Annotated in this window: 42 protein-coding genes, 1 tRNA gene and 2 pseudogenes (1 of these 45 running past the window's edge); 23 read left to right on the top strand and 22 right to left on the bottom strand. The window is 39.7% G+C overall.

Going from position 1 to position 41,060, the window contains the following annotated elements; all coding sequences use genetic code 11:
- A protein-coding gene (locus FTV04_RS01025; RefSeq protein ID WP_180088191.1) for a ferredoxin reductase crosses the window boundary here: on the top strand, positions 1-487 show its 3' end. It extends 581 nt beyond the left edge of the window; only the last 487 of its 1,068 coding nucleotides appear in the window; its start codon lies off the left edge, out of view; its stop codon occupies positions 485-487.
- Positions 488-499: 12 nt separating this feature from the next.
- On the top strand, positions 500-1,594 hold the full coding sequence (locus FTV04_RS01030; RefSeq protein ID WP_180040084.1) for an acyl-CoA desaturase: 1,095 nt from the start codon (positions 500-502) through the stop codon (positions 1,592-1,594).
- Between the two features lie 86 nt (positions 1,595-1,680).
- Here FTV04_RS01030 and FTV04_RS01035 read toward each other — a convergent pair whose 3' ends face one another.
- The 3 genes from FTV04_RS01035 to FTV04_RS01045 form a co-directional block, all read right to left on the bottom strand.
- Positions 1,681-1,884 carry a hypothetical protein gene (locus tag FTV04_RS01035; protein WP_078188800.1) on the bottom strand — a complete coding sequence of 68 codons (204 nt, stop codon included), beginning with the start codon at positions 1,882-1,884 and terminating at the stop codon, positions 1,681-1,683.
- 176 nt (positions 1,885-2,060) lie between these two features.
- The gene (locus tag FTV04_RS01040; RefSeq protein WP_180088193.1) at positions 2,061-2,690 is read right to left on the bottom strand and encodes an HAD-IB family hydrolase; all 630 of its coding nucleotides are present in this window, start codon (positions 2,688-2,690) and stop codon (positions 2,061-2,063) included.
- Positions 2,657-3,862 (bottom strand): DUF1615 domain-containing protein, encoded by a 1,206-nt coding sequence (locus FTV04_RS01045; protein WP_180088195.1) that lies wholly within the window; start codon positions 3,860-3,862, stop codon positions 2,657-2,659. The genes FTV04_RS01040 and FTV04_RS01045 overlap by 34 nt, the downstream gene beginning before the upstream one ends.
- Positions 3,863-4,138: 276 nt before the next feature.
- Between FTV04_RS01045 and FTV04_RS01050 the strand changes: the two genes are divergently transcribed.
- Entirely contained in the window at positions 4,139-4,321 is a 183-nt protein-coding gene (locus tag FTV04_RS01050) for a hypothetical protein (protein WP_078193584.1), read from the top strand.
- Positions 4,322-4,435: 114 nt separating this feature from the next.
- On the top strand, positions 4,436-4,651 hold the full coding sequence (locus tag FTV04_RS01055; protein ID WP_249679955.1) for an acyl-CoA thioesterase: 216 nt from the start codon (positions 4,436-4,438) through the stop codon (positions 4,649-4,651).
- 92 nt (positions 4,652-4,743) lie between these two features.
- Here FTV04_RS01055 and FTV04_RS01060 read toward each other — a convergent pair whose 3' ends face one another.
- Positions 4,744-4,914 carry a hypothetical protein gene (locus tag FTV04_RS01060; protein ID WP_180088197.1) on the bottom strand — a complete coding sequence of 57 codons (171 nt, stop codon included), beginning with the start codon at positions 4,912-4,914 and terminating at the stop codon, positions 4,744-4,746.
- A gap of 316 nt (positions 4,915-5,230) precedes the next feature.
- A complete protein-coding gene (locus FTV04_RS01065) occupies positions 5,231-5,605 on the bottom strand; it encodes a hypothetical protein (RefSeq protein ID WP_257220926.1) in 375 nt (124 codons plus the stop codon).
- A gap of 474 nt (positions 5,606-6,079) precedes the next feature.
- Between FTV04_RS01065 and dusB the strand changes: the two genes are divergently transcribed.
- Positions 6,080-7,084, top strand: a complete 1,005-nt coding sequence (dusB, locus tag FTV04_RS01070) for a tRNA dihydrouridine synthase DusB (RefSeq protein WP_267967535.1) — start codon at positions 6,080-6,082, stop codon at positions 7,082-7,084.
- A 217-nt stretch (positions 7,085-7,301) separates the two neighbouring features.
- Here dusB and FTV04_RS01075 read toward each other — a convergent pair whose 3' ends face one another.
- Complete coding sequence (locus FTV04_RS01075; RefSeq protein ID WP_180088201.1) at positions 7,302-8,345, bottom strand: nitronate monooxygenase family protein; 1,044 nt, start codon at positions 8,343-8,345, stop codon at positions 7,302-7,304.
- A gap of 215 nt (positions 8,346-8,560) precedes the next feature.
- Between FTV04_RS01075 and FTV04_RS01080 the strand changes: the two genes are divergently transcribed.
- The 3 genes from FTV04_RS01080 (at position 8,561) to FTV04_RS01090 (ending at position 11,196) form a co-directional block, all read left to right on the top strand.
- Positions 8,561-9,820, top strand: a complete 1,260-nt coding sequence (locus FTV04_RS01080) for a putative DNA modification/repair radical SAM protein (RefSeq protein ID WP_180088203.1) — start codon at positions 8,561-8,563, stop codon at positions 9,818-9,820.
- 9 nt (positions 9,821-9,829) lie between these two features.
- Positions 9,830-10,609 (top strand): TIGR03915 family putative DNA repair protein, encoded by a 780-nt coding sequence (locus FTV04_RS01085; protein ID WP_180088205.1) that lies wholly within the window; start codon positions 9,830-9,832, stop codon positions 10,607-10,609.
- Between the two features lie 65 nt (positions 10,610-10,674).
- Positions 10,675-11,196, top strand: a complete 522-nt coding sequence (locus FTV04_RS01090; protein WP_180088207.1) for a hypothetical protein — start codon at positions 10,675-10,677, stop codon at positions 11,194-11,196.
- A 37-nt stretch (positions 11,197-11,233) separates the two neighbouring features.
- On the opposite strand, the gene FTV04_RS01095 is transcribed toward FTV04_RS01090, so the two are convergent.
- The 5 genes from FTV04_RS01095 to metK all read right to left on the bottom strand — a co-directional run bounded on the left by FTV04_RS01095 (position 11,234) and on the right by metK (position 15,701).
- Positions 11,234-12,445 (bottom strand): YeeE/YedE family protein, encoded by a 1,212-nt coding sequence (locus FTV04_RS01095; RefSeq protein ID WP_180088208.1) that lies wholly within the window; start codon positions 12,443-12,445, stop codon positions 11,234-11,236.
- 135 nt (positions 12,446-12,580) lie between these two features.
- Positions 12,581-13,282: a VIT family protein gene (locus tag FTV04_RS01100; protein ID WP_180088210.1), complete on the bottom strand. Its 702-nt coding sequence runs from the start codon at positions 13,280-13,282 to the stop codon at positions 12,581-12,583.
- Positions 13,283-13,428: 146 nt separating this feature from the next.
- The gene (locus tag FTV04_RS01105) at positions 13,429-13,773 is read right to left on the bottom strand and encodes a hypothetical protein (protein WP_078188782.1); all 345 of its coding nucleotides are present in this window, start codon (positions 13,771-13,773) and stop codon (positions 13,429-13,431) included.
- 151 nt (positions 13,774-13,924) lie between these two features.
- Positions 13,925-14,365, bottom strand: coding sequence for an SMI1/KNR4 family protein (locus FTV04_RS01110; RefSeq protein ID WP_180040067.1), 441 nt, complete (start codon positions 14,363-14,365; stop codon positions 13,925-13,927).
- A gap of 169 nt (positions 14,366-14,534) precedes the next feature.
- Positions 14,535-15,701 (bottom strand): methionine adenosyltransferase, encoded by a 1,167-nt coding sequence (gene metK / locus FTV04_RS01115; protein WP_078188779.1) that lies wholly within the window; start codon positions 15,699-15,701, stop codon positions 14,535-14,537.
- 444 nt (positions 15,702-16,145) lie between these two features.
- Between metK and FTV04_RS16975 the strand changes: the two are divergent.
- The 5 genes and pseudogenes from FTV04_RS16975 to FTV04_RS01135 form a co-directional block, all read left to right on the top strand.
- Positions 16,146-16,242, top strand: a pseudogene (locus FTV04_RS16975) (prepilin-type N-terminal cleavage/methylation domain-containing protein); the annotation flags it as partial.
- A gap of 14 nt (positions 16,243-16,256) precedes the next feature.
- Entirely contained in the window at positions 16,257-16,571 is a 315-nt protein-coding gene (locus FTV04_RS01120; protein ID WP_373683988.1) for a pilin, read from the top strand.
- A 463-nt stretch (positions 16,572-17,034) separates the two neighbouring features.
- Entirely contained in the window at positions 17,035-19,023 is a 1,989-nt protein-coding gene (gene tkt / locus FTV04_RS01125) for a transketolase (RefSeq protein ID WP_180088212.1), read from the top strand.
- Positions 19,024-19,206: 183 nt separating this feature from the next.
- Complete coding sequence (locus tag FTV04_RS01130) at positions 19,207-19,422, top strand: hypothetical protein (RefSeq protein WP_078188774.1); 216 nt, start codon at positions 19,207-19,209, stop codon at positions 19,420-19,422.
- 188 nt (positions 19,423-19,610) lie between these two features.
- Positions 19,611-20,054, top strand: a complete 444-nt coding sequence (locus FTV04_RS01135) for an N-acetyltransferase (RefSeq protein WP_227591806.1) — start codon at positions 19,611-19,613, stop codon at positions 20,052-20,054.
- Positions 20,055-20,119: 65 nt separating this feature from the next.
- On the opposite strand, the gene FTV04_RS16700 is transcribed toward FTV04_RS01135, so the two are convergent.
- Positions 20,120-20,635: a nuclear transport factor 2 family protein gene (locus FTV04_RS16700; RefSeq protein WP_257220927.1), complete on the bottom strand. Its 516-nt coding sequence runs from the start codon at positions 20,633-20,635 to the stop codon at positions 20,120-20,122.
- A 295-nt stretch (positions 20,636-20,930) separates the two neighbouring features.
- Here FTV04_RS16700 and FTV04_RS01145 point away from each other — a divergent pair, with 295 nt between their 5' ends.
- Positions 20,931-21,527 (top strand): YceI family protein, encoded by a 597-nt coding sequence (locus FTV04_RS01145; protein WP_078188771.1) that lies wholly within the window; start codon positions 20,931-20,933, stop codon positions 21,525-21,527.
- An 81-nt stretch (positions 21,528-21,608) separates the two neighbouring features.
- On the opposite strand, the gene FTV04_RS01150 is transcribed toward FTV04_RS01145, so the two are convergent.
- Together FTV04_RS01150 and FTV04_RS01155 are read right to left on the bottom strand one after the other, a co-directional pair.
- Complete coding sequence (locus FTV04_RS01150) at positions 21,609-22,238, bottom strand: LysE family transporter (protein WP_180088214.1); 630 nt, start codon at positions 22,236-22,238, stop codon at positions 21,609-21,611.
- Positions 22,239-22,303: 65 nt separating this feature from the next.
- Positions 22,304-23,011: a glutamine amidotransferase gene (locus FTV04_RS01155; protein ID WP_180088216.1), complete on the bottom strand. Its 708-nt coding sequence runs from the start codon at positions 23,009-23,011 to the stop codon at positions 22,304-22,306.
- 419 nt (positions 23,012-23,430) lie between these two features.
- Between FTV04_RS01155 and FTV04_RS01160 the strand changes: the two genes are divergently transcribed.
- The gene (locus FTV04_RS01160; RefSeq protein ID WP_078193570.1) at positions 23,431-23,706 is read left to right on the top strand and encodes a hypothetical protein; all 276 of its coding nucleotides are present in this window, start codon (positions 23,431-23,433) and stop codon (positions 23,704-23,706) included.
- 94 nt (positions 23,707-23,800) lie between these two features.
- Here FTV04_RS01160 and FTV04_RS01165 read toward each other — a convergent pair whose 3' ends face one another.
- The 3 genes from FTV04_RS01165 to cysS form a co-directional block, all read right to left on the bottom strand.
- A complete protein-coding gene (locus FTV04_RS01165; protein WP_180088218.1) occupies positions 23,801-25,900 on the bottom strand; it encodes a TonB-dependent siderophore receptor in 2,100 nt (699 codons plus the stop codon).
- A gap of 628 nt (positions 25,901-26,528) precedes the next feature.
- A tRNA-Gly gene (locus tag FTV04_RS01170) sits at positions 26,529-26,604 on the bottom strand.
- A gap of 62 nt (positions 26,605-26,666) precedes the next feature.
- Positions 26,667-28,088 (bottom strand): cysteine--tRNA ligase, encoded by a 1,422-nt coding sequence (gene cysS, locus FTV04_RS01175; protein WP_180088220.1) that lies wholly within the window; start codon positions 28,086-28,088, stop codon positions 26,667-26,669.
- Between the two features lie 355 nt (positions 28,089-28,443).
- Between cysS and FTV04_RS01180 the strand changes: the two genes are divergently transcribed.
- From FTV04_RS01180 to FTV04_RS01215, 8 genes are all read left to right on the top strand, one after another.
- Positions 28,444-29,421 (top strand): SIS domain-containing protein, encoded by a 978-nt coding sequence (locus tag FTV04_RS01180; protein ID WP_078193567.1) that lies wholly within the window; start codon positions 28,444-28,446, stop codon positions 29,419-29,421.
- Positions 29,422-29,425: 4 nt separating this feature from the next.
- Positions 29,426-29,965, top strand: coding sequence for an HAD family hydrolase (locus tag FTV04_RS01185; protein WP_078188762.1), 540 nt, complete (start codon positions 29,426-29,428; stop codon positions 29,963-29,965).
- A gap of 35 nt (positions 29,966-30,000) precedes the next feature.
- A complete protein-coding gene (lptC, locus tag FTV04_RS01190; protein ID WP_180027055.1) occupies positions 30,001-30,543 on the top strand; it encodes an LPS export ABC transporter periplasmic protein LptC in 543 nt (180 codons plus the stop codon).
- Positions 30,533-31,099 (top strand): lipopolysaccharide transport periplasmic protein LptA, encoded by a 567-nt coding sequence (lptA, locus tag FTV04_RS01195; RefSeq protein WP_168377635.1) that lies wholly within the window; start codon positions 30,533-30,535, stop codon positions 31,097-31,099. The genes lptC and lptA overlap by 11 nt, the downstream gene beginning before the upstream one ends.
- Positions 31,099-31,842, top strand: a complete 744-nt coding sequence (gene lptB / locus FTV04_RS01200; RefSeq protein ID WP_078188759.1) for an LPS export ABC transporter ATP-binding protein — start codon at positions 31,099-31,101, stop codon at positions 31,840-31,842. The genes lptA and lptB overlap by 1 nt, the downstream gene beginning before the upstream one ends.
- 269 nt (positions 31,843-32,111) lie before the next feature.
- Positions 32,112-32,711, top strand: coding sequence for a YigZ family protein (locus FTV04_RS01205; protein WP_180048898.1), 600 nt, complete (start codon positions 32,112-32,114; stop codon positions 32,709-32,711).
- A complete protein-coding gene (locus tag FTV04_RS01210; protein WP_180088222.1) occupies positions 32,704-33,321 on the top strand; it encodes an acyltransferase in 618 nt (205 codons plus the stop codon). Before FTV04_RS01205 ends, FTV04_RS01210 begins: the two co-directional genes overlap by 8 nt.
- Positions 33,322-33,451: 130 nt before the next feature.
- Positions 33,452-34,294 carry a universal stress protein gene (locus FTV04_RS01215; protein WP_078188753.1) on the top strand — a complete coding sequence of 281 codons (843 nt, stop codon included), beginning with the start codon at positions 33,452-33,454 and terminating at the stop codon, positions 34,292-34,294.
- Positions 34,295-34,503: 209 nt separating this feature from the next.
- Here FTV04_RS01215 and FTV04_RS01220 read toward each other — a convergent pair whose 3' ends face one another.
- The 5 genes and pseudogenes from FTV04_RS01220 to FTV04_RS16705 form a co-directional block, all read right to left on the bottom strand.
- Positions 34,504-35,169, bottom strand: coding sequence for an O-methyltransferase (locus tag FTV04_RS01220; RefSeq protein ID WP_180054458.1), 666 nt, complete (start codon positions 35,167-35,169; stop codon positions 34,504-34,506).
- Positions 35,170-35,300: 131 nt separating this feature from the next.
- Positions 35,301-36,023: a D-Ala-D-Ala carboxypeptidase family metallohydrolase gene (locus FTV04_RS01225; RefSeq protein WP_078188751.1), complete on the bottom strand. Its 723-nt coding sequence runs from the start codon at positions 36,021-36,023 to the stop codon at positions 35,301-35,303.
- Positions 36,024-36,161: 138 nt separating this feature from the next.
- Entirely contained in the window at positions 36,162-36,485 is a 324-nt protein-coding gene (gene fdxA, locus FTV04_RS01230; protein WP_004651686.1) for a ferredoxin FdxA, read from the bottom strand.
- A 386-nt stretch (positions 36,486-36,871) separates the two neighbouring features.
- A complete protein-coding gene (gene mutS / locus FTV04_RS01235) occupies positions 36,872-39,502 on the bottom strand; it encodes a DNA mismatch repair protein MutS (RefSeq protein WP_180088224.1) in 2,631 nt (876 codons plus the stop codon).
- A 286-nt stretch (positions 39,503-39,788) separates the two neighbouring features.
- Positions 39,789-39,971 (bottom strand): annotated as a pseudogene (locus FTV04_RS16705) (diguanylate cyclase domain-containing protein); the annotation flags it as partial.
- Positions 39,972-41,060 lie beyond the last annotated feature (1,089 nt).

The raw sequence follows: 41,060 nt of genomic DNA on the forward strand, positions 1-41,060 counted from the left end.
GGCAAATCAATATCCAAACTTTAAATTTCAAATTTTCTTTACCCAAGAAGAAGTTGCTGATCCACGATTAAATGCCGCTCACGCTGCTCAAATTGACGACATTGAGCACAGTACTGTGTTTGCATGTGGTCCATCGGGTTTCGTCACTCAGGCCGAAGCGTTATTTGATCATGCACAGTGCTTTATGAGTGAAGCATTTAGCATGAGTCCAATCGCAACGGATGATATTGGCTTTGTGAATGTCACGCTTACGCAATCCAATAAAACCGTCAGTATTCCAAAAGGCCAATCAATTCTAGCAAGTCTTGAGCAGCAAAATATCAAACCTAATCACGGTTGCCGTATGGGCATTTGTAATAAATGTGCCTGCAACAAAGTAGAAGGTTCGACTAAAAATATGGTCAATGGTAGCCAAAATACAGAGCCGGGTAATTTACTCAAAATTTGTGTGAACTCAGCACAGTCAGATCTTGTTATTGATTTATAAGGTAGAAAAAATATGAACATGCCTGTAAAAATTGAATATTTTAAAAATCCAAAAAACCGTGAGTTAACCCAATCGCAATTAGACGAACTTGCGCGTGAGCTTGATGCCATTAAGCAAGAAGTTTTAGATGACTTAGGTGAAAAAGACGCGAAATACATTCGCCGAGTGTATTCGACAGTTCGTTATTCATCTATGGCAGGTCGTGCTTTATTGTTTGCAGGTTGGTTCCCACCAGCGTGGATTTTAGGCACAGGTCTTTTAGGTTTTGCCAAAATCATGGAAAACATGGAATTAGGTCATAATGTCATGCATGGTCAATATGACTGGATGAATGACCCTAAATTCAATGGTCAGACCTACGAATGGGATATCGTAGGGACAGCAGATAACTGGCGCCAAACACATAATTTTAAACATCATACCTATACCAACATTAAAGGTATGGATGATGACATTGGTTATGGTCTCGTTCGTTTGTTCCCAGAACAGCGTTGGAAGCCGGGCTATCTATTACAACCGATTTATAGCATTCCATTTTGCTTATTGTTCCAATGGGGTGTTGCCATTCAAAACCTTGAATTGGGTAAATACTTCAAAGGTCGTAAAACAAAACAGCAAACCAAAGAAGAATGGAAACCAATGCAAGCCAAAATCGGCAAGCAATTATTTAAAGACTATGTGTTCTTCCCGCTTATTGCAGGGCCTGCAGCATTACCGGTGCTTACAGGGAACCTAGTGGCGAATGGTCTTCGTAATATTTGGACGTTTAGTATTATTTTTTGTGGTCACTTTACCAAAGATGTTGAAGTTTTCCCGAAAAAAGTACTTGAAAATGAAAGCCGTGGACATTGGTACATGCGTCAAATTCGTGGTTCTTCAAACCTTACCGGTTCAGAAGCATTTCATATTTTGACAGGGCATTTAAGCCATCAGATCGAACACCATTTATACCCAGATGTTCCTGCGCGTCGTTATCGTAAAATGGCGCCAAAAGTACAGGCGGTATGTGAAAAATATGGTTTGAACTATAATAACGCAAGCTTGGTGAAACAGTACGGCAGTGTTATCAAACGTATTGTGAAATATGCGTTTCCATTTAAAAAGTAATAAAAGCTAGGCTTGAGTTGCTGAATCAAAAAAAGCCATGCATTTACATGGCTTTTTTCATATTAACTTTGGGGGAAATATCTATTTTACTTTTTGATATGTAATTTGAGGATCTTAATCAAATTCATATAATTTCCTTTTTTAGCCATACGAATGACCAATTCAATTTCTTCTTTCGTCCACATCTGGCGAGTGGCTGAGAAGGCAAATTGAGCAAGGAGAACAAATGGATTTTCGCCAAATTTAATATGGAGGCCTTTGACATATTTCGGTGGATTGAATTGATTCATATTCTTTTCCCGCTTTTAATATTTGACCGCATTATTTCTAATTAATGAGAAAAATAGCACACTATAAAGTCAAAATAAAAGCAGAATTTTCAAAATTTAATCATATATTAGAGCGACTTAAATTTAAGTTTGTGATTGTTAACTTTGATTAATAAACCAAACTAAATCACTCGACTTTAGTCGAGTTCCGGTAGGCGCTTATCCTGTCCATTCATGAAATGGTGGGTGGCCAATTCGAACATAGCGAGGTCTTCATCGCTATTTCCATAGGCATAAACATACTCGTAGTCTTGAAGGTTAAATTGCTCCAAAACGCGAATTTTCTTTTGCTCACCACTACAGTCTAAGGTTTCATATAAACCAGTCAGTTTTTGGTTATTGGTTGCAGTTTCAGTACAGATCAGTTTGACCCCGAGCTTTTTGGCCACAGGTTTAAGATATAAATCGACGGATGCAGAAACCAATACGACTTCATGACCGCGTTTTTGGTGTTGCTGTAATTGTTCATACAGTGAAGGATTGAGTTCTGCCATCAAATGTTCAGCATATTGCGCTGCTTGATTTAAAATGTGCTCATGATTGGCTTGGCTAAACATTGCGGCATATAGGCGAGGACGCATTGCATGTGCAGGATATAGCTTGAGATAATAGCCTTGAATCCAAGGGAGAATTTTAATCCCTTGGCGCACGATATGCCTTTTAGGCAGGGAATAGAAGATGAACCCTGTAAAACTGTCTTTATTACACAGGGTTCCGTCAAAATCAAATAAGGCTAAAGTTTTAGGTTTTTGATGCGGCGCATGCATGTTTGATAACGTCCATCGACTCGTGTGGCAAACCAATTGGTATTGTAATCACGGCTTAATTTTGGCCCCGAAATTACGACTTCAGGCATCATGGCGTAAAACGGTTCTTTACCAGTCTTTTCTTGGTACAACTTTTTGACCGCTTTATACGTCAAAGTATCTTCAAAGTCCTGATCTTTTTCTTTTTTAAGATCTGAACGAATTTGACGTGGCGTCGCGATCACATTGTTTTCTGCAAAAACTGCAATCAGCGCGGTTTCAGACTGACTTTTTACTGAACGTGGAGAACCATCTTTATTATAAAGTAAGAGGTCACCATCTAAGCCGAGCTCAGCAGGGGTTAAGTCATTCAACATGCTTTGGAATGCCGCATTACGACTCGAATAACGACCCGAGTTATAATCTGCAAAACGATAAATCGGTTTGTCATATTCAGCTGGATACATCATTAAACGGTGAATGCCGTAATACAAACCGCCATATTGGCTATACATGTCGGTACGTAGTGCCGCAATATTTCCACCTTGGCGTTTGTGGTCTTTAGCATAGCCTATATGAACTTGCATCGAACCCAAAGTGGTAATGGGGTTGAGCTTTTCACCAATATCTTGTCCAACCAGTTTCGCCGCGCCTGTTAATGCACTCACGTGATAATGTTTAGACATGTAGTCAAAAATTTCACGATATAGCTCGTCTAGTTCACGTTCAGTTTGAACGCGGCGCATTTGGCTCAAATAGTTATCTTCAGGACTCGGCTGATTTTTTAACACATCTTGGAAATAGCCAGCGACTGTACCACCGATGCCATCACCCAATTTATCTTTAAACTTTTCTTCAAGACGATCTTGAACTTCTTTAACGGCTTTTTCACCGAGCCCCGGCACATGCGGATCAGCAACAAAATTGGACTCTTGATCGACCACAGCAACAATCGTACAGACATTTTCTTTCGTGGTCGGAATACCGAGCTGATCACTAATGTCGTAGATATCATTGGCCCATGACAGACGATCATTCACGCGAGGTGGAATGGCTTTTTTAATCTGTTCCGCTTCCATAGTGGGTTCATCTTTGCTCCACCATGAACCATTACCACAAGCAGCCAAGCCAATGGATAAAGCCAGTACAGAAAGGGATTTAAAGCATAATGTGGTCGAAAAAGTTTTGTTCATATTTTCCAATAAACTCAGCCATATGGGGGCGACAAAGCAGGAGCAGTATACTATGCAAAATACATAAGTAATGAATAAATATGTATATGCCTCATAGGGGACTGTCAATCTATTTATGGAGATCTACGCGTGTAAAAACAAGCAGTTCTGTCAGGATGATTGGAAAAAGAATGCTTTTTGAGCTAAATAGATGAATATTCCAATATCATTTTCAACAGATTATAAAAAATGAAGGTATATACTAGCTGAAATCCATAATTTTTTAAGGGGATTGTTATGCCTGCTAAATTTTTCAGTCGTTTCTTAGGTTTGATTGCGTTAGTTATGGTATTGGGGGCAATCGTTATAAACTTTGTTGTGGCTAAACCAATGGTGGAATATTGGATCTTACTCTTACTACCTTGTTTTGCAGTTCCAATTTTAACCTCAGTGATGATCACGAAGGATGAAAATCTTTAACATCATCGCTCAGTAAATCTATATTTTAATTCAATAGATGATCACTACTCAGTCTTTGCAAAAAGCTCACATCGGGTGGGCTTTTTTGTGAATTAACCAAAAGTCTTTTATACTATGCAAATGAGAAGGTCAAAACGTCAGCAAAAATTAACAGCTTCAAAAGTTATTTGGTCAACTGAACAAGATGCCGAGTTGATCGAACATGCAGATTTAGCTATGTCTGAATTAATCCAGCGCTTGGGATTTTGTGAAGAAGATATTTTGCAAAGAAAAGAAATATTAGGTTTAAACCGGCGGGCACGACAAATTCAACGTTTATATTTTAAATAATAGATGTCAAAGTGATTTTATACTGTGACAAACATAAAATGTCTGTGAATTTAAAAACCACACAAACTGTGGGTTTTTAAATGTTTACTTAATTATTTTGCAACGGCTTCAGAAGCAGAGGCTACTTCAGTCGCGTCCTGAGCAACTTCAGTTGTTTGAACTTCAGATGCAGCAGCTTCAACTTTTTGTTCTTCAGCAGCAAATGTAGTTGCAGCCGCCGTAGAGATAAGTGCAGCAAAAAGTGCTTTATTTAAAGTTTTCATGATTCAATCTTCAGTCTATTTTTGGAAAAAACAACTTAATGTATTAATCATGATAAAAGTGTAATTAAAATGGGTTGTTATGTGGCTAGATTGTGAACTTTTACTAAAAATTTATCACAATAAATCAATAGCTTGAAATCCATCACAAAATAATATGTGTCATTCAAATATCGTTTAATATTTTAAAGACTTTAAAAAAAAGAAAAACCCGAATAAATCGGGAAGTGTATTTTACGTTGTTATTACAGCGAAACTTACACACTTTTCGCTTAATTACAATTTATCGCACAATTATGACGCCATGATGAAAGGGAGGTTATTCAACAGGGCATTCAATTTTGAGTTTTTCTTTGTAATAGTCCTGTGCGATCTTCAAATCATTCAACATTTTATCTTGAGTATAGTCTTGGGCTGCGAGTTTGAGCATGGCCGGCATGTAGTTAGTTTTATATTCATGAGGGTAGTCATGACATAAGACTTGTGTTTTTTCCTTGATCGATGTGCTTGGGGCATCTAAAACATCAAGGTATTGACTGATTTGCGCATCTGACTGCTCAAATTGTTGAGTCGCTTGTTCCGTTTTTAAATCAGCGTTTTGACTTTCAGCTGCAGCTACCTCGTCATTCGGTTGTTGGCAGGCAGTCAATATGGTAGCGAAAAATATAAAAGAGAGAATTTTCAATTTTTTCATAAAGTTCAACTCACTGATGTGAATTTATAGATTTAAGTTTTCAATGATTTTAGCAGTATCCCTCTATAGTAACACCTGTACAGGCAGATCTGCTGAAAGTCTGATGTTGAATCGATAGTGTGTTAGCTAGAAGGTATATGCATAACTTTCAACGACTCTTAAGCAAAAGCGTAGAAATTTTTGTTTGGAATTACTAAACTATCGCATTGCAAATTTGCCGTCCAATTCCGAAGCTTCAAATTCCTCAATTCAATCGTTGAGCAATGTTGATATTCATTGTCATCATTCAATTGCATAATCATTGCCATGAAACGTTTTTACGCTCAACTGATTTTGCGAACATAGATTTGAATTTAGCATTGTAAAAGTGGCTTGGAAGATTTCGAATGTGGTTCAGGCATCATTTGCTAAATATAGCTAGAGGTTAAAACATTGAGTCAACATCCTGTCATTCAAGAATTATTCGATCGTCCCATCGAGAGAAAACTGTGGGTGGCACCTATGGCAGGGGTTACAGATCGCCCATTTCGTACACTTTGCAAATATTTTGGCGCAGGTCATGCTGTCAGTGAAATGATGACGGCAGATAAGACGTTACGCATGAGTAAAAAGAGTCTTTATCGTGCCAATTTTGATGGTGAAATAGCGCCTATTTCTGCTCAAATTGCAGGGTCAGATCCAGCTGAGCTGGCTGAAGCTGCGCGCTATCAGGTAGCAAATGGTGCGCAAATTGTCGACATTAATATGGGATGTCCGGCGAAGAAAGTCTGTAATAAATTGGCAGGTTCCGCGCTGCTCAAAGATGAAGACTTGGTGGCTCGCATTTTAGATGCTGTGGTTGATGCAGTTGATGTGCCCGTGACCTTAAAAACCCGTTTGGGCTATCTCAATGGTCATGAAAACATTATGCGCGTTGCGAAACGCGCCGAAGAAGCTGGCATTGCTGCATTGGCACTTCATGGTCGTACACGTGAAGATATGTATCTGAATACGGCGCGTTATAGCTTAATTAAAGATGTGAAATCGTTGATCAATATTCCTGTGATTGCCAATGGTGATATTGATACACCTGAAAAAGCTAAATATGTATTGGATTATACCGGTGCCGATGCAGTCATGATTGGTCGTGCAGCTCAAGGTCGCCCATGGATATTCCGTGAAATAGGACATTACCTGACGACAGGTGAGCATATGGCGGCGCCAAGTATTATGGAGGTTCGTGACGTATTGCTTGGACATTTGTCTGAATTATATGGTTTTTATGGTGAATATTCAGGTTGTCGAATTTCACGCAAACATATTGCTTGGTACACCAAGGGTTTACGCTCTAGTAATGAGTTCCGCCAAAATATGTATAAAGTTGAATCTACAGTAGATCAATATAAAGTCGTCGAGAACTATTTTAATCACTTACTTGATCATGGTCAGATCATGAGTGATGTTCAAGTTGATCAGGTTAATTTGCTTGAAACCAAGTAACTGAAAGCCAAACGAAATAGATATGTCCAATTCGATACAAAGTAGGTCGACTTAAATTAGCTGGATTTATTTGAAATAGATTTAACTAACTTGATTCACATGATCTGAAACAATTCTTGAATTGTGCATCGATGATGGCCTAAATTACATATAAAAAGCCCTCGTTTTAGAGGGCTTTTTTAGGCATTCATGTTTAAATGATGCGTTGAGCGAGGTCTTAGTTAAAGCGCATTTCTAAAATCAATTGATTGATCAAGTCAGGTGCTTCCAATTCACGTATTTGAGAGACATTGGTTCCCGCCCAAAAAGCACCATATTCATGTACACCATGCTTGCTAGCAGCGGCATGTAATTGTTTGCCTAAATCATAGCTATATGGGTAAGCCGGAACGATCGGGCGAGTCGGTGTGTCAATATCTGTGTGCCAGTTATTGATAATGCCACGAGCAGGGCGGCCTGAAATACTTGATGTAATCTGCGTGATGGGTGCATCAAATAATGCTTTGCGATAAGCTTCATTTGCATTTGATGTTTTGCATTGCACAAAAGCAGTGCCCAATTGAACAGCATCTGCACCTAACTCCATAATTTGATAGGCCTGATGTCCATTCATAATACCACCAGCCGCAACGACTGGACATTGAATATGGCGTTTCAAGAGCTGAACCAAGTCACGTGTCTTAACGCTACTATCAAAGTTTTCATTGAAAATGCCACGGTGACCACCAGCTTCAATACCTTGAGCAATCACGATATCAATACCCGCAGCTTCAATCAGTTTAGCTTCTGCTAAATTGGTTGCAGAAACTAGAGTCAAAATACCCGCTTGTTTTAAGGCCTGAATTTGATGTGGGTGCGGAATGCCAAAATGAAAACTCACCGCTTTAGGGCGCGTTTCCAATACGAGGTTTAGAAACTGGTCATTGTCTTTAAAGCTTGGATAAATACAGTTGAGTGCTTCTGGAGCTTCTGCATTATATTGGGCAAAGCGTAACTTAAATTGCATGATCCATTTAGCAGCAACTTGTTCATCGAGTTCTACAGTGTCATGACAAAAGAAATTCACCTGAAAAGGTTGGTCAGTAAGTTCTTGAGTTTGTAATATTTGCTGACGTGCATTCTCAACACTGCTTGCACCTAAACCCAGTGAACCAAGTCCACCTTGATTTGACACCTCTGCAGCAAGCTCAGGTGTAGAAACACCTGCCATCGGGGCAAGAAATATAGGGTGTTTGATGCCAAGTTTTTCTAATAAAGTCATGTGCATACTCCAATCACTCTAATTACTTTGCCCAAGCGAGTGAAATTAAGCAAATAATATTCGTTATTTCATATCGAAATGGCCTGGAGCCTGCACCAATGCTGTGCTTAAAATTAAGCGACACCTCATGTCGTATTGATGATGTATGACCCGACTTTTGAGGTTGATCCTATTAAAATTAATGCTCTGATCATTTTAAGTTTTAAAACTCTCCCATGTCTGAACGTATCCGTGAAAAACTGCAAATTTTAGCCGATGCTGCCAAATATGATGTCTCATGTTCTTCGAGTGGTAGCAAGCGCCAAAATAAAGACAAAGGTTTAGGTAATACTGGAAACGGTATTTGCCATAGCTATACCGAAGATGGCCGCTGCGTATCATTGTTAAAAATTCTATTTTCCAATGTCTGTATTTTTGACTGTGCATATTGTGTGTCCCGTCGAAGTAACGACGTAAAGCGCGCAGCATTTACGGTACAGGAAGTGGTCGATTTGACCATGAATTTTTATCGTCGGAACTATATTGAGGGGCTGTTTTTAAGTTCGGGGATTTTTAAATCGGCGGATTACACCATGGAACGCATGTTGCAAGTGGTGAAAAAGCTGCGTCTAGAAGAAAATTTTAATGGTTATATTCATCTGAAGACCATTCCGGGGGCATCTCAGGAAATCATCACCGAAGCAGGTTTATATGTCGACCGTATGAGCATTAATTTGGAAATGCCGACAGAAGATGGTTTAAAAAAATTTGCACCTGAAAAAAGTCATGTCGAAGTCCAAAAAGACTTAGGTATTGTGCGAGATCGTTTGATTCAATTCAAAGATGAACGAAAAATAATACGTACAGTCCCCAAATTTGTACCCGCAGGACAAACGACGCAAATGGTGGTGGGCGCACATCAAGAGTCTGACCGTGATGTCATACTGATGGCAGACCGTCATTACAAAGAGTTTAAGCTCAAGCGTGTGTATTACTCGGGTTATATTCCAATTAACGAAGCGGAGCGTGCGCTGCCAGCTGTGGGGTCTGCGCCACCTTTATTACGAGAAAATCGGTTGTATCAAAGTGACTGGTTGATGCGCTTTTATGGTTTTGAAGCGACGGAATTGGTCGATGAAGAGCATCCAAATTTAGAGCTGGATATTGACCCAAAATTAGCGTGGGCACTGCGTCATCCAGAGCAATTTCCCGTGGATATCAATCGTGCAGAATATCAGATGATCTTGCGAGTGCCGGGTATTGGTGTGCGTTCTGCTCAAAAAATTGTTCAAGCACGACGATTTGGGAAAATCCATATCGACCAATTAAAACGTATGGGTATTTCCTACAATAGAGCACAACATTTTATACGTTGTGAAGATTCTCCCAAATTTATTCGAGATCAACAGCCACATCAAATACGTCAGCAGATCTTGCAAAGTGGTCAGTCGAAATATACGCAGCAAGTTTCTCCACAATTGAACTTAGGATTTTAGGATACAGTCGTGAGTATTTATGTCTTTGATGGCACGATGACAGGATTGCTAAGCTGTATTTTTCGGGCCTTTCAATTTAAGCAATTCGATGTACAGATTTGTACGGATGGGCAAGTACAGGCGGGTCTTTTCGCCGATGTCATTGATGTAGCAAGTCATGATGAACATGCACAGCGGGTATGGCAGGGTTTAAAACTCAAAGCATCTGATCGTGCGTTGAAACAGTTTTATTATGCATTTTTATCCGAGCAGCAGCAGGCTTTTCAGCATTGCTTTAATTTTGCAGTGTATGTGTTTCAGCAGCAGCGAGATGTATCAAAGAATTATGGTCATGCAGACGTATTGGGTCTGAGTCAATGGGCGAAGCAAGTGGGACGTGAAAAACATCGTATGGAAGCTTTTGTGCGTTTTAAAAAATGTCAGGATGGCTTGTTTATCAGTTTAGTCTCACCTGACTTTAATGTATTGCCTTTGATCGAACGGCATTTTAAATCACGCTATCAAGATCAACGTTGGCTGATTTACGATGAAAAACGCAATTATGGCATTTATTATGATTTAAAACAGGTGCATCAAGTGGATATGGATGCCACAACCATAGATAGACAAATACAATCAGGCCATAGTCAATCCTTTAATATCGAACTGGATGATGATGAGGTTTTATATGATCAGCTTTGGAAAGATTATTTTAGAAGTGTCAATATTGAAGCCCGACGTAATATGAAATTACATGTGCAGTATGTGCCACGTCGTTATTGGCGTTATATGAATGAGAAAGCGATTTAATTTCAAATCATTTGAAGAATTTCGGGCATAATGATTGCGCTTTTGATTGTTTAAGTGAGACTTTGATGAAATTATTTCTTGTTACGACCGTTCTGACGACAATGGCATTAACGGCGTGTTCTGCAAATGAACAAGAAAAGAAAACATTCGATCCGCAAAGTTATCAAGTTGCTGATACTGCTGGATTGCAACAACGCTTTGAACAATTAAATCAAACTCTAGCAACAGATTTTAGCCAACTAAAAAAAGTAGAAAGTATGGCTTTTTCAGATCAATCCGCTTTAGATGTTCAGAACTTAAAAACTTTAAATCAGCATTTTGTTGCCAACACCGCTTTAAAAAGCTCAAAAATTGCCTATTGCGAAGTAATGAATCATTATTTTGCTGAAATGTATCATCTCGGACATGTGAACTTGGCATTGGTGAAAGACGTTAAACTACCAAATGCCGCAAACGAAGATTTGAGTCAGGTATTTGCGAATGCAGACCAATTTTATGATTTTATTATCAACCGCTATACCACATACAAACAGGCACAAGAAACCATGCAATATGGTTGTAATTTAAAAGCCGCACTAGCAGGTTAAAAAAAGCCCCTCAATGAGGGGCTTTTATTTACAGAAATTAGCAGCCTGTTAACTTTTCCGGTTGTGGACGTTCGTCAGGGAAGAAGATTGGACGTAGTTTGACGCCGATACCGTTCCCAATGAAGGCAAATACTAACCATAACCAGCCATGCAAACTACCTGAAGCAATACCGCTGAAATACGCTCCAATGTTACAGCCGTATGCTAAACGTGCGCCATAACCTAACATCAAACCACCGATCACAGCCGCTAACAGTGAACGTTTTGGGATATTAAAGTTCGGTGCAAATTTGCCTGCTAGGCTCGCTGCAAGTAATGCACCGAGCATGATGCCGAAATTCATCATCGACGTGATATCAAACCATAATGATTCGGTCAGTGCTTTGGCATTTGCAGGTTGCTGCCAATATGCCCAAGATGCAACATCAATCCCCATAACACTTGCTGATTTTGCGGCCCAAACGGCTAAGGCAGAGGTCACGCCCCAAGGACGGCCTGCAAGTGCGAGTGTGGCAAAGTTCAGTAAAGTCAGGATAATTCCGCCCCAAACCAATGGCCATGGTCCACGTAGAAAACGTTTCCAACCGTGTTGCATTGCTTGCGGTTCAACTTCAAGCTGACCATGGCGTTTCTTTTCAAAGTAAACTGTTGCTGCGGCAATGATTGTAAAAAGCACAAAGTTTAATGCCAGTGCAGGAACTACACCAAAGCTTTTGACTAAAGAAATCGGCTCAAAGTGGGGAAGGTCAAACCACCATTGAATATGTGAAGTTGCAATCAATGAACCTGTACAGAAGAAGATCAGCGTTACAATCATACGTGCGCTACCTGCGCCCACAGTGTACAGGGTCCCTGATGCACAGCCGCCGCCAAGTTGCATACCAATACCAAAAATAAAGGCACCGATCATCACGGACATTGAAACAGGATTAACGTTACCTTTGACTGGGTTGCCAAATAATTCACCCGCACCTAAAGCAGGGAAGAAGAGCAGTACAGCCAAAGCCAACATGATCATTTGTGCACGCAAGCCACGACCACGACGCTCTTTAATAAAGACACGCCAACTTGAGGTAAAACCAAAAGATGCGTGATAAAGGGTCATACCCAAAGCACCGCCAATTAAAAATAGCAATGCTTGGTTAACGCCTACAACCAGATAAGCACCAAGGGTGCCTAAAATTAATAAAACAAAAGCCACCCAAATCGATACATTGGATCGATTGGCTGGCGTAGCAATAACAGACATGGAGAAAAAAGCTTAAAAAATGTATCTCTATTTTACGGTTTTTATATATTGTAAAAATGAATATTGTTGAAAAATCACACAATCATTGCTGTGTATAATTGATTTAATATATTTAAAAAACTGATGAAGTGGGCATTAAACTGGATTTACATTAAATAAAGAACCAATCCAACTAGAAAAAAGCATGGCTGCAATGCCCCAAAGCGCAACACGTAGACTGCCTTTCAACATAGAAGTGCCAGCTGCATAACTGGCCAAGGCACCGAGGAGTGCTAGGGAAATTACGCCAACGGCCATAACAGTTTTTTCAATATGCATGTCAGCACTGATCAAGATCGCAACCATCGGAAATAGCGCACCAATTGAAAATGCTAAAGCCGATGAGAGTGCTGCTTGAACGGGTTTTGCTGCGGTATTGTCATGGATTCCAATTTCATCTCGTGCATGGGCCTCTAGTGCATCATGGGCAGTTAATTGGACTGCAACTTCATGTGCTAGGTTCGGCTCTAACCCACGATTTACATAAATTTGAGTCAGCTCTTTAAGCTCCATATCTGGGTTACGTTGTAATTCTTTATGCTCCATGTGAAGATCTGCTTTTTCGACGTCTTCTTGAGATTTCACAGAGATATATTCGCCCGCCGCCATAGAGGTTGCACCAGAGATGAGTCCTGCAATGCATGTAATGAGTAAGGTATGGCTAGAAGCACCACTTGCAGCCATGCCCATAATTAAACTAGTGACGGAGATAATGCCATCATTTGCACCGAGTACAGATGCACGTAGCCAACCTGTACGTTCCATATAATGTTTTTCGGTATGATGTGAATAAGACATTCTTTTCTCTAAATTTGTTATTTATATGACCTCATAAGATTGACCTGACATCAGTTAAATTTCAAGTTAAAAATAGATTGAAACAGTAAGTTGAATAAAATACAGATATAAAAAAAGCACCCGAAGGTGCTTTTTTTTAAGAATGCTTATTGTTGAGCTTTTTCTTTCACGTTTGCTGCACCTTGCTCAACAGCACCTGCAGTTGCAGCAGTCGCGTCTTTAGCTGCTTCTTTTGCATTGTGTGCAGCAGCTTCAGCATTTTCTGCAGCATTGTCAGCTGCTGTCGCAGTTGCAGTTGCAGCATTATCTACAGCAGTAGCTGTCGCAGTTGCCGCTTCTGAAGTTGCATCAGCAATGTCATGGCCTGCTTGGTCAGCAGCGTTTTCTAGGTGTTCACCAGTTGTTGCACCTGTTTCTGGCGCTTTGTCTTTATTACAGCCAACAAGTGCAACAGTTGCAGCCAAACCTAAAGCAACAAGTAATTTATTCATTTTGATCTTTCCTTTTTTTGTTATGCCCGTAGCATGGGCTGAATTTATATTAGCTGAAAAAATATTCAAAAATCGATCAAAAATTGTTGATTTAGTGTAATTTTATCCAGCATATTTTGTAGTTTAAAAGGCTTTATATATGCTTATAGCGTTAAGGGTTTTGACTAAATAATTCTTCAATTGAAGTCACAAGTAGATAGATAAATTCACTGTCTTCATGGCGCCATAAATATATTTCTTCCCCCAATTGTGTATCGTCTACCGTACGCATCAATAAATAATCGCCATCGCCGTTATGTGCAATTGCAATACTGTTTTCAGGGAAGTCTTCAATTTTACTTATGGATTGATGTTCTGCGGCTAGATGATTCGTTGTACGTTTTATTCTTTTCACATCGCTGGTGTCTTGGAAGGGGAAGAGCCACCATGCTTCGATATCATCACCATCTTCAAATTCATCCGCACTAGAAAAGCTAATGCCGAATTCGCCACCATTTTCAATTTGCATTTTGGCTTTATATTTTTCTGGAAACTTAAATCCTAATTGTTCTTCAGTTGCAGTAATAAATTTTAAGTCTAATGGAAAGGGCATGATGTTGTTCTTAAATTATTTTGGTGTTTTATGAATAAGCTAGGCGTAAATTTTAGTCAATATTTTTTACACTAGTTATTTTTATCCTAGATGTTTTAGTTATGGACATATGGGGCATAAAAAAGCCTGCAATCAATGCAGGCTTTTTTGAGAAATTAATCTATTAAGATTAAAGACCAGCAGATGCTTTAAGCGCTTCCACTTTGTCAGTTTTTTCCCATGTAAATGCGGTATCAGAACCTTCACGACCAAAGTGACCATACGCAGCAGTTTGTTGGTACATCGGTTGGATTAAGTTCAACATACGAGTAATACCGTATGGACGTAAGTCAAAGTGTTCACGTACAAGTGCAATAATCAAATCTTCAGATACTTTTGCAGTATTGAATGTGTTGATCGAGATAGATGTTGGTTCTGCAACACCAATCGCATATGACACTTGAATTTCACATTTGTCAGCTAGGCCGGCAGCCACAATGTTTTTAGCAACATAACGGCCTGCATAAGCAGCAGAACGGTCCACTTTTGATGGATCTTTACCAGAGAACGCACCACCACCGTGACGAGCCATACCACCGTAAGTATCTACAATGATTTTACGGCCTGTTAAACCACAGTCGCCTACAGGGCCGCCAATGACGAACATACCTGTTGGGTTGATGTGGAATTTAGTGTCTGCATGGAACATTTCAGCAGGAATCACTTTTTTCACGATTTCTTCAATTACCGCTTCTTTCAATTGAGCTTGAGTAATTTTGGGATCGTGCTGAGTCGAAAGTACAACTGCGTCTAAGCGAACTGGCATGCCGTTTTCATAAGCAAATGTTACTTGGCTTTTTGCATCGGGACGTAACCAAGCAAGTTTGCCTTGTTTACGTAGTTCAGCTTGTTTTTCCATTAAGCGATGCGCATATGAAATCGGTGCTGGCATAAGCACATCAGTTTCACGGCTTGCATAACCAAACATTAAGCCTTGGTCGCCCGCACCTTGATCTTCTGGTTTTTGACGGTCAACACCCTGAGCAATTTCAGGTGATTGTTTACCGATCATGTTGATCACGGCACAAGTTGAACCATCAAAGCCAAGATCTGAATGATGGTATCCGATACCATTTACGGTATTACGAACAATCGCTTCAAAGTCAACATTTGCAGTTGTTGTGATTTCACCGGCAAGTACAACCGCACCCGTTTTTACAAGCGTTTCACAAGCAACCCGTGCATATGGGTCTTCTTTTAAGATTGCATCCAAAATAGCATCACTGATTTGGTCAGCCATTTTATCCGGATGGCCTTCGCTTACAGATTCCGAGGTAAATACAGCGTACTCGCGCATAAGTCCTATCACAGTTAAATTTAAAGACGCAATATGTTACATCGAGAAAGCGTTTAGGACTAGCTTAACATGACCAAATTGGATGAAATTAATTCATTTCAATGACTTTTTAATTGATATAGGCATCTAAAAAATTGATATGAGCTATGGATTTCTCATTTTAATTTTGTATGATGAGATAAAACAGAGATATTGGGCTTTGGTACAAGCAACAATGTGATTAGGCGTTAAAATGCCTAAATTGGCTTTTTAAGTGAATCAATTATAAGAAAAAATCAAATCAGTATCCTGTGATTTATCAATGATGAATGTCATGAACTGTCAGAATATGACTGTTTATGACAATTAATCGTTTAATTTGAAAAATAAAACACAATAAATGCGGGCTTTTGAGACTTGGTATGCAAATTGCCTATTTGTCATTACGTTGAATGGGGAAACGTAATGAAACAGTCTGGTTTTACACTCATTGAAATTATGATCGTGGTGGCAATCATCGGTATTTTGGCTGCAATTGCTACTGTATCTTACAATGGCTATGTCGCTCGGGCGCAAGTGGCTGAAGTATTAACAATGATTTCACCCTATAAATTAAAACTGATTGAAAATTATTCAGAGGAACAAAACTGTGTAGATTTGAATACAGCGCTGAATGAAAGTATCAGTACCAAGTATATTGCGAGTAGTGAAATTACTGATGTGGCAGGAACGTGTTCAGTGGTTTTTACGTTTAAATCAACAGATGTCAATTTTGCTCTTCGCTCAAAGCAGATCTATTTTAGTATTCCAGATGGTTTAAATGGTGCTTGGAATTGTCAATCGGATGATATTTCGCAGCGAAATTTACCTGCTACATGTCGTGGGATCTAAAGTATTGAATGTGAAACCGTGAGTATATTGGATAAGTGCTGATTTTACAGGGATGATTACGACGTTTGAGTTACCCAAACCATAGTGGGTTTAATTATTGAAAGTATTTCATATTTCAAATGGTCATTTATTTAGACAAGCTTTGACTACTACTTTTATTTGCAATTGCCTTTCGATGTAGCGGACTTTTATCAGTTATGAAGCGGTTGCTTTCTCTGCCAAACTCTAAATATGCATTGCGCTGTCATTGACTCGCCATATAAAAGCGTCACTGTATACAAAATAAACAACATGCATAGGCTTGAAATTGAGCAATAAGCACCCAAAATACAGGTGGTGCAGGAATAATTAGCGAAAATTTGCCCCTGAGGCTTTACCCATTCCGCTTTTTTTAAGACAATATACGCATCTTTGAATTCTTATTCATCTTACTCTTTTAAACCATTTGTTTGGACTCTGACCTATGACAACCCCGCTTAACGAACGTCGTATTGCAAACGCAATTCGTGTATTGGCAATGGATGCTGTGCAAAAAGCAAATTCAGGACATCCAGGTGCTCCAATGGGGATGGCAGATATTGCTGATGTGGTATGGCGTGAATTCCTCAACCACAACCCTGCAAACCCACAATGGGCAAACCGTGACCGTTTCGTATTGTCAAACGGCCATGGCTCTATGTTGCAATATGCGTTATTGCACTTAACAGGTTATGACCTGTCTATTGAAGATTTAAAATCTTTCCGTCAATTGCATTCTAAAACTCCAGGTCACCCAGAATTGGGCTATGCACCGGGTATTGAAACAACCACAGGTCCATTGGGTCAAGGTATTGCAAACGCTGTAGGTTTTGCACTAGCTGAAAAAACTTTAGCGGCTCAATTCAACAAAGAAGACATCACAGTTGTAGATCACAACACTTACTGTTTCTTAGGTGATGGCTGTTTAATGGAAGGTGTTTCTCACGAAGCATGTTCATTGGCTGGTACTTTGGGTCTGGGTAAATTAGTTGTTTACTACGATGACAACGGCATCTCGATTGACGGTGAAGTAGAAGGTTGGTTCTCTGACGACACAGAACAGCGTTTCTTGGCATACGGTTGGCAAGTGCTTAAAGTTGACGGTCATGATGCAGATGCAATCCGTGCGGCAACTGTTGAAGCAAAAGCTGAAACTGCGAAACCAACCTTAATTATCTGTAAAACCATTATTGGTTTAGGTTCGCCAAACAAACAAGGTAAAGAAGATTGCCACGGTGCGCCGCTTGGTAATGATGAAATCGCTTTAACTCGTGAAGCTTTGGGCTGGACAGAAGGTCCATTTGAAATTCCTGCTGATGTTTATGCAGCTTGGGATGCAAAAGCCAAAGGTACTGCTTCTGAATCTGTTTGGAACGACACATTTGCTGCTTATGCTGCTAAATATCCAGCAGAAGCAGCTGAACTAAAACGTCGTCTTTCTGGTGAATTACCTGCTGACTTCGCAGCAAAAGCGGATGCTTATATTGCAGAAGTAAATGCAAAAGCTGAAACAATCGCTACTCGTAAAGCGAGCCAAAATGCGATTCAAGCATTTGCACCGCAGCTTCCAGAAATTCTAGGTGGTTCTGCTGACCTTGCAGGCTCTAACCTGACTTTATGGAAAGGCGCAGAAGGCGTTGAATCTAACCCAGCGGGTAACTACGTTCATTACGGCGTACGTGAATTCGGTATGACTGCGATTGCTAACGGTGTTGCACTTCATGGCGGTTTCGTTCCTTATGTAGCAACATTCCTGATGTTTATGGAATATGCGCGTAATGCAGTACGTATGTCTGCATTGATGAAACAGCGTGTGATTCATGTGTATACCCATGACTCAATTGGTCTAGGTGAAGATGGTCCTACACACCAACCTGTAGAGCAAATTGCATCTTTACGTGGTACACCAAACCTAAATACTTGGCGTCCATGTGACACTGTAGAAGCGTCTATTTCTTGGAAATCTGCGCTGCTTCGTTCAGAAGGCCCTACAGCGTTAATCTTCTCTCGTCAAAACTTGCCATTCCAAACTCGTACAGCAGATCAAATTGCTGACGTAGCGAAAGGCGGTTATGTTCTTGCAAAAGAAAAAGGCGAATTGAAAGCAATCATCATTGCGACTGGTTCAGAAGTTTCATTGGCAATGGATGCTTATGCACAGCTTGAAGGTGTACGTGTTGTTTCTATGCCATGTGCTGAAGAATTCGTAAAACAAGACGCCGCTTACCGTGAAGCGGTTCTTCCTGCTGCGATCCGTGCGCGTGTTGCTGTTGAAGCTGCGCATGTGGACTACTGGTGGAAATTTGTAGGTCTTGATGGTCGTGTGATCGGTATGACGACTTACGGTGAATCTGCTCCAGCAAAAGACTTGTATCAACACTTTGGTATTACTGCTGATGCTGTTGTTGCTGCTGTGAAAGAAATTACCGCTTAATCTGTAAAGATTAAGCGTAATAAAGACGCCCCAGAGAAGGGGCGTTTTTTATTGCAGAGATTAAATTTATTTTTTAATTGTGAAATAACGATTTGTAACGAATGAATTAAAGCATTGGTTTAAAATTAATTCATTCATGCAGTATTCAGCCACGGGTGCAATGTTGCCCCAAGTGAGGAAACGATGAGCCTTTATGATCAGATAAATGATGAAATTGTACTGATGGATGCTGGTGAACAGAAATGGATAGGCACGGACTTAGAGCTTGAAGCCATGGTTGCAGTAGAATTGATGTTGCAAGATTTGCAAGAAGACAAAGTGATTAAGATTCGCCGTAAGAACCATGAAAAACATACAGGCTTGAAGCAGGTTGACCGCATTTTGGTTGAGAAGCTATAAGCTGAATAGTTAAAAAGTCCGAATCTTCGGGCTTTTTATTTGCCTATCGTATTTATAAAACAGATAAGAAAACGTCCTTTCAAGACTCATTATTCTTAAAAAAGAGCGCATAAAATACAGTGTTTTCAACACAAAAAGCTTTATTTCAGTTATAAAAATCCAGTGATCATTTAAAAAAGACATTGAACGTGCAAATACAAATTAAAAATTTAACTGAAATTTCAAAAAGCCAATGGCAGCCGCTCTGGGAGCTGTATTTAGAATTTTATAAAAGTCAGGTGGCGGATGCAGTGACCGAGCGAACATGGCAAAGGTTACATGCTGCTGAGTGCGAACATATGTATGGCTTTGCAGCCGTAATTGAACATCAAGTGGTTGGGATCGTGCATGTCATTGAACATGAGAGCTGCTGGACATTGCAGCCTTATGCCTATTTGCAAGATTTATATACGCTTGAAGAATATCGCGGGCAGGGTATTGGCAAGGCGCTGATCGCGAAAGTGAAAGAATATTGTGATCAGCGGCAGTGTGACCGTGTGTATTGGCTTACGCATCAGGACAATGAAACAGCACAAAAGCTGTATGATCAAATCGCGAGAAAAACTGGGTTTATCCAATATCGCTGTCATTAAGTCAATGTAAAAGGCCATTCCAAATCAACAGCAGCTCTTGCGTGAAGAGCTGCTGCATCTAAGTATTAAGCTGAAACTTTAAAGTTTTTAGCTGAGTCTGCATCTTGCTGAATGATCCATTCTCCGCCTACGCGGAAAGATGATGCTGAGGCATAGGTATCTTCCATGAATTGGAAATAGCTGATTAAACCGTTTTGAACTTTGGCTTTAATTGAAAAAGGCGAGGTAAATGTATTTTTAGCATACACTGAGGTGTAGGTGAATTGACCAAATACAGCTACGGTTTCATCTTCAGCGATCATATCCGTGATTTGAAAGTCATCGATATTCCAGTAAGTGCCGACATTGGCAAAGGTATATATATAAATGTCTCTACCTGTGTCAGACCCAGCCCATGGCTCAATTTGTTTCAGTTCTGGGTTGCTAAAGTTAAGGGAAACATATGCTGCGTCTTCGGCTACCAGTAGCTGAGTTGCATTTTCGACGAGTTCTTTTGAAGTATTCATGAGAAATGCCAAAACGACATCTTTGGGAGTTTTAGTGTTTAAGGCTTTTTCAATAGCCAGCGATTGTTCTGTCATTTTTCGGTACTCAGATTTTTATGATGTCTAAAAATCTTAAGTGGATTTGTTTTGAAAGCCTACGACTCAGATAGGTTGATGTTTCCTAAATTTAGGATAAATCATCGAGGAGTAGCTTGAAAAGAATAATTATTTGAAATGAAAAGAAAAAATTAAAAGAAGTGGTGCACAGTTGATGCTACTAGATATTTTACAAAACTATCGTTCTAAACATGCAACAAAACGTTTTATCTTTAAAGCTGTAATACGGCTAAAAATCTATAAACTTAATGGTATTCGAAAGTGAGATAAAAACATGAACTTTAAAGCATTAACAATCGGTTTGGCAGTAGCATCAGTTACAACAATTTCTATGGCAAAACCTGTTGCCTATCAAATTGATCCTACTCATACAGCAACAGTATTTACTTGGAATCATTTTGGTTTCTCAACGCCTTCTGCAAACTTTAGTGACATTCAAGGGACAATTAATGTCGATAATGCAAAACCTGCAAATTCGTCTGTGAACGTGACGATTCCATTATCAAGCTTAAATACCAATGTCAAAGCATTAGATGATCATTTAAAAACAGCTGATTTCTTTGATGCTGAAAAATATCCAAATATCACGTTTAAAAGTACAAAAGTTCAAGCGATCAGCAAAACTAAATACAAAATCACGGGTGATTTAACAGTTAAAAATGTGACTAAACCAGTGGTATTGGACGCTGTATTGAACAAGCAAGCCGTTCACCCAATGACTAAGGCGGAAACAATAGGTTTCAATGCAACGACTTCTTTTGATCGTTCAGCATTTGGTGTCGGTGCATATGTACCGAATGTAGGCGACAAAATTACGGTAAATATTACGACTGAAGCCGCTGTGTCTACGGCAAAGGCAGCAGCGAAATAAGATTTAGCTCCCTCAGCTAAGTTAGGAAAGCACCCATTTGGGTGCTTTTTTATGTCTTGAAGATATTTAACTGGTGTGTGATCAATCGCGATTGAGCAGCAATAGGCAGCCAAAACTGATGAAGATTCCACCGGTAATTGCGTCAATTTTTTTACTAAATTTTTGATAGTAATGGGTCATTTTAGGTGCTGAGAATAAGACCGCAACCAATGCAAACCAAATCAAACTTTCAATAAAGACTAAAGCCAACAAAGAGCTTTGATCAAAAATGCTGACCTTTGCACTGATCCCAATAGAAAATACACTACTGAAATAAACCAATGCTTTAGGATTGGCCATATTGGTCAAGAAACCGTGGAATAACAGCGTCAAAGGCGATTTTTTCTGTACAGCTTGCTCGGTTGATTTTGTTATTGTGCCGAGGTCTTTACTCCATGCAGACTTTAATAACTGAGAGCCTAAATATAAAAGATATAGGCCTCCCAAAATCATGAGGCATTGTTGTAACCAAGCCATTTTTTGAAATAGAAAATGTAAGCCACTTATTGCACAAATTGACCAAACTAAAATACTAAGTGAAATACCTAATGCGGCAAATAATGCATGTGATCTGGATTGTCGAATAGCACTTTGAGTGACAAAAAAGAAGTCTGGGCCTGGGCTGATGAGAGCAAAAAAGTGGATGAGCGCAATGCTGAGTAAGGGAGTCATTCTAATGGCTTATACGTTTAAAGTGTAACCGTTATAAGCCATTTAGTTTTAAATTAATAGCTGTTTTAAAGCTCAAGCTGTTGTAAGAATTGTTGCAAAATAAGGGGAGCAACACGTTCTAAATGAGGTGCATGTTGTTGGCTTTCCATGCGCAAATTTGGGATGTTAATTTGTGCTTTATGCAGTTCACATGTATGCCCAATTAGCCATTTTTCCATGGCCTGTGTTTCTGCTTCAATATGAAACTGTAGGGCTAAAATATTGGGCCCATAGCTAAACGCTTGATTTGGGTAAATTGCCGAGCTGGCGAGTAGCTGTGCATTTGTAGGTAAATCAAAGGTATCACCATGCCAATGCAGTACAGGCACTTGATCTAATGGCGCTAAAATATTGTGAGTAATGGCATCTAGCTCTAGGTAGCTCCAACCGATTTCTTTGCTATGACCTGGATAAACTTTCGCTCCCAATGCGTGTGCAATTAGTTGAGCACCTAAGCAAATGCCTAAAGTCGGTAAATTACTCTTTAAACGTACTTTAAGTAAGTCTATTTCTTTTTGTAGGAAAGGGTAGTCATTAGTTTCATAAACTCCGATCGGGCCGCCCAAAATGATGGTAAGCCCTGTATGTTGCATAGCTTTACTGAGGTCATCGACACCAGCTTCGAAGTATCTCACCCGATAACCCAGTTGATAAAATACATCTTCCAATGAACCCAAATCTTCAAATGCAAGGTGTTGAATGACGTAAATGGTTTCGTTTAATGCAGTACTCATAGGGATTTTTCAGGATTAAAATTTCAAAATAGAATGTAGCTTGAATTGTCGGAGATTAAAAAGGAAAACTGTAAATTTTTCACAATTGCGAAAAGAGATAAATATAGAAGTTGGCTGAAGCATATTGTTTTTTTCTTTGAATGATTAGGTTCGATCGTTGAACTTAGCATTTAAAACCTTTGTATTGTGAATTAGGGGATTCCCGAAAGGCTTTATTGGTAAAATTTATGAGAAAAAGTGCATGAAATTTTGATAAAGCTTTGGTTTAGTATAAAAAAAAGATGAAAAACCAATGGAAAACCGTTTGGAGATGCGTATGATGAAATCTTCGACAAACAACAGTTCATTTTTCTTTTAATATCATCACATAATTAGATAACTGATTTTAAAAGTAAAAAAATATAAGCCAGGGAACTTGTATGCAGTCAAAACATAATCGAGATGCGAGTCTCTTGCATGCGATACATAAAATTTTATTGAAGGAATGGGACCCGTTAGGGATTCGCCGTATTCCTGCTTTACGTGATGAATATGATGATTATTTGCCCAATATTTTTAAATTAATTCAAGAGGATTCAAGTGAATCAGAAATTTTTGAATATTTATGGTGGGTTGAGCAAAAAGTCTTAGAGAAAAAAGGGCAGAAGGAACATACCCTAAAAATTGCGAAAATGTTGAAGGCAATTGAGCGCTAGTCTGCGGTCGTGTGTCGTGTATGCATAAAAAAACCGATACTGACAACGTATCGGTTTTTTATTTTGAATTTCTTAGCAGTCCCTTAGAAACGGTTTAGAATTTCTTTTCTAAGGTAAACATAAAGCTTGGAATGGCTTCATTGATACGAGATTGGTATAGCGCGCCAGAACTTTGTTCTTTTAACACTTCTTTATAATCTGAGCTGAGAATATTACGTGCATTCACCGATGCAGACCAATTTTGGTCGAAGCGTTTAGTAAAACTCACATCCATGTTAACACGTTCATTGCTGGTGCGATTGTACGGTTCGTTGCTCAGTGCACGTGTATATTCAGGGGTGTAATTGAGGTTTACACTTGTTGCAATACGCCACGGTTGATAGTTATAAGATAAACCAGCACTTGCGGTATAAGGTGCAACATCGCTTGCCAAACGATCAGAGCCGTCAGTTTCTTCAATTTTTGCACGTACAGTTGAAAGCTGAGCATTCAACATAAATGAATGACCATTCTCCGTTTGCTTCAGTGCATAACGTCCAGCAATTTCCACACCATAAGTAGTTGCACTGTCTTGGTTATATGGACGTTCGACAAAACGGCAATCGGTATTTCCTGTTTCGCAACGACCGCCTGTAGCATTTTCTGACAGGATCGATTTTTCGATATAGTCATTAATTTCTCGATAATAAGCAGTGATATTTACGCCGCCAGCAGGGGTGTTATAGCCTAAGGTTGTTTCGTAAGCATTAATAGTTTCAGGTCGTAAGTCAGGATTACCACCACGGTCAGGGTTGTTTAGTGTCCCTGCATCGCTATCTGTAGAAATTGAAACAGTCGGCATCAATTGATTACTACGTGGGTTTTTAAAAGCCTGACTCAAATTGGTTTGGAGTGACCATTGGTCATTAAAGTCAAAACGGTGCGCTAATACTGGACTCAAATGCTGATCTTGATAATCCACTAAACCTGAACGATCAATCCACTCTTGGCGTACACCTAGAGTTAAGGTTTGGCGCGGCGTATATTTCCAACTTCCTTCCACATAGGCAGCATACAATTGTTCATCTAAGGTCTCTGCAATATTGCTTTCAAGTTCATTGCTACGTAAATCTGTACCAAATTTTATTTGGCGTTTTGAGTCAAACTTGCGGACACCGTCGTAGCCTAAGCCATATTCATTAATTTTTTCATCAATATATGATTGGGAATCTCTATACTCTGTTAATTCTGTTTCATTTTGCTGCTCGATTGATAAGCGAATTTTGTCGGAATTACCTTGGTCTTTACGCTCATATCGTGTGTTGAGTCGAATGCTGTCATTTTTATCTTTTTGGACTTGGGAGCCACTTGTGCCTTCGCTTTCATTGTTGCGATAAAACATTTCAGCGACCAGTTTTTGTTGATCATCAAGTTGATATTCAACACGTGGGGTTAACATTTGCGACGTACGATTGGTGATGCGTTTTTGAGTTTTCGTTCCTGTTGCATCTTGTGTACGGGTGAGCGTATCTGAGTCATTCCACATTTGGCTCCCAGATAAACTATAGATCCAAGGGTCTGAACGACCATCAATTTGAAAGTTTAAATTGGTGCGTTCTTCTTCACGTGTATTTGACTTCGTCAGACCATAACCAGCACGTACAGATCCACTCAAACGCGTGCCATTCAGTGGTTCTTTTAAAATAATATTGATGACTGCGGAAGAAGCAACCGAGCCTTGAGCGACACTCGGTTGTTTGGTGATTTCAAGGCGTTCGATCATTTCCGGTGTAATGCTATCAACAACTGACATGCCACCACGAGGACCACCTTGTACAGGTTCACCATTGATTAAGAACACGGGTGCACCACCACCACGGAAACGCATGCCGCCAGCACCTGCACCACCACGTGGACCACCGCCAGCACCGGGGAGTTGAAATCCTGCAGCACGACGCAGCGCATCATTGATTGACTGATCGCCAAATTTCAACATTTCATCACGGCTTATAATAGTTTTTGCGACAGCACTGATATCTGGGTCTTTGGGCTTAGTGCTTGCTGTTGGAACTTCAAATGTTAAAGCTTCCATTTGCTGAACTGCTGCAGATTCTTGCGGATTTTGAACAGTATCTGCGGCCCAAATTGATGTTGAGATCGTAAGTAATGCGTAACTTAAGCTGGTCAGTTTGAGTGTGGTGTGCGCGCCGTGCATTATTTGGTTGTCCAAATGTAATTTTGGCAAAGAATAACGGAAAATTATGGAGAAAAATTGAGGAAAATAGCCGAGATGAACATTTCGTTAGATTATTTTTAACAGGTAGACGAAAGGTCATATTGCAATAGGGAAGTTTAAATGGTTGGAAGATAATTCAGGCCTATTAACGTCGCTACAATATAATAAATAACTGAGGTGACGCAGTTACTTTAGAAGTGAGCTTTGCATCAAATAAAAAAAGATATGCGGTAATATCATGCGCAATTGTTTGAGACAGGACGTCTTCTAATCAAAAATGTTTTTGCGATACGTTGAATCATTTGACGGTAGTGAACGCGTTTTGTTGGTGAGGTGCATTGCACCGCAAGATGCTTTCCTTGTGAAGCTTCGAATCTCATTTTGCCGAATGAGAAACAACGTTTCGTAAGCGGACCTCCAGCCGAAGGCTAATCCCTGTATTCAATCCCTCAATGTAAGACTTCGTCGAATAGACTTAAATATTATTTTAAAAATGCGAAATGGCTTTTATGTGCATAACATGAGTAAATACATCTAAAAATAAGCCGTTGAAGAAAAATTTAGACATAAAAAAACCCTCATCTTTCGATGAGGGTTTTTCGTATTCTGGAGCGGGAAAGGAGACTCGAACTCCCGACCCCAACCTTGGCAAGGTTATGCTCTACCAACTGAGCTATTCCCGCAATGAGGTGAATTATAGAGAATTTCACACAACTGTCAACTCTCTATGCTTCTTTTTGCTTAATTAATCAGCACGGCGCCAAATAGTGCCTTGACGAGTATCTTCAAGAACAACCCCTTGATCTAACAAAGATTGACGAATTTCATCTGCTTTGGCAAATTCTTTGGCCTTTTTCGCATCTTTACGTTGTTGAATTAAATCTTCAATTTGCTCTTCAGAGAGACCTAGTGCTTCTTGACCAATATCTGATTTTAAAAATTCATCAACATTGTGCTGAACCAAACCTAAAATATTGGTCAAGTGACGCAATGTCGAATAATACACAGCCGCTTGTTCAGCATTTTCATCTTTTACGGCACGGTTCAATTCTTTGTTGACTTCAAACAATACCGCAATTGCTTCTGCGGTGTTGAAATCATCACGCATAGCGGCATTAAAGCGCTCAACTAAAGCATCATCCAAAGTTTCTACGGTTTTTTCACCATAGACTTGCTGATAAGCTTTAAATGAATGATAGAAACGGGAAAGGGTATTTTTCGCTTCTTTTAAAGCAGTGTCAGAGAAGTTTATTGGGCTACGGTAATGTGATGACACAATAAAGAAGCGAATCACTTCAGGGTGGAATTTATCCATCACATCACGAATAGTGAAGAAGTTACCTAAAGACTTCGACATTTTTTCGCCATCGACATTAATAAAGCCGACATGCATCCAGTAATTAACATACTGTTCGCCAGTAGATGCCTCAGATTGCGCAATTTCATTTTCATGATGCGGGAAAGTTAAGTCTGAACCGCCACCATGAATATCAAAATGGTTGCCTAAGCAGCAGGTCGACATCGCTGAACATTCAATATGCCAGCCCGGACGGCCATTACCCCAAGGTGAAGCCCAAGAAGGTTCATTTTCTTTGGCATGTTTCCAAAGCACGAAGTCAAAAGGATGTTTCTTTTCTACTTCTACATCAACGCGTTCAGAAGCACCAGCCTGCATATCGTCAAGTTTACGACCCGAAAGACGACCATATTTGGCAAACTTTTCAACTTCAAAATAAACATCGCCATTTGCAGATGGGTAGGCTGTACCTTTGTTAACCAAGCTACCAATCATATTCTGCATTTGATCGATATAGTCTGTTGCACGTGGTGCTTCATCAGGTGCTGCACAACCTAAATTGGCAGCATCTTCGTTCATGGCCTTGATAAAGCGATCGGTTAAAGCAGTAATGCTTTCGCCATTTTCATAGGCACGGGCAATGATCTTATCGTCAATATCGGTAATATTGCGAACGTATTTAACGTTCCAGCCCTGACTGCGCAGGAAACGGATAATGTAGTCGAATGCAACCATAACTCGAGCATGACCAATATGACAGTAGTCATACACGGTCATTCCACAGACATACATGTCGATATGTCCTTCTTTACGAGGTACGAATTCTACTTTTTTACGTTGCTCTGAGTTATATAGAACAAAAGGTTGCATAGCTCTTCAAATTGTTTCTACCAAAAGATGGCTCATCTTAACCTAAGCATTTTTTTTCATAAAGTTAAAACCCAAAAAAGCAGATATTTTTTAATGATTGATGTCTTTGCGTTGCTAAAAATAGCGTAGAAGGCTCATTGGGTTCGGGCTGAATCTAATTCGAATACTGAATTTGATTTATCTGTCCGTAAGATAAAAATGAAGAAATGCATCTTTTCTGCATAATTCATGAATTCTTATACATTTGGAAACGTGCTATTTGCATAGATATGATAAAATTGTGAAAATTTTTTATTTTGAAAGTGAGAGCGCACCTCTCACGGCTTAAGGTATAACAACTTTGAATCCACCAAATATGCCGAATCAAGTCGATTTTCAGAAAGTCGCATTAGAAACTTTGCGTATTGAAGAGCATGCTTTACAAGTATTAGCGACGCAAATAGATGATCGTTTTAGCCAAGCCTGCGAAATCATTTTACAGTGCAAAGGGCGTTTAGTGATTACTGGTATGGGCAAATCGGGGCATATCGGTCGTAAAATGGCCGCTACGTTTGCCTCGACAGGTACGCCATCTTTCTTCATGCATCCGGGTGAAGCTGGGCATGGTGATTTGGGCATGTTGGTTAAAGGAGATGTGCTCATTGCAATTTCAAACTCAGGTAAGAGTGATGAAATTATGATGCTCATGCCATTAATCAAACATTTGGGCATTCCTCTAATTACCATGAGTGGCGACAATAAAGGCCCAATGCCACAAAATGCCGATGTCGCATTGACCTTGGGTAATATTCAAGAAGCATGCCCTTTGGGGCTAGCTCCGACCTCAAGTACCACTGCAACATTAGCCTTAGGTGATGCCCTTGCGGTTGCTTTATTGGATGCACGTGGCTTTACCTCGGATGATTTTGCACGCTCTCATCCTGCTGGAGCGTTGGGTAAGCGTTTGTTATTGCATGTAAAACATCTAATGCATACAGGTGAAGACTTACCCAAAGTGTCGCCAGAGACACCAATGAATAAAGTTCTGTATGAAATTTCAAATAAACGTTTGGGACTCACCACGATTGTCGATGAAAACGATACCTTATTGGGTATCTTTACCGACGGTGACTTACGTCGTTTGATTGATAAACAGCAAGGCTTTGATGTGAATATGAAAGTCTCAGAAGTGATGATTAAAAATCCTTTGACCATTTCACAAGAAGAACGCGCGGTACATGCTTTAGAACGTATGAACGAAAAGAAAATTACACAATTTGTAGTTGTTGATGATGTCAATAAAGTGATTGGGATTATCAGCATGCATGATTTGATTCAGGCTGGGGTAAATTAAGAAAATGGCATCGTATGTATTGCTAGAACAAGCGCGTCACATAGAAGCACTAGTACTGGATGTAGATGGAATTTTAAGTGATGGATTTGTAACGTTGACCAATAGCGGCGATGAAATCAAATCTTTTGATATTCGTGATGGCTTGGGCATGAAGTTGGTGCAAAAAGCGGGTATCAAAGTCATCATTATTACCGGCCGTAAAAGTAATATTGTTGAAAAACGCATGTCTGACTTAGGTGTGGACTTGGTTTTTCAAGGTCGTGAAGACAAAGGCGTTGCTTTGACAGAAGCCTGCGCACAGTTCGGTATTGATCCTTCAGATTGCCTATATATGGGTGATGACTGGCCCGATCTTTCAGCCTTTGCTATTGCAGGGATGAAAGTGACCGTGCCGAATGGACATTTAGAAGTACGTCGCCGTGCAGATCTTGTCACTCAGGCGATGGGTGGACGTGGTGCTGTTCGTGAAATTTGCGATATGCTTTTAGTGTCTAAAGGTGTATACCAGGAACTACTTGAAAAATATGCAAGTGCACCTTATTAATAAATTGATGCAGTCATTGGATTGAATCTCCGCTTATGGATACTAAAGTTTTATACGTGACAGCTGTGGTCATTGCTGCTGTAAGCGGTGGTTTTTACTATTTCGGTGGAAAGGGTAATAAGCTTCAGGCGGACTCTTCGAAAAGTATGACTTACTCAGCTGAAAACATTAACCTGACGCAGACTGATGAGCAGGGAAAATTGCATATTCGTGCGCAAGTCGATCGACTTGAGCAGGATTTGCAAAAGCAAACTTCTCATTTGGTCAATCTGAAAGCATCGACCTATCAAGATGGTGCTGTCGATGCCACGTTCTTTGCCAAACAAGCCAATGGTATGGATGATAACCAAAAAGTCGTACTGAGTGACAATGTGGTTGCAACGAAATTGATGCGTGAAGGGCAAATGGAGTTTCGTACTGAGGAACTAACTGCTTTTCCAAAAAAGCGTGAAATAGAAACGGACAAGACTGTAACGGTGATTTCACCACAAGCCGAATTTGTCAGCCAAGGTTTAAAAGCAAATTTAAACGACGGTCAATACGAATTTTTTAATATTCGAGGAAAGTATGAACCATAATTTTAATCGAAAAACTGCAAAAACTTTCCTAAAACGTACAGCGCTACTCGGTTCACTGGCGTTATGTTCAGTTGCAGCTTTTGCTTTGCCTTCAGATCGTAATCAACCGATTTCATTGGTTGCCGATCGTGCAACGTTTAATGAAAAAACCGGGATTACGACGTATACCGGTAATGTCATCATTGAACAGGGTTCAATGAAGCTGCAGGCAAACTCAATCGTTGCGAACTTAAACAGCAAAAAAGAGATCAGTACGATTACAGCAACGGGCGGACCAGCACATTTCCAACAAAAAACTGATCCTGCCAAAGGCTTTGCAAAAGGCCAAGCTCAGAAGATCGTCTACAATGCTGAAACGGGTATTATCACCATGACGGGTGGTGCTTTGTTACAACAAGATGGTGCAAGTATTCGTGGTAATAGCCTGAAATACAGTATGAATAAAGGTGACATCGTTGCCGAAGGTACACCAAATAAATCTGGATCTTCTTCAGGTCGTGTTCAAATCGTGATTCCACCGTCAAGCACTAAGTCCTTCCCAGGAGCACGTGATTAATGGAGCAAACCTCGCAAGTTCAAACTTTATGTATTAAACATTTAGCCAAAAACTACAGTAAGCGTTGGGTGGTAAAGGATGTATCCTTTAGCATGCAAAGTGGTCAAATTGTGGGTTTACTTGGTCCAAATGGTGCAGGTAAAACCACAAGTTTCTATATGGTTGTTGGCCTGGTGCGTATGGATAAAGGTGAGATTCATTTAGATGATCTTGATTTGTCTGACTTAGCAATGCATGAGCGCGCACGTAAAGGTATTGGTTATCTACCTCAAGAAGCATCTATTTTTAGAAAATTAACCATTTCTGAAAATATCATGTCGATTTTAGAAACCCGTAAAGATCTAAATAAGCAACAACGTCAGCAACGTTTAACGGAATTGCTTGCCGACTTTAAAATCACACACATCAAAGATTCTCTTGGTATGAGTGTGTCGGGTGGTGAGCGTCGTCGTGCGGAAATCGCGCGTGCTTTAGCGGCAGACCCTAAATTTATGTTGCTCGATGAACCTTTTGCAGGGGTTGATCCTATTTCAGTGGGTGATATCAAAGACATTATCCGAACATTGAAAGATCGTGGTATTGGTGTATTAATTACTGACCATAATGTGCGTGAAACCCTTGCGATTTGTGAGCATGCTTATATCGTGAGCGAAGGTTCAGTGATTGCAGAAGGTACTCCAGAAGAAGTCCTTGCGGATGAAACTGTACGTAAAGTTTATCTTGGTGATGATTTTACCGTTTAATTGAATAAAATAAGGAATTTCCCGTTGAATGGCGCTAGTTTCATTCAACGGGTTTATGTTATTGTCTGAAATGACAAAAACTGAGCGATTAATCTAAAAAATTAACAAGAATTCAGTATACTTTAAACTAAAAATACGACCTGCAAAAATCATGCGATTACGAAAGATGAATGGTCTTCAATCAAGCCTCCAGTATTGGGGGCTTTTTTGTGGATGTAAGTCTTTCAAAAAACGCTATAATATCCGTTGATAGAGGATCTAAAGACGTTATGCCATTTACACTCGCCGCACAGTTTGAATATGAAGAAGACATTAAAAAAAGTCGTTTTCAAGCCATCGCAGTTCCTGTGGAAAATGAACAAGCCGTTAAAGAATTTCTCGAAGCCAATAAAGATATCTCAACAACACATCAGTGTTGGGCATGGAAAATTGGACATACCGTACGTTTTAATGATGATGGTGAGCCTTCAGGCACAGCAGGTCGGCCCATTCTAGCAACCATAGAAGGGAATGACCTAACCAACGTGTTGGTCTTGGTTAATCGTTGGTATGGTGGAATTAAGCTCGGGACAGGGGGATTGGTACGTGCCTATGGTGGCTGTGCAGGTCAATGCCTGTTGCAGGCTGAAAAAATTGAACTTATTGAGAAGAAAAAAGTGCAATTTAGTTGTCAGTTTAATGAATGGGCAATTTTCCAATATGAACTCAATCAGCAGCAAATTGAATTTCAGGAAGACTATACAGCGCAGGGCGTAAATGTACTTACATCATTGCAAATTCATCAAATCCAACCGCTACAGTTAAAAATTCAGGATATAACTCGCGGACGTGAACAATTGCATATCATCGAGGCTGCTGAAGGTGAATGAAATAGATCCATTATTGAAATATCGAGAGCAACATAAGCATCGTCTGAATTATATGCCTTGGTTGTATTGGTCACTCAAACCGAAAAATCGTGGTTGGGCTGAAGCTTGGCAACAGGAATATCAAGACTATCTCAAATCGATGGAAACTGTTGAAATTGGTAAAAACTGTTTTATATCGCCATTGGCTCATATTTTTGCCGAACCAGGACGTAAGATTGTCATTGGAGATAACAGCTTTATCGCTGCAGATTGCACCCTGCATGGCCCAATTGAAATTGGCAATGAAGTGGCGATCAATCATCACTGTATTTTAGATGGTGGGCGAGTGGGTATCAAAATTCACGATCAGGTTCGTATGGCGGCATATTGCCATTTATACGCTTTTGATCATGGAATGGATGTCAATCAACCGATCTATCAGCAAGCTGTACGATCACAAGGGATTGAGATAGAGCGTGATGTTTGGCTAGGTGCGCATGTTGGAATCAAGGATGGCATTCACATTGCTGAGCAGGCTGTGGTCGGCATGAACAGTATGGTGACGAAAAATGTCGAAGCGCGTGCAATCATTGCGGGAAATCCTGCAAAACTCATTCGATATCGTGAATAAATAATCGCCAAATAGGTCATAAATCGTTTTTATGCTTACACAAATGCATGCACAGTGAAACAGAGTTGTGATAAGTTAAAAATAACAAACAACATTTTATAGCCAAGCAATAATAAAACGAGGGCTAATCATGAAACGAGTTATCGCCTGTATCGACTCTTCTCCATGCATTAATGCACTAGCTGATGCTGCTGCTTGGGTTGCTAAACAAACGCACCGTGAGTTGGTTTTACTACAAATACTAGATTACTATCCGGCAAGTTATCACTTAGGTGAAATCAGTGGCGTGATTGGGTTTGAAAGTAATGCCATGCTCTTGAAAGAACTTGCGGAGTTAGAACAAAAACAAAGTGATTTAGCGTTAGATTATAGTAATAACTTGCTCAAACACATTTCTGAAATGATCCAAGATAAGCATGGTATTCAAACCACCCATATTCAGGAAAAGGGCGACTTCTTGGAGCAAAGTTTTAATGTGTTGCAAGATGACGATATTGTTTTAATTGGTCGCGTGGGTGAACGTTCAGCAGAGCGCAATAAGCCGCTTGGTAGTAATGTTGAAAACTTTATACGTGGTGCAAGTTGTACAGTTATGACTGTAGGGCCAACGTTTAAACCACCGACTCGTTTTATTTTTGCCTATGAATATTCGCCTAAATGTGTTGAGTTAATGAAGCGTGTGGCACAAAGTGACCTACTCAAACTTTTACAATGTCATTTGGTCTATGTTGGAGATCACCCACAAATCTTGGATGATCCAAAAAATTATTTAACCAATGCGGGGCTCGATGTGGTGACGGAATACCGTTATGGCGATGTTTCGGAAAATATTCTGGACTATCAACAAGAGCATGGTATCCAGTTAATCGTACTGGGGGCATTTAGTCACAGTAAAATCCATCAGTTCTTCTTGGGCAGTATTACCACCAGTATTTTCAGAAATTCGAGTGTTCCACTGCTGGTTGTAAAATAAGATGAAACAACAAATAGGTGATTTAATAGACGGACAAATGCGAGTAAATAAATAATATGTTGTTGTGTTAAAAATAATCAGAGTTATCCTCATAAATTGTGGATAACTCTGTGCGTAGTGTTTGTAAGCAGTTGTTTTAAAAATAATATATTGTATTGATTATTTTTTATACCTTTATTCGAGGTGGCTAAAAAACACCTCGATTTAGATTATTTAACGATTGCAATCGCAAAACCATCATGACCTTTACAACCTACAGTTTGAAGTGCCGTGCAGGATAAAATTTTCGGATGATTTTGCATGGCTTTGAACATATCACGGATACCTTCAATGCTTGGTTTGTGGTTTTCAGCATTTAGAATCTCACCTGCACGAATTACATTGTCTAAAACAATCACTGTACCTGAATGAGATAAATTTAAGCTTAATTCTAAATATTCAGGGTAGCTCTGTTTGTCTGCATCGATAAAAATAAAGTCAAAAGGTTCGGTATCTTCAGGAAGGGCACGTAAAATATCTGCCGCACGACCACATTTCAGTTCTATCGTTTGTGCAAGCTTTGCATTATCAATATTTTCTTGACCGAGGGCAGCATGTGTATCACGACCTTCAATGGTCAGAATGTAACCATCTTCAGGTAATGCACGTGCTAACCACATGGTGCTATAGGCTGCAAAAGTTCCAAGTTCTAAAACGCGTTTACACTTGTTCATTTGGATTAACATTTGAAGCAGCATGCCTTGATTAGCCGCTACAGCAAGATGATCAGGAAAGCCACGTTCATCCGTATGTTGAAGTGTTTGGGTCAATATTGGATCTTCAGGAATTAAATGTGAATCGATGTAAGCATCAATGTCTGTCCACATTTGTTGCATGTTGTCGCACCTCGTGATTGATGCAAGCATTTTAAACCTTTCCACCAACATCGCAATTTATTGTTCTATATTTGAATATTTTATGTACAAAAAAGACCTCCGAAGAGGTCTTGATATGACGATGTAATGTTTTAGTAATTACACATTGAAGAGCGACTTGAGTGATCAGGTCCCCAAGTACGGTAGCCTTGAGTATCAATATGAATTTGTCCGCTGGCATATAAACCTAATCCCATATTGAGACTCTGCCCGTGTTGTGACCAAAATTGGCATAAACGGAACTTGGTATTTTCAATATAACTGTAGTCTTCGGGCTGCGGGTACGCAGGTCCAATACGGAAATCAATCGCCGAGTTATATAGGTGACGAGATGAACTTGCACCACCGGCACATTGGTTCAAAGGCAAATCACGATAAACCGAAGTCACTTCAAAGTCCGTTAAGATATTGGCCGCAACTAAATATTTAAAGACACGTAAGGTTGCAATTTGGTTTTGCCATAATTCACGGTTAGGCACCATATATTCTGAGCGACCACATTTTTGCCAATCACGTGCAGTACGCATCAGCTCAAATGAAGGGATGATATTGCCTACACCATTTTTCTCTAAAAAGACTTCATAGTCTCGAACGCGACGTAAATTATCAACAGACGCGACCCATGAGTTGTATGCATAAGGCACCACTTTAGGCGGGGCTTGTCTGATGGTCGTCACTTTTTCTTGAGGTATGTAAATACGTTTACCGTCGGGAGTTGTAATAGTGTGACCTTGTTTTTGTGGTGTAGTTGTACAACCAATGAAAACAAGAGGGAATATTGCAACGGACAATAATCCCTTGAGTAAATGCTTCATTATAGAAATCAATTATTTATAAACTCGTTCTATTTTAATCCAATTTGATTGAGAAAATTTGAATAATTTGCAATGAAATGTGTGCTTTAAGTATAAAAAAAGATCAGCATGTGCTGATCTTTTCATGAAAGCGTAAAATTACTTTTCAAGATATTGTAATTTATCAGCTTTACCGTTCCACTCTTCACGGTCGGCAGGTTGATCACCAATTTGAGTGATGTTCGGCCATTTTTGAGAAAGTTCAGTATTAAGTTCGATAAATACTTCTTGACCTTCAGGTAACTCATCTTCAGAGAAAATCGCGTTAGCTGGACACTCAGGTTCACATAGCGCACAGTCGATACATTCATCTGGATTAATAACAAGGAAGTTTGGACCTTCATAGAAACAGTCAACAGGGCAAACTTCTACGCAGTCTTGATATTTACATTTAATACAGTTTTCAGTGACAACAAAGGTCATGGCGACAGCTACCTAAAAAATATGGTTCTAATAAACTAATGGTGTATTTTAGGCAAAAAATAGGGTAACTAACAATTCCTTTTATTGATAATTATTATATGCAGTGCTGTTAAAATCACTAAAAACTGAACAATATATGTAAATTTCACAATGAATGAGAATCATACTCAAAAAACTGATTAAATTACATCTGTTTATCGAACAATATTTTTAATGTGTATTTTAAGCATGAAACATTTAACAACATTAATTTTTTATCAATTTATTGCTGAATAGCCGCAGTAGTAGATAGCAAACATTCACTAATTTACGCGTTTGAATGGAGTCAATGCAAAGAACACCTTCATAGGTGCTCTTTGCATATCTCATCTATCGTTATTGCTCAATTAGATCTTAAGTAAATCCTTTAAGGCGTAAAGCTGTTGTAGTGCTTCACGTGGACTTAAGTTATCGATATCTATATCTGCTAAAGCATCAAGTACGGGCGATGTTTTTTCAACTTCAACTACGCGTTCGATGACTTCAGGCTCTGCGAGTGCCGAGAATAGATCGGTTTGTACAGCCGTATTGAGTTGCTGTTTTTGCTGAGTTTCTAATATACGAAGGCGATTTTGCGCTTCTTTGATCACAGCTGCAGGAATCCCCGCAAGCTTTGCTACTTGTAGACCATGACTTTGACTCGCAGGGCCTTGTTGAACTTTATGTAGCAGGATCAAGTTGCCATTAAGCTCACGAGCAGTCACATGATAGTTATCGATATTGGCGTCTTTGCCTAACTCGGTGAGTTCAAAATAATGCGTTGCAAATAAGCATAAACATTTAATGCGACGGGTGAGATCGAGTACACATGCCCAAGCCAAAGATAAGCCATCATAGGTACTCGTACCACGCCCAACTTCATCCATCAGTACCAGTGATTGATTGGTTGCATGATGAAGAATCTGAGAGGTTTCAGTCATTTCCACCATGAAGGTTGATTTGCCTGTAGATAAGTCGTCGGCAGATCCAATACGGGTAAATATCCGGTCGATAGGCCCTAAAATGGCAGATTGGGCAGGGACAAAGCTACCACAGTAGGCCAATAAACTGATTAAGGCTGTTTGGCGCATAAAGGTCGATTTACCGCCCATATTTGGCCCTGTGATAATCGCCATACGGTGATTAAAGTCCAAACTGGTATCATTTGGAGTAAATGCTGATTTGCTCAGAGATTCCACAACTGGGTGACGTCCGGCTTTGATTTTGATCCCAACTTCAGGGCTATATTCAGGACGTGACCAATTGCGTAATCGAGCTTGATGGGCAAAATTAGCCAGTAAATCAATTTGCGCTATAGCGGCGCTCATCATTTGTAAGTTGCCAATATCTGCACGTAACTCATCAAGTAATAGCTCAAAGAGCATTTTTTCGCGCGCTAATGCACGTGACTCACTCGAAAGCACCTTATCTTCAAAAGATTTCAACTCAGGGGTAATGTAGCGTTCAGCATTTTTAAGGGTTTGGCGGCGAATATAATGATCAGGTGCTTGTTCAGCTTGTGCGCGAGTTAGTTCAATATAGTAACCACTAACTCGGTTATAACCAATTTTTAAGGTTGAAATTCCGGTTTGTTCACGCTCTTTAATTTCAAGATCAATGAGGAATTGTCCCGCATGGTCACGAATTTTACGTAGTTCATCAAGTTCAGTGTCGAAACCCTCGGCAATCACATTTCCATCACGTAAAAGCACTGGCGGGTTTTCTACGATGGCAGACATGAGACGCTCATGTAAGCCGTGAAAATCACCCATTTCATCATTTAACTGAGCGATCAGCTTAGATTGGTGTGACTGAATGATCGGTTCAAGTGCATGTCGAAGATAGGGAATTTGTGCACAAGTTTGACGTAACTGAACTAGGTCTCGTGGACGAGCACTGCCGAGAGCTACACGAGATAGCACACGTTCAATATCACCAATTTCTTTGAGAACTAAGCGGATCGGAGACTCATGATAGCCTTGCAGCATCGCTTGTGATGCATCTAAACGTGCATCCAATAAAGCGGTATCTCGTAAAGGCTGCATCAAGGTACGACTTAATAGACGGCCACCCATCGCAGTTTGGCAATCATTGATTAGTTGGAACAGGGAAGTACCATGTTCAAATAGGGGATCAATCAGTTCTAAGTTACGACGAGTGACGGGGTCGAGCGCGACAAAATCACTACTTTGTTCGAGTTGAATGCTGCGAATATGGGGTAAAGCAGTTTTTTGAGTCACTTTTGCATAGTGAATCAAAGCCGCTGCGGCAGCTTTCGCCAAAGGTAAATGGTCAATACCAAAACCTGAAAGTGTGGCAACTGCAAATTGGTCACACAGCGTTTTTTGTGCGTTATTTAAATTGAAGTCGACGTTTGGACGTTTAGTGACAGGGCAGTCTAATTGACGTTTAATTTGCTCGACAATATTCGGATCAATAAGATCTTCATCAATCAAAATTTCGCTCGGCATTAAACGAGAAAGTTCGATTGCCAATAGTTCCAGTTGATAGTCCATTTGCTGAACTTTGAAAATACCTGCACTGAGGTCTAGTAAAGCAATCCCGATTTGATTTTGTTGTAAGCAGATCGCGACTAAATTTGAACTTTGATGGGAGGCAATCAGTGCATCGTCCGTTAATGTCCCCGGGGTAATGATACGGACAATTCCGCGCTCAACCGGTCCTTTGCCTGTCACTTCACCAATTTGCTCGCAGATCACGACCGTTTCACCTTTTTTTACAAGGCGGGCTAAATAGCCTTCAGCAGCATGGTATGGGACACCAGCCATAGGAATAGGTTCACCATTGGCTTTACCACGATGTGTTAGTGTAATTCCTAAAAGTTTTGCTGCCTTATGCGCATCTTCAAAAAAGAGCTCGTAAAAATCACCCATCCGATAAAACATCAGTGAATGCGGATTTTGCATTTTGACTGACATGTACTGTTGCATCATCGGGGTCAGGGTTGAAAGGTCAACTTTGGAATTATCAGCTTGCATGAAACGAAATACCTTAAAATAAAAATTTGTGCGCTGCTAAACGAAAAACACTGTTTTGATGAAAATTGGATTTAGAAAAAGTCCTTATATTTATATTGTCTCTTCGTTCAAAACCACAGGTGTACGTTAACAAATCGTGTTGCTGATTCTAGCAAAAAAAGTGACAGGAAAATGCCAGAAAAGGTTTGTCTGCATGTAAAAAAAGCAGTCAAAATATTATTTATAAACGCTAAAAAGTCTGTGTGTAAATTCAACAATGGATACATTTACAAAGCGATAGACTGACTCAAACATCAAGCTGCGCTTCAGCCTGAGCTAATCGATATTGGTGGCGACCGCTGCCTTTTGCAAGGTAAAGCGCTTGATCGGCAGCCAATATAAATTTTTGAATTTTATCAGATTTAGATGGAATGATCGTTTCCGTACCGATGCTAATCTTCACAAATTTAGACATATGGCTGGCTGGATGTGGAAGTTCGAGTGATTAAATTCTGCATAATAAATCGGCTGCCAAAGGTTCAATTTTCAGCTTCAGTTAACACCCTAAAGAGGAGTAAAAACTATTCGCTGCCATTGTGTGCAGCTAACTCACCATTTCGATTGGTGATTTGAGACAAAACCTCAGTAATTTGTGTGAGGCAGATGTCACTCGCCTGATGACCTAAATGATCATTTTAATTTTCAAAAAAATCGATATCGATCACCATGATGGTTAAAGGCTGTTGATGGCGTAGGGCATAATGCCATAGCTGTTCTAAAGCTCCTTATAATGGACGACGGTTTGCTAGCCCAGTCAGTGGGTCATGTTCTACCAACCCGCAACCTTGGCAATATAAAAACGCATACCAACAAAGGCATAGATGATGACCACGGCATACTTCATGGCTGCATGTAATAGCGCATCATTGTGATCATTACACATCATAGTAAAGATGATAAATATGATCGCAACAGCGCACATCGAGCCTAGACAAGTATAAACATTAAAATAAGGGTTTAATGCGGAACAAAAGATAAATCCCATGCAATCAGAATGATAAACACTATCCAAATATACTGAGGAATCTACAAAACTGCGTTATGGGATCACTTGATAAATCCCCGCACATGACAGGGCATACCGGAGAAAAATAATGATTCCGCGAAAACAAAATTTTTTCGCCGCTTCATCGCGGTAGAGCGGTTGATAAATGGATTATAAACTTGACGTAATATATACTTTATTCAATATAGTTATGATTTAACCCCAATTTCGTCTAGATGAAGGGACTTAAAGCCTTATAATTTCATAATTCGATATGCTCATAAAAAATCAGGAAATGGGCACAATATTTTGTCTTTATTTTACAATAATTTATCTCCAATATAAGGTTTATGTAAAGTTCAACGAGTGCCTTTGAGTTTTCAAATGATTAAAAAAAGCTTATATAGTAGATCTCTTTCATAAATCAAAAAACGATCTTCTTTTTGGTTAATATTTGCACTCCGGATTTCTTAGCATTCGTGCATAATCTGCGGATGAAATACATCGATTCAAACAAGCTTTCTGATCCTCAGT

Origin of the sequence: Acinetobacter sp. YH12219, from assembly GCF_013417875.1 — a bacterium.
GTDB classification, from domain to species: domain Bacteria; phylum Pseudomonadota; class Gammaproteobacteria; order Pseudomonadales; family Moraxellaceae; genus Acinetobacter; species Acinetobacter amyesii.

Coding starts and splice junctions, on each gene's coding strand:
- FTV04_RS01030 (WP_180040084.1), top strand. CDS start 500: ATGAACATGCCTGTAAAAATTGAATATTTTAAAAATCCAAAAAACCGT.
- FTV04_RS01035 (WP_078188800.1), bottom strand. CDS start 1,884: ATGAATCAATTCAATCCACCGAAATATGTCAAAGGCCTCCATATTAAA.
- FTV04_RS01040 (WP_180088193.1), bottom strand. CDS start 2,690: ATGCATGCGCCGCATCAAAAACCTAAAACTTTAGCCTTATTTGATTTT.
- FTV04_RS01045 (WP_180088195.1), bottom strand. CDS start 3,862: ATGAACAAAACTTTTTCGACCACATTATGCTTTAAATCCCTTTCTGTA.
- FTV04_RS01050 (WP_078193584.1), top strand. CDS start 4,139: ATGCCTGCTAAATTTTTCAGTCGTTTCTTAGGTTTGATTGCGTTAGTT.
- FTV04_RS01055 (WP_249679955.1), top strand. CDS start 4,436: ATGCAAATGAGAAGGTCAAAACGTCAGCAAAAATTAACAGCTTCAAAA.
- FTV04_RS01060 (WP_180088197.1), bottom strand. CDS start 4,914: ATGAAAACTTTAAATAAAGCACTTTTTGCTGCACTTATCTCTACGGCG.
- FTV04_RS01065 (WP_257220926.1), bottom strand. CDS start 5,605: ATGAAAAAATTGAAAATTCTCTCTTTTATATTTTTCGCTACCATATTG.
- FTV04_RS01075 (WP_180088201.1), bottom strand. CDS start 8,345: ATGACTTTATTAGAAAAACTTGGCATCAAACACCCTATATTTCTTGCC.
- FTV04_RS01080 (WP_180088203.1), top strand. CDS start 8,561: ATGTCTGAACGTATCCGTGAAAAACTGCAAATTTTAGCCGATGCTGCC.
- FTV04_RS01090 (WP_180088207.1), top strand. CDS start 10,675: ATGAAATTATTTCTTGTTACGACCGTTCTGACGACAATGGCATTAACG.
- FTV04_RS01095 (WP_180088208.1), bottom strand. CDS start 12,445: ATGTCTGTTATTGCTACGCCAGCCAATCGATCCAATGTATCGATTTGG.
- FTV04_RS01100 (WP_180088210.1), bottom strand. CDS start 13,282: ATGTCTTATTCACATCATACCGAAAAACATTATATGGAACGTACAGGT.
- FTV04_RS01105 (WP_078188782.1), bottom strand. CDS start 13,773: ATGAATAAATTACTTGTTGCTTTAGGTTTGGCTGCAACTGTTGCACTT.
- FTV04_RS01110 (WP_180040067.1), bottom strand. CDS start 14,365: ATGCCCTTTCCATTAGACTTAAAATTTATTACTGCAACTGAAGAACAA.
- metK (WP_078188779.1), bottom strand. CDS start 15,701: ATGCGCGAGTACGCTGTATTTACCTCGGAATCTGTAAGCGAAGGCCAT.
- tkt (WP_180088212.1), top strand. CDS start 17,035: ATGACAACCCCGCTTAACGAACGTCGTATTGCAAACGCAATTCGTGTA.
- FTV04_RS01130 (WP_078188774.1), top strand. CDS start 19,207: ATGAGCCTTTATGATCAGATAAATGATGAAATTGTACTGATGGATGCT.
- FTV04_RS16700 (WP_257220927.1), bottom strand. CDS start 20,635: ATGACAGAACAATCGCTGGCTATTGAAAAAGCCTTAAACACTAAAACT.
- FTV04_RS01145 (WP_078188771.1), top strand. CDS start 20,931: ATGAACTTTAAAGCATTAACAATCGGTTTGGCAGTAGCATCAGTTACA.
- FTV04_RS01150 (WP_180088214.1), bottom strand. CDS start 22,238: ATGACTCCCTTACTCAGCATTGCGCTCATCCACTTTTTTGCTCTCATC.
- FTV04_RS01155 (WP_180088216.1), bottom strand. CDS start 23,011: ATGAGTACTGCATTAAACGAAACCATTTACGTCATTCAACACCTTGCA.
- FTV04_RS01160 (WP_078193570.1), top strand. CDS start 23,431: ATGCAGTCAAAACATAATCGAGATGCGAGTCTCTTGCATGCGATACAT.
- FTV04_RS01165 (WP_180088218.1), bottom strand. CDS start 25,900: ATGCACGGCGCGCACACCACACTCAAACTGACCAGCTTAAGTTACGCA.
- cysS (WP_180088220.1), bottom strand. CDS start 28,088: ATGCAACCTTTTGTTCTATATAACTCAGAGCAACGTAAAAAAGTAGAA.
- FTV04_RS01180 (WP_078193567.1), top strand. CDS start 28,444: ATGCCGAATCAAGTCGATTTTCAGAAAGTCGCATTAGAAACTTTGCGT.
- FTV04_RS01185 (WP_078188762.1), top strand. CDS start 29,426: ATGGCATCGTATGTATTGCTAGAACAAGCGCGTCACATAGAAGCACTA.
- lptC (WP_180027055.1), top strand. CDS start 30,001: ATGGATACTAAAGTTTTATACGTGACAGCTGTGGTCATTGCTGCTGTA.
- lptA (WP_168377635.1), top strand. CDS start 30,533: ATGAACCATAATTTTAATCGAAAAACTGCAAAAACTTTCCTAAAACGT.
- lptB (WP_078188759.1), top strand. CDS start 31,099: ATGGAGCAAACCTCGCAAGTTCAAACTTTATGTATTAAACATTTAGCC.
- FTV04_RS01205 (WP_180048898.1), top strand. CDS start 32,112: ATGCCATTTACACTCGCCGCACAGTTTGAATATGAAGAAGACATTAAA.
- FTV04_RS01215 (WP_078188753.1), top strand. CDS start 33,452: ATGAAACGAGTTATCGCCTGTATCGACTCTTCTCCATGCATTAATGCA.
- FTV04_RS01220 (WP_180054458.1), bottom strand. CDS start 35,169: ATGCAACAAATGTGGACAGACATTGATGCTTACATCGATTCACATTTA.
- FTV04_RS01225 (WP_078188751.1), bottom strand. CDS start 36,023: ATGAAGCATTTACTCAAGGGATTATTGTCCGTTGCAATATTCCCTCTT.
- fdxA (WP_004651686.1), bottom strand. CDS start 36,485: ATGACCTTTGTTGTCACTGAAAACTGTATTAAATGTAAATATCAAGAC.
- mutS (WP_180088224.1), bottom strand. CDS start 39,502: ATGCAAGCTGATAATTCCAAAGTTGACCTTTCAACCCTGACCCCGATG.